This is a genomic window from Polaromonas sp. P1_F2 (assembly GCF_056405735.1).
Genome location: NZ_JBFUBN010000012.1, coordinates 1 through 56,159, shown reverse-complemented (window position 1 = coordinate 56,159; position 56,159 = coordinate 1). Strand labels below are relative to the sequence as shown.

49 protein-coding genes are annotated in these 56,159 nt (G+C 62.7%); 19 read left to right on the top strand and 30 right to left on the bottom strand.

Annotation, left to right across the window (positions count from 1 at the left end; all coding sequences use genetic code 11):
• Positions 1-198: 198 nt before the first annotated feature.
• Positions 199-690: a hypothetical protein gene (locus AC1D0O_RS20525; RefSeq protein ID WP_477655338.1), complete on the bottom strand. Its 492-nt coding sequence runs from the start codon at positions 688-690 to the stop codon at positions 199-201.
• Between AC1D0O_RS20525 and AC1D0O_RS20520 the strand changes: the two genes are divergently transcribed.
• Positions 689-1,216 (top strand): hypothetical protein, encoded by a 528-nt coding sequence (locus AC1D0O_RS20520; RefSeq protein WP_477655337.1) that lies wholly within the window; start codon positions 689-691, stop codon positions 1,214-1,216. The two genes, AC1D0O_RS20525 and AC1D0O_RS20520, sit on opposite strands and share 2 nt — an antisense overlap.
• A gap of 314 nt (positions 1,217-1,530) precedes the next feature.
• Here the strand turns inward: AC1D0O_RS20520 and AC1D0O_RS20515 are convergent, their stop codons facing one another.
• Positions 1,531-1,959, bottom strand: a complete 429-nt coding sequence (locus AC1D0O_RS20515) for a gamma-glutamylcyclotransferase family protein (protein ID WP_477655336.1) — start codon at positions 1,957-1,959, stop codon at positions 1,531-1,533.
• 399 nt (positions 1,960-2,358) lie between these two features.
• On the opposite strand from AC1D0O_RS20515, the gene AC1D0O_RS20510 reads away from it, so the two are divergent.
• Positions 2,359-3,345, top strand: coding sequence for a quinone oxidoreductase family protein (locus AC1D0O_RS20510; protein ID WP_477655335.1), 987 nt, complete (start codon positions 2,359-2,361; stop codon positions 3,343-3,345).
• Here the strand turns inward: AC1D0O_RS20510 and AC1D0O_RS20505 are convergent.
• Positions 3,342-4,247: a helix-turn-helix transcriptional regulator gene (locus tag AC1D0O_RS20505; RefSeq protein WP_477655334.1), complete on the bottom strand. Its 906-nt coding sequence runs from the start codon at positions 4,245-4,247 to the stop codon at positions 3,342-3,344. The two genes, AC1D0O_RS20510 and AC1D0O_RS20505, sit on opposite strands and share 4 nt — an antisense overlap.
• Positions 4,248-4,374: 127 nt before the next feature.
• Here AC1D0O_RS20505 and AC1D0O_RS20500 point away from each other — a divergent pair, with 127 nt between their 5' ends.
• The 3 genes from AC1D0O_RS20500 to AC1D0O_RS20490 all read left to right on the top strand — a co-directional run bounded on the left by AC1D0O_RS20500 (position 4,375) and on the right by AC1D0O_RS20490 (position 7,703).
• A complete protein-coding gene (locus AC1D0O_RS20500; RefSeq protein WP_477655333.1) occupies positions 4,375-4,863 on the top strand; it encodes an ester cyclase in 489 nt (162 codons plus the stop codon).
• A gap of 309 nt (positions 4,864-5,172) precedes the next feature.
• Positions 5,173-6,165 carry an alpha/beta fold hydrolase gene (locus tag AC1D0O_RS20495; protein WP_477655332.1) on the top strand — a complete coding sequence of 331 codons (993 nt, stop codon included), beginning with the start codon at positions 5,173-5,175 and terminating at the stop codon, positions 6,163-6,165.
• A 218-nt stretch (positions 6,166-6,383) separates the two neighbouring features.
• Positions 6,384-7,703, top strand: a complete 1,320-nt coding sequence (locus tag AC1D0O_RS20490) for an MFS transporter (protein ID WP_477655331.1) — start codon at positions 6,384-6,386, stop codon at positions 7,701-7,703.
• Between the two features lie 36 nt (positions 7,704-7,739).
• On the opposite strand, the gene AC1D0O_RS20485 is transcribed toward AC1D0O_RS20490, so the two are convergent.
• The 3 genes from AC1D0O_RS20485 to AC1D0O_RS20475 are packed head-to-tail and all read right to left on the bottom strand — an operon-like array spanning position 7,740 to position 15,641.
• Positions 7,740-10,577 carry an ATP-binding protein gene (locus tag AC1D0O_RS20485; protein WP_477655330.1) on the bottom strand — a complete coding sequence of 946 codons (2,838 nt, stop codon included), beginning with the start codon at positions 10,575-10,577 and terminating at the stop codon, positions 7,740-7,742.
• Positions 10,570-13,419: an ATP-binding protein gene (locus AC1D0O_RS20480; RefSeq protein WP_477655329.1), complete on the bottom strand. Its 2,850-nt coding sequence runs from the start codon at positions 13,417-13,419 to the stop codon at positions 10,570-10,572. Before AC1D0O_RS20480 ends, AC1D0O_RS20485 begins: the two co-directional genes overlap by 8 nt.
• 23 nt (positions 13,420-13,442) lie before the next feature.
• Complete coding sequence (locus tag AC1D0O_RS20475) at positions 13,443-15,641, bottom strand: TonB-dependent receptor (RefSeq protein ID WP_477655328.1); 2,199 nt, start codon at positions 15,639-15,641, stop codon at positions 13,443-13,445.
• Between the two features lie 352 nt (positions 15,642-15,993).
• Between AC1D0O_RS20475 and AC1D0O_RS20470 the strand changes: the two genes are divergently transcribed.
• Together AC1D0O_RS20470 and AC1D0O_RS20465 are read left to right on the top strand one after the other, a co-directional pair.
• A complete protein-coding gene (locus AC1D0O_RS20470; protein WP_477655327.1) occupies positions 15,994-17,226 on the top strand; it encodes a hypothetical protein in 1,233 nt (410 codons plus the stop codon).
• An 18-nt stretch (positions 17,227-17,244) separates the two neighbouring features.
• A complete protein-coding gene (locus AC1D0O_RS20465) occupies positions 17,245-18,042 on the top strand; it encodes a hypothetical protein (protein WP_477655326.1) in 798 nt (265 codons plus the stop codon).
• Positions 18,043-18,175: 133 nt separating this feature from the next.
• On the opposite strand, the gene AC1D0O_RS20460 is transcribed toward AC1D0O_RS20465, so the two are convergent.
• Positions 18,176-18,772, bottom strand: coding sequence for a LuxR C-terminal-related transcriptional regulator (locus AC1D0O_RS20460; protein ID WP_477655325.1), 597 nt, complete (start codon positions 18,770-18,772; stop codon positions 18,176-18,178).
• Positions 18,773-19,115: 343 nt separating this feature from the next.
• Between AC1D0O_RS20460 and AC1D0O_RS20455 the strand changes: the two genes are divergently transcribed.
• The 4 genes from AC1D0O_RS20455 (at position 19,116) to AC1D0O_RS20440 (ending at position 22,810) form a co-directional block, all read left to right on the top strand.
• On the top strand, positions 19,116-19,586 hold the full coding sequence (locus AC1D0O_RS20455; protein WP_477655324.1) for a hypothetical protein: 471 nt from the start codon (positions 19,116-19,118) through the stop codon (positions 19,584-19,586).
• A 230-nt stretch (positions 19,587-19,816) separates the two neighbouring features.
• Positions 19,817-21,085 carry an MFS transporter gene (locus AC1D0O_RS20450; protein ID WP_477655323.1) on the top strand — a complete coding sequence of 423 codons (1,269 nt, stop codon included), beginning with the start codon at positions 19,817-19,819 and terminating at the stop codon, positions 21,083-21,085.
• Between the two features lie 66 nt (positions 21,086-21,151).
• Entirely contained in the window at positions 21,152-21,928 is a 777-nt protein-coding gene (locus AC1D0O_RS20445; protein ID WP_477655322.1) for an alpha/beta fold hydrolase, read from the top strand.
• A gap of 90 nt (positions 21,929-22,018) precedes the next feature.
• Positions 22,019-22,810 (top strand): SDR family NAD(P)-dependent oxidoreductase, encoded by a 792-nt coding sequence (locus AC1D0O_RS20440; protein ID WP_477655321.1) that lies wholly within the window; start codon positions 22,019-22,021, stop codon positions 22,808-22,810.
• 143 nt (positions 22,811-22,953) lie between these two features.
• Here the strand turns inward: AC1D0O_RS20440 and glmS are convergent, their stop codons facing one another.
• Positions 22,954-24,804, bottom strand: a complete 1,851-nt coding sequence (gene glmS / locus AC1D0O_RS20435) for a glutamine--fructose-6-phosphate transaminase (isomerizing) (protein ID WP_477655320.1) — start codon at positions 24,802-24,804, stop codon at positions 22,954-22,956.
• 133 nt (positions 24,805-24,937) lie between these two features.
• On the opposite strand from glmS, the gene AC1D0O_RS20430 reads away from it, so the two are divergent.
• Positions 24,938-25,423 carry an Lrp/AsnC family transcriptional regulator gene (locus tag AC1D0O_RS20430; protein WP_477655319.1) on the top strand — a complete coding sequence of 162 codons (486 nt, stop codon included), beginning with the start codon at positions 24,938-24,940 and terminating at the stop codon, positions 25,421-25,423.
• Here AC1D0O_RS20430 and AC1D0O_RS20425 read toward each other — a convergent pair.
• The 4 genes from AC1D0O_RS20425 to AC1D0O_RS20410 form a co-directional block, all read right to left on the bottom strand.
• Complete coding sequence (locus AC1D0O_RS20425) at positions 25,420-26,070, bottom strand: FABP family protein (protein ID WP_477655318.1); 651 nt, start codon at positions 26,068-26,070, stop codon at positions 25,420-25,422. The genes AC1D0O_RS20430 and AC1D0O_RS20425 overlap by 4 nt on opposite strands.
• Positions 26,071-26,098: 28 nt before the next feature.
• Positions 26,099-27,529 carry a DUF3999 domain-containing protein gene (locus AC1D0O_RS20420; RefSeq protein WP_477655317.1) on the bottom strand — a complete coding sequence of 477 codons (1,431 nt, stop codon included), beginning with the start codon at positions 27,527-27,529 and terminating at the stop codon, positions 26,099-26,101.
• Positions 27,526-30,483 (bottom strand): DUF2339 domain-containing protein, encoded by a 2,958-nt coding sequence (locus AC1D0O_RS20415; RefSeq protein ID WP_477655316.1) that lies wholly within the window; start codon positions 30,481-30,483, stop codon positions 27,526-27,528. Before AC1D0O_RS20415 ends, AC1D0O_RS20420 begins: the two co-directional genes overlap by 4 nt.
• Positions 30,484-30,571: 88 nt before the next feature.
• Positions 30,572-31,498 carry a LysR family transcriptional regulator gene (locus AC1D0O_RS20410; protein WP_477655315.1) on the bottom strand — a complete coding sequence of 309 codons (927 nt, stop codon included), beginning with the start codon at positions 31,496-31,498 and terminating at the stop codon, positions 30,572-30,574.
• A 126-nt stretch (positions 31,499-31,624) separates the two neighbouring features.
• Here AC1D0O_RS20410 and AC1D0O_RS20405 point away from each other — a divergent pair, with 126 nt between their 5' ends.
• Positions 31,625-32,587 carry a DMT family transporter gene (locus AC1D0O_RS20405; protein ID WP_477655314.1) on the top strand — a complete coding sequence of 321 codons (963 nt, stop codon included), beginning with the start codon at positions 31,625-31,627 and terminating at the stop codon, positions 32,585-32,587.
• Between the two features lie 778 nt (positions 32,588-33,365).
• Here the strand turns inward: AC1D0O_RS20405 and AC1D0O_RS20400 are convergent.
• Together AC1D0O_RS20400 and glmU are read right to left on the bottom strand one after the other, a co-directional pair.
• The gene (locus tag AC1D0O_RS20400) at positions 33,366-33,830 is read right to left on the bottom strand and encodes a hypothetical protein (RefSeq protein ID WP_477655313.1); all 465 of its coding nucleotides are present in this window, start codon (positions 33,828-33,830) and stop codon (positions 33,366-33,368) included.
• Positions 33,831-33,882: 52 nt separating this feature from the next.
• A complete protein-coding gene (gene glmU / locus AC1D0O_RS20395) occupies positions 33,883-35,313 on the bottom strand; it encodes a bifunctional UDP-N-acetylglucosamine diphosphorylase/glucosamine-1-phosphate N-acetyltransferase GlmU (RefSeq protein ID WP_477655312.1) in 1,431 nt (476 codons plus the stop codon).
• Between glmU and AC1D0O_RS20390 the strand changes: the two genes are divergently transcribed.
• On the top strand, positions 35,312-36,244 hold the full coding sequence (locus AC1D0O_RS20390) for a DUF6279 family lipoprotein (protein ID WP_477655311.1): 933 nt from the start codon (positions 35,312-35,314) through the stop codon (positions 36,242-36,244). The two genes, glmU and AC1D0O_RS20390, sit on opposite strands and share 2 nt — an antisense overlap.
• A 22-nt stretch (positions 36,245-36,266) precedes the next feature.
• On the opposite strand, the gene AC1D0O_RS20385 is transcribed toward AC1D0O_RS20390, so the two are convergent.
• A complete protein-coding gene (locus AC1D0O_RS20385; RefSeq protein WP_477655310.1) occupies positions 36,267-36,584 on the bottom strand; it encodes a hypothetical protein in 318 nt (105 codons plus the stop codon).
• Between the two features lie 127 nt (positions 36,585-36,711).
• Positions 36,712-37,470, bottom strand: coding sequence for a Crp/Fnr family transcriptional regulator (locus tag AC1D0O_RS20380; RefSeq protein WP_477655309.1), 759 nt, complete (start codon positions 37,468-37,470; stop codon positions 36,712-36,714).
• Between the two features lie 78 nt (positions 37,471-37,548).
• Between AC1D0O_RS20380 and AC1D0O_RS20375 the strand changes: the two genes are divergently transcribed.
• The gene (locus tag AC1D0O_RS20375; RefSeq protein WP_477655308.1) at positions 37,549-37,956 is read left to right on the top strand and encodes a BLUF domain-containing protein; all 408 of its coding nucleotides are present in this window, start codon (positions 37,549-37,551) and stop codon (positions 37,954-37,956) included.
• Between the two features lie 12 nt (positions 37,957-37,968).
• Here AC1D0O_RS20375 and AC1D0O_RS20370 read toward each other — a convergent pair whose 3' ends face one another.
• The 4 genes from AC1D0O_RS20370 to AC1D0O_RS20355 form a co-directional block, all read right to left on the bottom strand.
• Entirely contained in the window at positions 37,969-38,958 is a 990-nt protein-coding gene (locus AC1D0O_RS20370; RefSeq protein ID WP_477655307.1) for an MBL fold metallo-hydrolase, read from the bottom strand.
• 115 nt (positions 38,959-39,073) lie between these two features.
• Positions 39,074-40,072 carry a Bug family tripartite tricarboxylate transporter substrate binding protein gene (locus AC1D0O_RS20365; RefSeq protein WP_477655306.1) on the bottom strand — a complete coding sequence of 333 codons (999 nt, stop codon included), beginning with the start codon at positions 40,070-40,072 and terminating at the stop codon, positions 39,074-39,076.
• Between the two features lie 14 nt (positions 40,073-40,086).
• A complete protein-coding gene (locus AC1D0O_RS20360) occupies positions 40,087-40,476 on the bottom strand; it encodes an AtuA-related protein (protein ID WP_477655305.1) in 390 nt (129 codons plus the stop codon).
• Positions 40,473-41,846 (bottom strand): acyclic terpene utilization AtuA family protein, encoded by a 1,374-nt coding sequence (locus AC1D0O_RS20355; RefSeq protein ID WP_477655304.1) that lies wholly within the window; start codon positions 41,844-41,846, stop codon positions 40,473-40,475. The genes AC1D0O_RS20360 and AC1D0O_RS20355 overlap by 4 nt, the downstream gene beginning before the upstream one ends.
• A gap of 89 nt (positions 41,847-41,935) precedes the next feature.
• On the opposite strand from AC1D0O_RS20355, the gene AC1D0O_RS20350 reads away from it, so the two are divergent.
• Positions 41,936-42,838 carry a LysR family transcriptional regulator gene (locus AC1D0O_RS20350; RefSeq protein ID WP_477655303.1) on the top strand — a complete coding sequence of 301 codons (903 nt, stop codon included), beginning with the start codon at positions 41,936-41,938 and terminating at the stop codon, positions 42,836-42,838.
• A gap of 21 nt (positions 42,839-42,859) precedes the next feature.
• Here the strand turns inward: AC1D0O_RS20350 and AC1D0O_RS20345 are convergent, their stop codons facing one another.
• The gene (locus AC1D0O_RS20345) at positions 42,860-43,423 is read right to left on the bottom strand and encodes a gluconokinase (protein WP_477655302.1); all 564 of its coding nucleotides are present in this window, start codon (positions 43,421-43,423) and stop codon (positions 42,860-42,862) included.
• 102 nt (positions 43,424-43,525) lie between these two features.
• Between AC1D0O_RS20345 and AC1D0O_RS20340 the strand changes: the two genes are divergently transcribed.
• Positions 43,526-44,008 carry a TfoX/Sxy family protein gene (locus AC1D0O_RS20340; protein WP_477655301.1) on the top strand — a complete coding sequence of 161 codons (483 nt, stop codon included), beginning with the start codon at positions 43,526-43,528 and terminating at the stop codon, positions 44,006-44,008.
• Between the two features lie 85 nt (positions 44,009-44,093).
• Here the strand turns inward: AC1D0O_RS20340 and AC1D0O_RS20335 are convergent, their stop codons facing one another.
• Positions 44,094-44,729 carry a DUF2917 domain-containing protein gene (locus tag AC1D0O_RS20335; RefSeq protein WP_477655300.1) on the bottom strand — a complete coding sequence of 212 codons (636 nt, stop codon included), beginning with the start codon at positions 44,727-44,729 and terminating at the stop codon, positions 44,094-44,096.
• Positions 44,730-44,879: 150 nt separating this feature from the next.
• Between AC1D0O_RS20335 and AC1D0O_RS20330 the strand changes: the two genes are divergently transcribed.
• Positions 44,880-45,863 (top strand): LysR substrate-binding domain-containing protein, encoded by a 984-nt coding sequence (locus AC1D0O_RS20330; protein ID WP_436156111.1) that lies wholly within the window; start codon positions 44,880-44,882, stop codon positions 45,861-45,863.
• 120 nt (positions 45,864-45,983) lie between these two features.
• On the opposite strand, the gene AC1D0O_RS20325 is transcribed toward AC1D0O_RS20330, so the two are convergent.
• From AC1D0O_RS20325 to AC1D0O_RS20290, 8 genes are all read right to left on the bottom strand, one after another.
• Positions 45,984-47,456 carry an N-acyl-D-amino-acid deacylase family protein gene (locus AC1D0O_RS20325; protein ID WP_477655299.1) on the bottom strand — a complete coding sequence of 491 codons (1,473 nt, stop codon included), beginning with the start codon at positions 47,454-47,456 and terminating at the stop codon, positions 45,984-45,986.
• The gene (locus AC1D0O_RS20320; protein ID WP_477655298.1) at positions 47,453-48,364 is read right to left on the bottom strand and encodes a MurR/RpiR family transcriptional regulator; all 912 of its coding nucleotides are present in this window, start codon (positions 48,362-48,364) and stop codon (positions 47,453-47,455) included. The genes AC1D0O_RS20325 and AC1D0O_RS20320 overlap by 4 nt, the downstream gene beginning before the upstream one ends.
• A 63-nt stretch (positions 48,365-48,427) precedes the next feature.
• Complete coding sequence (locus AC1D0O_RS20315; RefSeq protein ID WP_477655297.1) at positions 48,428-49,720, bottom strand: alanine racemase; 1,293 nt, start codon at positions 49,718-49,720, stop codon at positions 48,428-48,430.
• Positions 49,721-49,737: 17 nt separating this feature from the next.
• Positions 49,738-50,730, bottom strand: a complete 993-nt coding sequence (locus AC1D0O_RS20310) for an ABC transporter ATP-binding protein (protein WP_477655296.1) — start codon at positions 50,728-50,730, stop codon at positions 49,738-49,740.
• Complete coding sequence (locus AC1D0O_RS20305) at positions 50,727-51,791, bottom strand: ABC transporter ATP-binding protein (protein WP_477655295.1); 1,065 nt, start codon at positions 51,789-51,791, stop codon at positions 50,727-50,729. Before AC1D0O_RS20305 ends, AC1D0O_RS20310 begins: the two co-directional genes overlap by 4 nt.
• A gap of 23 nt (positions 51,792-51,814) precedes the next feature.
• Positions 51,815-52,654: an ABC transporter permease gene (locus AC1D0O_RS20300; protein WP_477655294.1), complete on the bottom strand. Its 840-nt coding sequence runs from the start codon at positions 52,652-52,654 to the stop codon at positions 51,815-51,817.
• A 1-nt stretch (position 52,655) separates the two neighbouring features.
• Positions 52,656-53,597 carry an ABC transporter permease gene (locus AC1D0O_RS20295; protein ID WP_477655293.1) on the bottom strand — a complete coding sequence of 314 codons (942 nt, stop codon included), beginning with the start codon at positions 53,595-53,597 and terminating at the stop codon, positions 52,656-52,658.
• Positions 53,598-53,783: 186 nt separating this feature from the next.
• Positions 53,784-55,340 (bottom strand): ABC transporter substrate-binding protein, encoded by a 1,557-nt coding sequence (locus tag AC1D0O_RS20290; protein ID WP_477655292.1) that lies wholly within the window; start codon positions 55,338-55,340, stop codon positions 53,784-53,786.
• A 147-nt stretch (positions 55,341-55,487) separates the two neighbouring features.
• On the opposite strand from AC1D0O_RS20290, the gene AC1D0O_RS20285 reads away from it, so the two are divergent.
• Complete coding sequence (locus AC1D0O_RS20285; RefSeq protein ID WP_074579553.1) at positions 55,488-55,877, top strand: RidA family protein; 390 nt, start codon at positions 55,488-55,490, stop codon at positions 55,875-55,877.
• Positions 55,878-56,159 lie beyond the last annotated feature (282 nt).

The following is a 56,159-nucleotide window of genomic DNA, read 5'->3' as shown; positions in this document are numbered from 1 at the left end:
CAAATTGCACTCAATGTCTATCATGGGCGACATTACTCCCTCGGAGGTCCCACCGCCAGCCGCTGCGCGAAGTTTGGAGTGGTCTATCGCATGCCGAACAAAATCAGTACTTGCGCATTTATAGAAGACACCTCGAGCAAAAGCGGAAGATACGCGGTTGGGCTCAGGATTTTAGGGAGACTCACACAATCGGGCACCCTAAAACAGGTCACTTTTCAGGAGGTCCTCCGCCGTCACCGACGGACGTTTCCTCTGCTTAGCCTTAGTAGGCCGAGCTACGTGTGCCTTACTAGAATTTCGCGCCTTCTCTACCTTCTTCGCTGCTGACCTTTCGGCAGGCGTCATCGAAGCGTGAAGCATGGCATCGCTATGCCTACGCTGGTGTGCAACTTCAGAAAGCCTCTTCTGAACTGCGACTAATGAGGCCGGCAGGTCGAAAGGGCATACCAAATCTTCGCTCGATGTATCTATCCCCGCCACAATTGACTGGCACTCCTCTACGGTCTTGCGATCATCCTCATAGCTGATAGACCGGTATGCCTCCCGCAGATCGGTCATGTTGACGGACACTTTCACGCCCTGTTTTTTGGCTCGTATGCGGGCGATCCTGTATCCAGTAACGAGAAGCCTTTTTCCTGAACGCTTCAGCCCAAAGGTCAGCGCGTGAATTCGACTTGGAAGCTCGGGCATGGGAATGTCTCTCGACTCAAGGATATACGGTAATAAGGCGTCGCTTGCGTTTCTCTCTGATCCGAAATATTCGCATATATATTCAGCAGATGAATTGGCATTGATAAACAGATATATCCCAACCACCAGGTTGCTTTCCTCTGAAAGCATCAATTTTTCTCAGGAGCAAAAGGATCGGCTCATTGTGAAACCGGTAGATGGTCAAGGTGGCGTGGGACTAATTTTTGGACAAGACTATTTACCCGATGCTTGGACAGAGAAGATGCAGGAAATTGTGGAGTCAAAAGTTCCACACGTTCTTCAGGAGCGCCTTTATCCAGATCCGGTAGACGCGGTCGGTTGGTCTGTCAAAAATGGAATATGTGATGATCGCTTTAACTTGATATTCGGTGTGTTTGCTATTAATTCACGTTATGCTGGAATCGGCGCGCGTGGAGTTTCGGCAGCTCAAAAAATTGTCAAGTACGGAAATGTCGGCTATATGGCGCCAGCGTTTTTGAAGCGTGGCAGGAGCGCGATCGCATAGCGTTGGTTGTAAAAGGGGGAGCGTAATTCAGTCCGGAGCTTCAAAATCAGTGATGGAGATACTTCGGGCGCGCGGCAGCGGTTGTTGCGCCCGGAAGCCGCACCGGAGTCGCTGCGAGTCACGCCGATGAGGACTTGACGACAGCCATGCAGCAATCGTTGAAGGCGGTCACGGTATTTTCGGCAGTCCCTCGGTCCATCGAGACCTGCGCGAAGCTAGCGTGCTATGCGGCAAGAAGCGTGCTGCCCCGCTTATGCAGACGGCCAAGCTGGGCTCGATACGTGGCTACAACAGACCTCGTTATTCGCCGCCGCTCATTCTTTCCTAGACTTGTAAAGCATCGCGTGCTCCAGTGTATAAGCGGGTAACGGCCCAGCCACAGCATTGGAAGCATCGAATTGAGCTATTGGCTTGAGATAGGCAAATACTGGCATTGCTGGTTTGGATGGGGTGTCCACCGAGACCACTTGGATCAGAGCGCGTCTGTATCCATCAGACTCACTAGTTCGTTCTAACCTGTCCATGTGTTCCAGCGCTTGACGGCTTACAGCGAAGACTTGCCCCGTCACCTGGTGTCCTTCGCCTGGTTGATCGACCAGCCAGGGGGAATGACGCTCACCCATAAGATAGAGGGGATATCTGTGTGCAGTGACGAAATCGCCAGCAAGTCGAATTCCATCATTGATATGAAAATTAGGAAAACCTTCTTTCAAGGTACCAAAGACGAAAACTAGGTTTGGCATCGAAATTCAGACATTGACATAGTTAATTTAGTCGATAGCACCTCTGTCAAGCGCATCTCCAGGATCTCATCTTTCAAATTCTCGCCTATTGAACCTATCCCTTGTGATTCTAATTAAAGTTGACCAATTAGAAGGTATGTGGGTAAAAAGTGCAGTATTGCTCAGCTACCCGCCGGGTATCAAAGCTTTGTGTACCCAACGCTGTCTCGCTCCGCGGTTCAACCTCGCGCAATGACAACCAGTCCGGCCATGATGAGACCTCCACCTATAAGCTTGGCCGTCGTTATCGATAGTTAGCGTTATATCGTGTGAAACGGCTTAGCCGCGAAACGCGGACGCTACAGTGCTATTCAACAGTGCAGGTAGCGCACTATCGGCTTAAGTAACAAAATCGACCTTATGAAAAACACTCGCGTCATGCAGATTCTTGCTTACGGCCCACCCAGCGTCCTTGTGCCTGGTGACATAGCCATGCCCGCTCTTGCACCCACTGAAGTGCGGATCCAGACCATCGCGGCCGCCGTCAATCACACAGACTTGAAGATTCGGGCAGGACTCTGGCCGATAAGAAAGGCGCATCCGTTTCCCTATGTTCCCGGCGTTGAGGTTGTCGGCCGGATCAGCGATATCGGATCGTCGGTTTCCAACTGGTCTCCAGGCCAAACCGTCATGACCCTGATGCAGGGCATGGGCGGCGTTAGCGCGAAGCGTCCAGGAGGCTATGCGGATTTTGTGACTGTTGACGCCGACGCGCTCGCACTGGTCCCGGACACGGTTGATCCGTTGGCGATGGCTTCGTTGGGCCTTGGTGCGGTCACCGCATTCGAAGGAATCCGGCGCATGGGGCCAGTGGACGGCCGCCGGGTGCTTGTGACGGGCGCCGCGGGTGGCGTGGGCTCTGCCGCGGTATCCATTGCCAGGGCCCTGGGCGCATCGGTGACGGGCGTTGTTACGCGCCCTGCGCAAGCACAGTATGTACGCGACCTTGGCGCGGATGAGGTGATCGTTCTCGAGCGTGGCAGCCCACCTTCGCTGGCCGCCGCCAGTGTTGACGCTGTGCTGGACACCGTTGGGGGACCGCTGTTCAGCGCGTGTGTCCAGGCACTGCGCGAGCGCGGGACGCTGGTATTGGTTGGCGCAGTCGGTGGTGGTGAGGTCGCGTTTGATGCCTGGCAACTGATCCGGCCAGTGACCTTGACGGGCTATTCCACTGAAACGCTTGAAGGAAAAGATCTTCGATGGGCGATGGCGCGAATTTCAGATTGGCTGCGTACCCAGTCGATCCGCGTTCCTGACTACCAAGTGTTTCCAATGCAGAGTGCCGCAGAAGCTCATCTGCTGCTGGAGCGTGGGGGTATAAGCGGTCGGGTGCTGTTGGTGCCCTAAGTCGCCCGTCCTGCCGCACCCACCTGTCGCCGCCGAAACTCTCCGGGCGTGCATCCCTCAGCACCGCGAAAGAACTTGACGAAGTTGGTTGCCTGGTCGAAGCCAACCCGTTCGCCGATGACGCCGACCGGCAATTCCGTATGCACCAGCAAACGCTTGGCTTCCAATGTGACGCGCACCGCAATGAACGCCTTGGGCCCAATGCCGGTGGCGTCGAGGCACGCTCGTGCAAGCGTCCGTTCGGAGCATGTCATCGTATGCGCATAGCGCGCGACATGGTGCCACTCGTGAAAGTGTGTATCGACCAGCGATCGGAAGGTGCGAAAGCGCTCCGATACGCGCTGCGACCCATCGGCCGATCGCGGCTGACCATGGAGGAAGAGATGCAGACGCGTCACGATCGCAACCAACTGGCTCTGCAGCAGTTGGTGCAACAGTGGACGCGGGGCGTTAAGTCGACAGTCTGCCAGCATGCGCGCCAGTGCGTCGCCCACAAGGCTCCACGTCTGCCCTTGCAGGACCAAGTGCGTCGGCAGGGTCTCGACCAGGTCGGCAACGAAATGGGCTCCACCGGAGCCGGGGTTCAGGAGTTGGGGACGAAAGAGGAGAATCCACCCGTCCCAACTGCTCTCGGCGTCGAAGCGATGTACCTGGGCAGGCCGCACACTCACCACCGAGCCGGTGCGGCATTCGATCTGGCTGAAATCAATCATTGGCCGACAGTGCCCCTGGTTGACGCAAACCAACATGTGGAAGTCGTAACGGTGGTGGCGTTGCAGATGGGCCGCGCTCACCCTCTTCTTCAGGTCCGACATCATGAAGACTTCCAGGTCTATCTCGGGCCGTGCGTTCGGCCGAAACACAACCTGCTCGATCTCCACTGACTTCGTCCGGTTTTGCATGGGACGATTGTCGGATATTTACCATCAATTCGTCGCGTTTGATCACCCGTTGACGATGCATTCGCGGCAAACTTTAGGGCAATGGCTGGATACCCAGCCTGCCATCAGCATCATTGGAGCGAACCCCATGCAAGATCAACGACAAACAGTCCCTTCGGCGGCGGCAGCTGCATCCCCCGTTCTGCCCGTCGGTGCCTCAACGGCCGATACGAATCGGAAGTTCATGAAGCGATTTGTCGACTTCATCAACACGGCTGACCCCAAGCTGTCCACCGAACTGGTCTCGCCCGACGCGGTATTCCATGTGCCTGGACGGCCCGATCCTGTGCACGGCCCTGCGGGTTACATCGAGATCATCGAGATGATGCGTGGCGGTTTCCCGGACATCCAGTGGACGCTCGAGGAAACCGTGGTCGAGGGCGATGTGATCGCGGCCCGCTTCACAATGCGGGGTACTCACCGCGGCCCGTTCTCTGGCGTGCCTCCGACAGGAAAGAAGATCGAGGTGCAGGCCCTGAACATTTACCGCCTTTCGCAAGGCAAGATCGTCTCCGAGGTCGGCCAACCTGACCTCATGGGGTTGATGATGCAAATCGGTGCCATTCCGCATCCTTGACCTGAATTGTTGAATTCCGCTGCAGTCTGACCCGAGGGGGCGCGGACAAACTTGGATTGTTTATGCCGTAAGTCCAAGTTATTGTCAGCCCCCCTAGTCAGACTTCAGCGGAATTCAACAGAGATACCTCATGTCGGGAGTCGTGGGCGAGCCCGCAAACCAATGACTGCGGCGAGGATCCGCTAATAGGCCAAAAGGCAGAGATTTTGCTAGCCCAAGCAGACAGGAAAATCCTTGTTCATCCGAAAGGTGTCCTGCAAGCAGTTGGGTTAAAGAATGGGACTTCTTTAACCAATATCTGGACATGCAATGACTGATCCCACCAACGCCGATCGTTCCTTCCAAATCCCTTTCACTCGCCGCAGCGTGCTCGCCAACGTAGCCGCCTTGAGTGGGACTTCCATCGGCCTGATGGCCACCCCCTCTCCGGCGCGGTCTGCCTCAGTCCTGGTGGCCAATGAAGGCCGAGTGCCCGGCTTTGTGGCACGCAATGCCGACGTAAACGGTACGCAAATTCACTATCGTGTGGGCGGCAGTGGCCCAGCCGTCGTACTTCTGCACGGCTATGCGGAGACCAGTCACATGTGGAACCCGCTGATGCCGCAACTTGCGAAGACCCATACTGTTATCGTCCCCGACCTTCGCGGTGCTGGTGGATCGGCCAAACCACCAGGTGGGTATGACAAGAAGAACATGGCCGTAGATATCCATGAACTCGTGAAATCGTTAGGCATTAACAACGCCGCTATTGTGGGCCATGACATTGGACTCATGGTGGCTTACGCTTATGCCGCACAGTTCCCGAACGAAACCAGCCGCGTGGTGCTGATGGATGCGTTCTTGCCGGGCATCGGCAACTGGACAAATGTCTGGCTTTTGCGTGATTTGTGGCATTTCCATTTCCACGGTACAACGCCGCTGGCTCTCGTTAAAGGACGTGAACGAATCTACTTCGAACACTTCTGGAACGACTTTGCGGCCAACCCCGCGCGCTCGGTGCCCGAGGGCGACCGGCGCCTTTACGCAAGCGCCTATGGGCAAGAAGGAGGCATGCGCGCGGGCTTCGAGTACTTCAAGAATTTCGAAAAAGATGCCGCCGACTTTGCGGCTCTGGGCAGCGCCAAGCTCACCATGCCCATGCTGGTGCTCTCTGGCGAAAAAGCTGGGGGAACTTTTTTGATTGAGCAGGGCCGACTCGTTGCGAACGATGTCAAAGGTGTAGTCGTGAAGGGCTCCGGTCACTGGCTGATGGAAGAAGCGCCTGACCAGGTGATCCCTGAGCTGCTTCAGTTCCTGAATTAGGCACGGATCGTGCATTCGCACCAGCCAGCCGTGGCTCTGCGGTTGTCGGCCGCGTACTAGATGGTGCACTGAACGGCAGCTTCGGCAACCTGCAGCTGCTGGTCAGTCACTACGATGTGCTGCTCATCGCAGGTGCTGCGCAGCTGAAGGTCATGGTCTCAATCAATAGCTACACGTTATCATGCGACTCCGTTGACCGGTATGAACCGAACTCTCCAATGCCATTGACCTCCAACGCAAGCATCGCCTCATCTCCCGAACGCATTTCCCGCCTGCAAGTGGTCGCATTGCTGGTTTGTGTTGTTGCTTTTGCATTTGATCTGTTCGAAATAGCAATGGGCAGTGTTCTGTCCGCCGTTTTTTCAGCGCCACCTCATCAGATACCCGGTTCGCAACTTGCCTGGCTTCTTTCATCTGTGTATATAGGCGCCATCATCGGTGCACCCACCTGTGGTTGGCTGGCTGACGGATATGGTCGACGGCTTGTGCTGGCAGGCAGCCTGGCATGGCTGTCACTGGCGTCGCTCGGTGCCGCATACAGCGCGGGGGCGTTGCCGCTCGGAATTTTCCGCGGTTTGTCCGGAGTCGCGCTCGGAGCGTTCCCGCCATTGATGGTGGCCTACATGGCTGAAATCATGCCGGGTTCGCGGCGGGGCATGCTGTTGTTTATCGTCTCCGCGCTGGCCTTCCTGGGCCCGCCACTGGGCATCTTTTTGATTCGTGAGATGGCGCCACTTCAGCCTCTAGGAATGGAGTCATGGCGCTGGGCTTTTATCGCCGGCTCGTTGGGGGCGGCGATCACTGCCGTATTTTTCCTGTGGCTACCCGAATCGCCCCAATGGCTGCGGGAAGGTACACAAAGACAGACACCGGGCCAGCGTGCGTATGCAAGCCCGTCGCGCTGGGAAAACTCGCGGACCGTTATCAGGCTTCGTTCCCCCGTGAGCGACAGACCATCAATCCACCAGGCCGCAGATTGGCAAACACCTCGCACCCGGCATGGCGTACGTTTGGTTCTGGTGTATTTGCTCAATTTCCTCAGTCCGTGGTTCAGCGTCGGGTTCGGTCTGGTGTCGGGTGCCTTGCTTGTACAAAAAGGCTTCCAGCTCTCCGATACCTTGCTGTACATCGCCGTTTCCACCATGGGCCCGACAATCGGGACATTGATCGCCTCGGCCGTCGTGGATCACGCGCCGCGGCGATTGGTGTTGGCGGTATGCGCTGCAACCATGCTGGTGTCCGGTGCCATATTCTCCGTTAGCCAAACCCTGTTGCCACTGGCCGCTACCAGCCTGCTTTTCAGTATTTGTTTTGCTTTGTACGTTCCGGCCTTGAACTTGTATGTGGCCGATCTGTTTGCCACCCGCATCAGGGCCTGGGCGATCGCCACCGCGTGGACTTTCAACCGTGTAGGTGCCGCGTTGTTGCCATTTGTGCTGCTGCCGGTCCTGAAAAGCGCAGGACCCGTCGCAATGTTTTCAATCATTGCTGTTGCGCTCGTTGCCACCCTCGCTCTGCTGAAGTTTGACCCAGTCTGAGCCATGGCGCGAGGTGTGACCCTCGGCGCTGAGAACTCAGTTGGAAGCCGATCTTTTTTGCGCCAGTTCCGCCAACAGCAGCGCTGAAGATCGCAGGTCGCTGGTGTCCAGTCCTTCCTGGAACTGCGTGTGAATTGCCAAAAGCGCTTCGTGCGCCTCCTCATACATACCGCTTAAGCCCCACATCCGTGCCAAGCTCGTTGTCGCACGCAGCTCCCAAGCCAGTGCACCTTGCTGCCTTGCCAACCCTTTAGCCTCCATTAGTAGCGACCCTGCAGACGGGAAAGTTGCAACATCACCGGATTGCAGCAATTTCTCTGCTTGACTCCTCAGCGCCTCGGGAGCACACCACCCGACCGATCCGGCACGCACGCGCTTGAGCGTGTCCTGCCCCAGCAAGGCAGGGTTGAAAGTGCACAAGTGGTCGCGCATCTTCGCCCTGGACGGATCAGTGGACTCCACCAGACTTTGAAGCTCGGAAGATACCTCGCCGTCAGAATCAATGGCAAGACTGAAGGCCGTTTCCCACTCCTGCCAGAAACCGAAGTTAAAGCTGCGCGTCACTTTTCGCAAGGAAGCTAGTCGTGTGCGGGCTGCCATCATGTCCCCTCGCCAGATCGCGATGGGAATAGCCGCTAGCGCATAGACCTGTGAAAGCTCTGCCGGATTGTCATCGTGAGTCAGAGCCAGGGCCTGTTGAACAAATTCCTCGGCCTGCTCTGGCATCCCCATGATCCATCGCTCCCGGGCCATGACGATACGGATCGAAACACCTATCGCGACATAAGACCCGAAGTACTTAATCGGAATTCCAAGTGCCTGGTTGGCGTACACATACTGGATCGGCTTTGCCGCTTCGGCGTAGCGCCCCTGAAAATGCAGCGACTGCGCCAACATCCTGGAGCCTATCAGCTTGCATACCGGATCCATTGCAACCGCTGCCACACGAAGCATCTCTTGCGACCAATATTCATTCTCGACATATGCGGCCATCTGAAGCGTGGTGCTGAAATGTACGATGATGGGAGCAGCAGCCAGATCGGGCATGTCGGCAGCGTACGCCATGGCGATAGCCCGGTTCAAACGCTCTGCATACACCGGCTCGTTCTGTGGCAGCTTGTGTGGCAGCATCAATGGAATGGACAACAGGCGTATCACCATCTCCGGATCGGCGTCAGGTATTCGAGGGAGAGCTTCCACCGCTTTGTTGACCCACTCGTCATACTCCGGCAGCAGCGTGGTCTGGGTTGCCAGTGCGACTGCCGACAAGGTCAATTCCAGGCTGAGGCGAATGTCACCCCTAGAGGAAAAGGCCCAATTTGACGCGGCCCGCAAGTCGTCGGCATAGGAGCTGTAGGTTCGTCGCCATTCCTGTTTCGGTAAAGTCATCCACGCCTTCTCGGCATCGCGCAGGACATCGCGCACATACAGTGCATGTTGCCGTGCCACCGCGTCGTGTTCGGCAGTCAGCGCTAATTTTTCCCTTGCGTAAACGCGGGTGGTATCCAGCAATCGAAGCACCGCGTGGCCTCGGGCGTCGCTGCTGGCAAGCAGCGACTTGGCCATTAGGCTCAGTATGGTTTCGGTAATTTCGTCGACGTCGTCTTCTTGGAACGAGACCACCCGACTGGCTGCATCCAGATGGAAGCCCCGTGGAAAGATGGCCAGGCGGCGTAACACTGTCTGCTCCAGCCCGGAAAGCAATCCGTAACTCCAGTCCAACATGCGGGCCAAGGTTCGGTGGCGCTCAGGTCCTTGATGGACGGGGTTGGCAAGGGCCAACAAGTGCATTTGCATCTGGCCCACAAGCGCCTCGGTTCCCAGACTGGGCGCGTAAGCCGCGATCAGCTCGATCGCCAGTGGTATGCCATCCAGTTGCCGGCATACGGCCACCGCAGATGCGACGTTGTCGTCCGTTAATTGGTACTCCGGAGCACTTTGACGCGCGGTCTGGGCGAATAGTTGAATGGCCGGGAAGGTCAGCGCCTCGCTCGCCGACAGGTGGTTCTCGATATCGGGCAAACCCATCGAATCCAGACGGTGCAGACGCTCACCGAGGGACTTCAGCGGCTCTCGACTGGTCGCGAGGACATAGACCTGCGGACACGCCGACAAGATTTTCTCGACCAGATTCGCCACGGGTTCCACGATGTGTTCGCAGCTGTCCAGCACCAGCAACAGATGCTTTCCGCGTATCAGATTGATCAGGACCGATACATCCGAAACCATGTCTACTTCCATGGCCGAGGCGATGGCGCTTACCAGCAGCCGCGGTTCCATGATGGGTGCCAAGTCGACGAAACTCACGCCGTCGGTATAGCCCGTGCTCAACACTTGTGCCGTAGCAATGGCCAAGGTCGTTTTTCCCAGACCCCCCGCCCCCAGGACGGTGACCAAGCGGTGCTGAGACAGCTTGGTGGCAACCTGGTGAATGGCCTCTTCGCGCCCAAATACCGGTGCGCGCCTAGCGGGTAGGCGCGGTGACCGGCGTGGAGCGTTTTCAGGTCCGTCGACGGGGTTTATTCCAGCCGAACCGGGCAACACGAGGCTGAATCCTTGTGCGGGGTGGAACGCGATATAGCCCGAAGCCGGAGACAGCGCTTTCAAACGCCTGTTTAGCCCAGCCACCCGGGACCACAACCGGTTGCTGCTCCCCGCGTCCAAGGCGCCTATGTGTTTGGCCAGCGCAGATCGGCCCACCGCTCCACCGACCTGTTCGACCAGGACAGACATGATTGCTAGATCCCCGCCATCCAACGCCAGCAATTTCCCGTCAAAACGGAGCTCGCTCGCCGCAGCAAACCACTGATAGAGTCCGTAGGCGAGACCGCCGACGGCGGCCTTGCGGCTGTCGATATCGCTTTGGTCAGGCATGTTGTGCAGTGCCGTCCGCCAGTTGCGACTCCAGCTCACGCATCAGCATGCGAGCAGCGATATGGTCGGCGGTCTCTGCTCCTTCCGAAAACTGATTCAGGGTCCGCGCCAGAAGCGCTTGACCTTTGTCCAGCTTCCCCTGAACCCTCCACAACCTGGCCAGACTGTGCGCACAACGCAGTTCCCACGACAACGCGCGCTGCTGTTGTGCCAATTGCAAGGCTCGGTTCAGGATGAGCTCGGCCTCATCGATGGCAGAAGACCCTGCTTGCTTGTATAAGCCCTCAGCCTGCGCGCGCAGGACTTCAGGCGCGCACCAACCAGCCATGTCGTTTTCGGCGCGGAGCACGCTATCCGCAGTGACCAGATCAGCACATAGCGTGACTAGCATGTCCACGCTGACTGGGTTGGACGAATCCTTCAACGCCGATAGCACGTCGTTGGCTCCCATGGGACGCCGATGCATAGCCCAGCCCATGTGCAAAACGCGGTGCCACGCTTGCCAATAGCTCTGCGGATGGCGCACGGCATGCTGTCCCAACGAACTCAGTAACAGTTCTGCCCGGGCGTCACCTCGCCAAATAGCAATTGGCACTGCTGCGAAGGTCATGGCATAAGAATAGGCCGACGGGTGTTCACTAACGCTCAGCTTGACGGCATGCTCAGCCACCACAACGGCTTGGTCTACGAGCCCCTGGATCCAGAGGATGCGCGCCAGCATGATGCGCATGGAAACCTGCGGGGAGATTTGATGGTAATACCGGCTGGAGGGGTGGTCGACAGGATCCTCCAGTACACGCTCAATGATCGCTCGAGCTTGCTGGTTCTCACCAAGATAGTGACAATTGAGCACCATGAAGCGGTCCGACAGCAGCTTGGCAGAGGGGTCGTAAGGATGCTCAGCTATCTGACCAATGCGTTCAGCGATTTCCTTGGATTTTTTGTAGTTTCCAGACCCGAACGAGCAGACGCACATGCTGTAGAGCGCCTCCACGGTATATCGAGGCGAGTTGGTCTCCTCAATCAGCGCGTTGATGCAGGAGAAGATTTTGTCCTCCCCTCCTGGATCACTGACCGCCATGCCGTTGGAAAAGCACAAAGAGGCGAGCAATCGCAATTCAAGGACAGGGGGCGGCGCGGCTACCCTTTCCATGACCTCCATGGCTACTTTTACGCGATGAAGGTGAAGATCGTAATTTCCCAGTTCGTAAGTCAGTTCTAGCGCGGCACATGTCAGCATCACGCCAAGAAGATCATCACCCTCGGGGGAGAATGCCCAGTCAAGACCGGCGCGCACGTCATCTTGGCAAGTGCCGTAAATGGCCATCCATTCCGCACGCGGAATTTCGGTTTTCTGCATGCGGGAGCGGTCGAGGAATGCTTGAAAGTGTTGCGCATGACGGCGTGCAAGTTGCCGAGCTTCACCGCTACCATCAAGCTTTTCCTTTGCATAAATGCGAGTGGTTGACAACAAGCGATACTGGATGACGTTTCCGCTGGTATCCGTGACCACAAGCGACTTTGCTGCCAAGCTGGCAAGACTATCAATGACGTCTGAGGGTCCGACGTGATCGAACGAAACAACGCTGATTGCTGATTCCAGAGCGAACGATGCGCTGAACACAGACAGGCGCCGCAGCACGATACGCTCGAACTCATTGAGCAGGTCGTGACTCCAATCCAGCAGCGCCTGCAGCGTCTGATGACGGGGCAACGCGGTGCGGCGCCCCCGGCGCAGCAGCCTGAACATGTCATCAAGTCTATTGACAAGGCCTCGCAGGCCAAGGCTGTCGATGCGACCGGCTGCAAGCTCAATAGCCAAGGGCATGCCGTCCAATTGCTGGCACAGATGCGCCACCAGCGGATAGTTATCGGGCAACACTGCAAAGCGATCATTGTCAGCGGCGGCACGCTCGATAAAGAGCTGCAGCGCAGGGTACTTGATGGCCTGCTCAAGATTGTCGGAGACTGACGCGTCCGGCAGGCCAAGCGCGGCCAGCCGGTATACCCATTCACCCTCGGATTTAAGCGGCTCTCTGCTTGTCGTGAGCAAATGGATGCCTGGCGCACTTCTGGCGATATGCTCGGCCAGCACCGCTGCACCGTCGATCACATGTTCGCAATTGTCCAGGACGATCAGCATCCGGCGTTCAGCCAGGTAGGTCCGCAATGCGAGCAACGGGTCGCTGGCTGGAAGCGAGACCCCCAAGACGGTCGCCAAGGCGCTCGAAGCCAAGGCGGCGTCGGTGAGAGGCGCGAGATCCACGAACCACACACCGTCGACATAGTTGGCCAGTCGCTCTTCCGCAACCGCAAGCGCCACGGTGGTCTTGCCCATACCCCCGGCCCCTACGATGGAGACGAATCGCTTGGCCTCCAGATGTTTGTGCAGTTCGGATACCGCGTCGGACCTCCCTATGACCTTGGATAGTCGCACCGGTAGGTTATGCGCGACCGCAGGAGCAGCCTTGGGCACAGCTGCTGCTGAGAGCGAAGGCTCGACGGCATGCTTGATGGCCATGACAAAGCTGTATCCACGGCCGGGTACGTTCAAAATGTAGCGTTCACTGACACCGCCATCGCCGAGCGCTTTTCGCAGCGCGGAAATATGCACGCGCAGACTGGTGGCCTCCACCACCGTGCGGGGCCAGACGTAAGACTCCAGTTCCTCTCGACTGACGACATCGCCCGCCCGGTCAACAAGGACGATCAGCAAATCCATGGCTCGGCTTCCCAACCGAACCGGCTTGCCGGCTTCGATCAGCAGCTTACGATGCGGATAAAGCAGGAACGGGCCGAACGACAGTGCTGTATCCGGAGAAGTATCGCGCGCGTCTATCATCGGAATTCCTGAGGCGATAAGGCCTAGAAACTGTACCTTGCGGTTAGCAAGGCGGTCCGTGGAGCGTTATAGAACACCGAATCGACCCCTACCGGAGCAATACGAGTGCGTACGAGAGCATAAGTCTTGTTCAGCAGGTTCTTAATCCTGAGCGACACGCTCCATCGCCCGTTTGGCTCGGTGTAGGTGGCATCCAAATTGACATAGGTCTGCTCCGGCGTCTTCAGGTCGGGCGTGTTGGCCACGTCGGTGAATTGGGGGGCAGTGTATTGCACGCTGCCCGTCAGCGCCAAGGCCCCACCGCCTGATATGGGCTCCACGTGACGCAGGCTGGCACTCAATGACACATGAGCCGCATATGGCAGGTCGTTACCGGTGAAGTTACTTGTAGCGGCCCCGGTGGGGTTTGCAAACTGATCAAATCGCGCCTGCAGAAATTCTGCCGCCAGTGTCCATTGAGTTTGGCGCGCCAGCTGACCAGCCAGTTCCAGATCCAAGCCATAAGTCTTGGCCCTGCCCGCGTTGACCAGCACGGCATCCGTTACCAATACCCCATTGACAGTGCTGTTGGACAGCGATGCCAGGTAGTCCCGGTACTGGTTGTAGAACAACGCGGCGCTGGCTGTGAGCTTGCCGTCAAAAAATCGCCCCTTGCCCCCCAACTCATAGGTGGTGACACGCTCAGGATTGGCAGCTACCTGCGCGGACAGCAATGACTCGGCGGCGCGATTGAAGCCGGCAAATTTTGCGCCTTTGGTGTAGCTGCCGTAGAGGAAGACGTCGGGTGTCCACTGATGCTCAAGACTAATACGAGGCAGCAGGCCGCTTGTCGAGGTAGACAGGTTATTGGCGTCGTACACCTGCGTCGTTCGCACCTGTTGAGCCTGCGTCAGCCAGAACCGATTGAACCCGGTTTCCCGGGTGTGATATGCGCGCAAGCCCATTGTGAGTGCGGTTTGGGCTGAAAGCGCATGCCGGAGCTGGCCATAAAGGCCGACATCGCGTGTCTGCTGATAGGTCTGTGCCTCGGTGTATCTCGAAGCTGGTGCACCGGGTGGTGTCACCGCAAGAAAACGATCGAATGCGAAGTTGTCCGCGATAAACATCAGCCCCACCGTCCACTGGTTTGCGCCGGCGTCGCGCTGCAACTGCAATTCTTGAGACAGCGTGCGCTGTTCCACGGTCTGGGACAATGTGTACCGCTGCACAGCGAGTCCGCCGAAGTCGGCCACCGTCGGGTCATCGCGGTAGCCGCGCAATGCCGTGATGGACTTGAACACGGTGTCCGGGTTAACTTGGCTTGTTATCTTCAGTGACGTACCCCCTGCAATACGTCGGAAGGCGCCAGCGTCCACCGCCGTAAAAGTGACGCGTGGGGCCGCTCTTGGATCATTCAGAGGAAAGTTCGATGTGTTGGTGTCCGATGTGTCTTTCAAGCCGTCAATGGACCACACCACGCTGTTTCCGCTGGATGTTTGCCATCGGAATTTCGCGCGAAATTGCGTGGCGTCGAGCTTGTTAACGTCTTTATTCAAGGTGGCGTTGTAGCCAAATCCATCGTTGCTGCGGCGGGAGAATGCGATGCTGGCGGTTGTAGGCGCGTCGGCCGTTCCGCCTATGGCGCCGGTTGCAAAACCATGAACCTCTCTCGCCCCCTGGCTGCCAAAGCCCGCGGATAACCAAGCCGAGCGTTCAGCGGTAGGATCGGCAGAGATGAGCTTCACCGCGCCGGCCGTTAGATTCTGACCATAAAGAGTTCCTTGAGGCCCGCGTAGCACTTCAATGCGCTCCATGTCGGGCAGGTCCCACAAGGCGTTGGCATAGCCGCGCACAAGCGGCACATCGTCGACGTAGATACCCACAGCCTGGCTCATGGCCGGCAATGAAACGCCGACCCCACGGATGCCTACGGCCTGCGGCTGATTGCTAAAGCCGTTCGGCACTGCTACACCAGGTACCAAAGCCACCAAGTCACTAAGCTGGGCTACGCCCTTGGCCTCGATCTCGGCCTCGCCCACCACGCCCACAGACATCGGCGTTTTGCGCAACACCGTTTCGCGGCGCTCAACGGTCACCACCACTTCCTTGAGAGATGAAGTCGCCCCTGAATCTTCGACCGGCAGGCCTTGCGCACTGACTTCTGTCAACCCTGAGACCATCAGTAACGGCGTAAGCAGTCCCGCTGCCACACCTTTGCACGCCCAATATGTTTTATTTTGCATTCTTGAATTGCCGCCAAGCTAGTCCATTTTCAGCACTCACCCAGAATGATGCAGCGCTGCATTACGTGCGGTGTTAATCGTTGTGAATTTGATTTGGAAACAGCCTAAACGGGGGACGTTTCCGGCGATTTCGAAGCCGTTTTGGTGCGAAAAGGTTGTTAAACAGCAACACCGCTCGCAGCGGCGATGTGCCCGGTACCGCCGAGACCGCTCCATCCAAAAGAGGTAGCCAAAAGGGGTCTCCTGGCCGATAGACCTAGCCGGGCCGCGCGCGAGATAGTTGCCTGGCGCGGATTGCCGAACGCCGCGCAGTTCTCAACGCATTTCATCCACCAATTGTAAAAAGGCCGATATGACACTCAAGCCTCTACTAGTACTGGCGGCTATAGCGCTGCTATCTCAGACAAACGGGACGCTCGCTGGTGAGCGCATCGCTTCTGCCACCAAATTGACTTTTGGCGATGCGAGCACCCTGTTTATTGCGGATTGGAAAAATGCGCGCATCCATGCCGTAACCGTCCCGATCTCTACTGCAAAGGCTGATGGCCCCGCGCCGTTCAATCTGAGCGACATCCAAGGGCCAATCGCCGGTGCGCTGCGCGTGAGGCGAAATTCGCTTCGGTTTGAGGACATGGTGGTACAGCCGGGCACCGGCCTTGCGTACGTTGCAGTGACCATTCAACAGGACAACGCGACAACCAAGCCTGCAGTGGTGACGATTAACTCAGCGGGCAAGGTTCAAAAGATTAATCTGGCGAATGTCGTCCAAAAGTCCACTCCGATTACAGACCTTCCAGACGGAGATGCCACCTTCTGGCGGAGCTTGCCATATCGAAGCCTGACGGTTACCGACATGAAGTTTTATGAGAACAAACTGTATGTCGCGGGGCTGTCTAACCAGGAGTTCGCATCCACTTTGCGTGTTTACGACTACCCATTCACTGGCAAGCCTTCAGCTACGACCATTGAGATTTACCACCCTGTGCATGATCAGATCGAAACGCGGGCGCCTATTCGTGCAATGACCATCATTTCACTGTCGGGCATTCCCACCTTGGTCGCCGCTTATACCTGCACGCCGCTCGTCACAATTCCATTGGCCGATCTGAAGGCCGGTACGCACATTACCGGAAAAACCGTAGGTGAACTTGGTTGGGGCAACGCGCCGACCGGGCTTGTCACGTTCAGCGCTGGGGAGGAAAACTATGCCCTGATCACCAACACCAGCCGCGCTGCAGATCTACTTTCGTTTTCGGCAATTTCGGAAGTCGCTGCCAAGCCAGGCTTGAACACACCCATCAATTGGCCCACGGAACCCTATCGCGGGGTCAAGGCAATCATGGCGCCGATGGCCGCTGTGATGCGGCTGGATAACCTTAACAAGGAGCTTTTTCTGGCGCTCCGGCGCGACGATCCATCGGGGCGGATGCAGCTGGTGTCCATACCCAAAGGGGCCTACTTGCGTGTGAGCGATTTCGTCAACGAATACGATTTCAAAGACTACAAATACCCGCCTAACGACAAGTGGAGCGGCTACCACAAGTATTTTCGCACCATTGAAGGATTTCCTGAGCTGGCTCAGTGAGAAAGAAGCGGGCAGCTTATGAGAGTGGTGTTGACATCGGCACTGGCTATCGTCACCGCAATGGCGGCGGGGGCTGCGAGCAGCGCCCCGAAGATACTGCCTTCGGGCGAAAGCGTGCCCGAAAATCTCCTGCGGATCGAACTCGTGTTGGACAGGCCCCTTAAAGCGGTGTTGGACATTTCCCGCGTTTCGCTGGCGGATGATAGGGGAAATCCAATAGCCGGCGCTTTTTACGACGTCCCGCTGGTCAGCCCAGACGGGAAGCGAATTGCCATACTGATGCATCCCGGCCGCGTTAAAACAGGCGTCGGCCCGAATAGGCAAGCAGGCTTGGCGCTTCGGGACGGTCAACGTGTCACCATGACCATTGCCGATCCTCAGCTTCCTCACCCAATAAAAAAATCGTGGGACGTAGCACCTGCTATTCATGCCCGGATCGATACCCAGGCGTGGCGGCTGCTGCTACCCAAGCCTGGCGGTCGCGAGCCACTACAAATCCAGTTTCCTGCCGCGCTGAATGCGAACGCCAAGGACCTGATTGCGGTGTCAACCTCGGACGGACGGCGCGTGGAAGGGCGCGCGATCTTGTCGCAGGGGGAACGGCATTGGAAATTTCGACCCAAAACGGCTTGGACGTCCGGACACTTCCATATACGAGTGCATGCAAGTCTCGAGGACCCTCAGGGCAATCGCATGTGCGCGGCCTTCGAACAGGCGAGGCAAAGCGCGATCGACTGCGATGAACATGCCCGGATTCCTTTCGAGGTCATCGATGAGACGGCGCGACGGGCACTCCGCAAATTGCGGGAGCTATAAATCTAGACGCCTGCCGGGTCGCTACCGACGCCTCCACTGGCAGAAACTGGCGCGCTCGGCGGCGTGCGACTACCGAACGTTTGCCTGAACATCTAACACGGCATGCGAAACACGGGTGCTTCCATGTCGCCGGCTAGGATGACAGCAAGCCCCGGCGTTCAGCCAACTTTGCGACCTCTGTTCGGCTCCGGGCTCCGAGTTTCTCAAAAATCGTCTTGAGGTGCGACTTGACGGTGCCGATTGCGATGTCGAGCTCACGGGCGATCACCTTGTTGCCACAACCTTCAACAACAAGGCGCAAAACCTCGACTTCCCGATTGGTCAAGGTCGCATGTGCCATGCTGTCAGCCAGACGCCGTGCCGCGGGCGCGCATAGGTGGCGCATCCCGCGGTGCACGGTCCGAACTGCAACCATCAGTTCTGGCAGGTCGCATCCGTGAACTAGGTAGCCTCGCGCGCCTCGCTCCAGGGCTGTCCTGATCTCCCACTCGCTTTCGCGCGCGGTGAGTATCAGTACTTTTTGGCGACAGGGGGAGGCGCTGCCCTCCGCCTTGGCCTCAGCAATAAGCTGCAGGCCCCGCTCGTAATCTGCGACGACGACATCAGCATGGTCTTCGTCCTGCGGCACCCAGGCTAGATCGGGCTCCTCGCCAAATGCCGCCTTAAGCCCGGTGCGCACCAACGGGTCGCTGCAAAGCACCTGCACGCCGATCCTGAGGGAATTAAGCATGGTCTGACTCCACGGTTCCTATCGACGGGCGAAATGCACGCCGGTGGTGTAACCGATGATCATTCCTCTCCGTGTTGATGGGAAGTGAATTGCCGTGAATTCCAGTTAACACCCCATGCGGAAGACCACACTGTGTGAATTTGTGTGAATACAACCCACTGATCGCGCGATTTCCTTGCATCACGTCGGCAGCGCATGCTCACAGTTGTCGAGCACCAGCAGCATCTAGCGATCCTCCACAAAAAGTCGGCCAATGGTGCAATCGAAGTCCGAGAGCCAGGGCGAGATTTTCATACCTCCTTGAGGTGAGGTGCGGCAGCTGAAAGCGTCACAGACTTCGGTGATGGAAATCATGAAAGCTCCTTTGCAGTCCGTCGCCGCAGGCCTGGTCGTGCCGAGGCTCCCGAATACCAAGTGCGGCGACGCTGACACATTGGCTTTCGCCTCGTTATGCGCGGCCTATGGTGCAGAGGGCGGACTCGCCCCGGCAGACAGGCTCGTGTTTGACGGCGGCGGCCGTCTGGCCATCGGCACGGTTGCCCGCTGGATCGTGGAGCGGCAGTTGATAGTGGTTCACTGGAACGGCGATTACTGGCTGCCGCGCTTCCAGTTCGCCCCGACACTGGTACCTCATACGGAAATCGCAGCTCCACTCGCGGAACTTCGTGCCGTGCTTGACGACTGGGACATTGCGGGATGGTTTTCCGAGAGAAACTGTTGGCTGGGCGGTCAAAGGCCGTGTGCGGTGATCCTCCAGGCGCCACGCGAGGTGCATGACGCCGCTCGAGCGCTGCGCTTCCTTATCCGCGCCTAGGTAGTCCGCTCCACCTGCCAGATCCCCGGCAGCTCATCCGGCTTGGCTTCGAAACACATAGTTCCCGCCAGCGAAGAAGGCCCCGGTAATCCTCCAAAAGGAGGAGGTGCGAATCTCCCATTGCGCCGCCTTCGAGGCCTTATTTCCGGGAGATGCGAAGACAAGAACCCGTCCGTAACCTTCACTCAAACCACCAACAATTCCGAAACCGCCGTGACGGGCGACATCTCATGAATAAGCCAAGCACATTAACCTCAAGCTCGCCGATTCAGGTCGGCAAGCGGTCTTCCATGGCCATCTACGCACTGACGATAGGCGCCTTCGGGATTGGCACGACAGAGTTCGTCATCATGGGTTTGCTACTTCAGCTGGCGGCGGACATGCATGTCAGCGTACCTACGGCGGGGTTGCTGATCTCGGGCTATGCATTGGGCGTTTTCGTGGGTGCTCCGGTACTGACGGCGTTGATGAGCCGTGTGCCGCGCAAGAAGGCGCTCCTGATTTTGATGGGGATCTTCACACTCGGGAACGTGGCCTGCGCGCTGGCACCCAACTATGCGGTGCTCATGGTCGCTCGCGTCATCACCTCACTTGCACATGGAACATTTTTTGGCATTGGCGCTGTCGTGGCCACGAGTGTGGTGTCGGCAGACCGTAGGGCGGCGGCGCTGTCAACAATGTTCACTGGACTCACGGTGGCGACCCTCCTGGGTGTGCCGGCTGGCTCGTGGTTCGGGTTGCATTTTGGATGGCGTTCCACGTTTTGGGCAGTATCCGTCATCGGCCTTGTAGCGATAGCCGTCCTCGCCATCTTTGTGTCGGCGAAAGAGGCGGGTTGCGGTAGTCGCGTGTCGCTACGTGAGGAATTCACAGTCCTGGGACGAGCTCATGTGTTGTTGGGACTGGGGGCGACCGTCTTCGGCTTCGCGGGCGTGTTTGCCGTCTTCACGTATGTTCAGCCCTTGCTAACGCAGGTCACCGGGTTCGCTGAGTCTCAGGTTTCCGTGATTTTGCTCATGTTCGGCGTGGGCATGGTTTTTGGGAACGTCATTGGTGGTCGCTTGACAGACCGCGCACCGGTGAGAATGCTGCTTGGATCGCTCGCGGGATTGGCCGTCATCCTCGTGTTGATGGGATTCGCCATGGAAAACCGTGTAACGGCGGTCCTTTTTGTGGGACTGCTTGGTACGGGTGCGTTCTCTACAGTGGCGCCGCTGCAGCTGCGAGTGTTGAACAAGGCGCAGGGTGCCGGGCAAAGCATGGCTTCCAGCCTCAACATCGCCGCGTTCAACCTCGGAAACGCCCTGGGGGCATGGCTAGGTGGTGTGGTCATCACTCAAGGAATCGATCTGGCGCACCTTCCATGGGTGGCCGCAATACTGACGCTGTCCGGCTTGGCCTTGGCCGTCTGCAGTGTTCTAAAGGAGCGGACTTTGGACCTCAAAGGATTGCCTTCGGGTGTAGCAGCCGGATACGCCGTTAAGCGCCGCCGCGCCTAGATCGAACGGCGTCGACATTTTCATCAACCGCGCTGACGAGTCGGCGCATTTTCCAAAGGAGATTCCATGTTCAAATTAATCCAGAGCACTCTTGCAGTCGGCATATTGACCCTCTCGGCCGTGAGCGCAGGGGCTGCCAGCCCCAAGCCGACGATCGTTCTTGTCCATGGCGCTTTTGCCGGCTCGTCCAGTTGGAATGGAGTCGTGGCAGAGTTAACCAGGCAGGGCTACCCCGTCGTTGCGGCAGCCAACCCCTTGCGCGGCGTGGCAAGCGATGGTGCGTACGTGGCGTCGCTGGTGAAGTCAATCGCAGGCCCAGTTGTGCTCGTGGGGCACTCGTACGGCGGCTCGGTCATCTCGGCAGCGGCCACTGGTCTCGACAAAGTCAAAGCACTGGTGTTCGTCGCAGCCTTCGCGCCTGCACAGGGTGAGAGTGCGCTGGCCTTGACCGGAAAATTCCCGGGTTCGACGCTGCCGCCAACCCTGGCTGCACCCGTGCCACTGCCCGACGGCGGTGAAGACCTTTATGTCCAGCAGGACAAGTTCCCGCAGCAGTTCGCAGCGGACGTTCCCCTTCCGGAGGCCAAGGCCATGGCAGCCACGCAGAGGCCGGTCAAGGCCGCGGCCCTGCAAGAAGCGTCCCCTGAGCCGGCGTGGAAGTCAATCCCCAGCTGGGCCATTTACGGTACAGGTGACCTCAATATTCCACCAGAGGCAATGGGCTTTATGGCTGACCGTGCCAAGGCCAAGAAGACCGTGGTGGTCAAAGGCGGATCCCATGCGCTGATGGTTTCGCGTCCAGCTGAGGTGGCTGCACTCATCCAGGAAGCTGCGGGCAACTGACCCGTTTTCAGATCGAATCGGTCGGACGCCAATGCCCAATTCGCCAGACGGATTGGGTATATTTTCGTTTCATTCATATAGGAAATCGACATGGATTTGCAACTCAATGGCAAGTTAGCTCTCATTAGTGGCAGCACGGCCGGCATTGGATACGCAATCGCTCGTACCCTGGCACAGGAGGGCGCTACCGTTATCGTCAACGGTCGGACGCAAGCGGCCGTCGATGAGGCGGCAGACCGCATTCGCTCGGAGACGGGTAGCACGGTGCACGGATATGCCGGAGACCTCAGCAGCCCCGAGGCTGCGAATGAGGTAGTGCGACGTTATTCGGGTATCAGCATCCTCGTCAACAATCTGGGCATCTTCGAGGCGAAACCTTTCGAAGATATTCCCGACGAAGATTGGCAAAAATTCTTTGACGTTAATGTCCTGAGCGGCGTTCGTCTTTCGCGCCTGGTGCTGCCAGGGATGAAAAACGCGAACTGGGGGCGAATCATATTCATCTCCAGCGAGAGCGCCGTACAGATTCCCACGGAGATGATCCACTACGGCATGTCAAAGACTGCACAGCTCGCCGTTTCGCGCGGGCTCGCGGAGTCGGTCGCCGGCACAGGCATCACGGTTAACAGCGTATTGCCTGGCCCGACCAGATCACGTGGGGTTGGTGACTTCGTCGAGGGAATGGCGAAATCGAGCAATAAAAGCGCCGAGCAGGTCGAGGCAGAATTTTTCGAAGAAGTACGCCCAACCTCGCTGATCAAGCGTTTCGGGACTCCGCAGGAGGTGGCTTCGCTTGTAGCCTATGTGGCGAGCCCGCTCGCCTCGGCGACCACTGGCGCGGCGTTGCGCGTGGACGGCGGCGTCGTCAAGAGCGCCTTCTGAGGGGTGTGTGCGACGGGTGAGGCTCATGTTTACGACTTCAGCCTTGCCTGTTGTGAATTTTTAACGCCGCAAACCCGCATGGATTCTAGGCCTATGTTTACGACTTTAATTGCCCAGAATAACTTCGTGCCGTCCCAAATCCGTCACTCTACGGTGACGGACTTGGCCAGGTTTCTCGGTTTGTCCACATCCGTCCCGCGCGCCACAGCCGTGTGATACGCCAGCAGCTGCAGAGGCACCACGTGCAGCAGCGGGCTCAGTGCGCCGTAGTGTTCGGGCATGCGGATCACGTGTAGGCCTTCGCTGCTTTCGATGTGGCTGTCGGCGTCTGCCAGCACATAGAGGACGCCGCCGCGGGCGCGGACTTCCTGCATGTTGCTTTTGAGTTTTTCAAGCAGCGCGTCGTTGGGCGCGACGGTGACGACGGGCATCTCGCTGGTGACCAGGGCCAGGGGGCCGTGTTTGAGTTCACCGGCGGGGTAGGCCTCGGCGTGGATGTAGCTGATTTCCTTGAGCTTGAGCGCGCCTTCCAGCGCGATGGGGTAATGCAGGCCGCGGCCGAGGAAGAGCGCGTTTTCCATCTTGGCGAAGTCTTCGGCCCAGCTGATGACTTGGGGCTCGAGCGCCAGCACGGCCTGCAGGGCGGCGGGCAGGTGGCGCATGGCTTTGAGGTGGCCGGCTTCTTCTTCCTCCGTGAGCTTGCCTTTGCTTTGGGCCAGGGCCAGCGTCAGCAAAAACAGGCCGGCAAGCTGGGTGGTGAAGGCCTTGGTGGAGGCGACACCGATCTCGACGCCGGCGCGCGTGATGTAGGCGAGCTTGCATTCGCGCACCATGGCCGAGGTGGAGACGTTGCAGATGGTGAGGGTCTGCGTCATGCCCAGGCTTTGCGCGTGGCGCAGCGCGGCCAGGGTGTCGGCGGTTTCGCCGCTCTGGGTGATGGTGACGACCAGTGTTTTAGGGTTGGGCACGGAGCTGCGGTAGCGGTACTCGCTGGCGACCTCGACCTGCGTGGGGATGCCGGCAATCGCTTCAAGCCAGTACTTGGCGGCGCAACCGCTGTAGTAGCTGGTGCCGCAGGCCAGGATGAGGACGGAATCGATTTCTTTGAAGACGCGGAAGGCCTGGTCGCCGAACAGCTCTGGGACTATGCCCTCGACGCCTTCTAGCGTGTCGGCGATGGCGCGCGGCTGCTCAAAAATTTCTTTCTGCATGTAGTGGCGGTAGGGGCCGAGTTCGGCGGCGCCGCTGTGGGCCTGTACGGTCTTGACCTCGCGCTGGGCGGGCTTGCCGTCCTTGCCGGCGATCCAGTACTTGCCGAGCTGGATGTCGACCATGTCGCCTTCTTCAAGGTAGACGATCTGGTCGGTCACGCCGGCCAGGGCCATGGCGTCGCTGGCCAGGAAGTTCTCGGTCTTGTCCTTGCCGACGCCCAGGATGAGCGGCGAGCCGGCGCGCGCGCCGACGACGCGGTGCGGTTCGTCCTTGCAGAAGGCGGCGATGGCATACGCGCCGTGCAGCTGCGCGACGGTGGCCTTGAGGGCTTCGAACAGGTCGCCGTCATACAGGCTGTCCATCAGGTGCACGATGACTTCGGTGTCGGTCTGGCTCTCGAAGACGTAGCCTTTGGCCTTCAGGCCGGCGCGCAGCTCTTCGTAGTTCTCGATGATGCCGTTGTGCACCAGTGCCATCTTGCCGGGCTTGGCTTGCGATGTGGTGCCGCTGCCGTGGCTGAAGTGGGGATGGGCGTTGTGCACGACGGGTGCGCCGTGGGTGGCCCAGCGTGTGTGGGCGATGCCGGTGGCGCCTTCGAGCTTGTCGTGGGCGACCTGTTCCTGCAGTTCGGCCACGCGCGAGGTGCTGCGCGCGCGCTTGAGGCCGCCGTTGTACACGGCGACGCCGCAGGAGTCATACCCGCGGTATTCGAGGCGCTGCAAACCCTGCACCAGGATGGGAACGATATTTCGGGTCGAAACGGAAGCAACGATGCCGCACATGGAGGTCTCCTGAAAAACAATGAGTGGATGCTACGTGCTTGTTATTTTGTTATGTGATTGATTTTTCTTGATTTATGGAATTTAATTTCACTATTCTTTAATGATTGAATTTAATTTCATTTAAAGTAGATTTATGGAACAAATATCCCTTGATGAGATCGACCTCAAGCTGCTCGACAGCCTGCAGACCGATGCTTCACTGAGCAACCAGGCACTGGCAGAACACGTCCATATCTCACCGCCGACCTGTTTGCGCCGCGTCAAACGCCTGCGCGATGCGGGGCTGGTGGAACGCGACGTGGCGCTGCTCAATGTCGACAAGCTGGCCGCCATCACGGGCCATGGGCTGACAGCGCTGGTCGAGATCACGCTCGAGCGGCAAGGCGCTGAACAGCAGGAAGCGTTTGAGGTCCGGGTGATCACGGACGAAGCGGTGCAGCAGTGCTACCGCGTGTCGCCGGGGCCGGACTTCATGCTGGTGGTGCACATGGCCGACATGCCGCGCTACCTCGCGCTGGCGCAGCGGCTGTTTACCAGCGATGCCAATGTGCGCAACGTGAAGGCTTTCTTCAGCACGCGGCGCGCGAAGTTTGAGCCTCGGGTGTTGCTGGGCTCTTAAGCGCCCTGCTGCACTGACAACGCCTTGGGGTTCAGCGCGGGCTCGCCGACCTTGATCAGCGTGTTGCGGTCGGTGTGGTCGAAGGGCTGGTCGCGGCCTTCTATCTGCAGCACGGTGGTCTGGAAATAGGACCAGCTGCCGTCGGTATTGAGCGTGACCGCTATGCGCCAGGACAGCGTCGTGAAAGCATGTTCGATAAACGGGTTGGACACGATGCCATTGGTCAGGCTGCCGCGCTCAGAAACCAGCTCGAACTGCGTCGCATCGGCGGCGACCTTGCCACTGGCCATGGCAACCTGGCCGCGCGGGATCGCGAGCGTGTGATAGATGGTGCTGGTGGCCGGCTCCCACAGCCAGTAGCCGACCTGGTCATGGTAGGTCTTGGTGAAGCCGGGCTTGTGGATGAAGGTGTGGTACCGCAAACCGTACAGCGCCTGCGGGCCGTTGGTCTGCGCGTCTATGGGATGCAGCTCGTAACGCTCGATATAAGCCTGAGTCTTGGTGCCGGTGAGCACGGGTTTGACGTCGGCGCCGCGCGCGCCTTCCCAGATGCCGGCCATGGCGCGCAAAGGGCCCAGGTTGGCGAGCGTGTCGGGGTCGACCTCGGGCTCGGTATAGATGTCTTTGGGGAAGGCGTCGGTGCTCATGATGTCATTCCAGCCAATCGAAGGTGAATCAGTCCGCTTTTTTGGTTTGTTTAAGCAGGCCCCATGCCATGCCGGCCAGCGCCAGAACGCCCAACAGCAGGATGCCCCACAACACCAGGCTGCGCGTGGGCAGGCCGTCGCCCTGCGGCGAGCCGGCCACCAGCGGGCCGGCCAGGCCGCCGCCGGTGACGTCGGCTTTGGCCACATCGGCCTGCGCGAGAGGCAGCGCGTTTTCCTGTGAAGCCTGGTAGTTTGGGATCAGGCTGGCCATGGGCAAAAAGGCAGCGGCGGCGCTCGCCTGGCCGGCCGCCAGCGTGAACGGGCCCTGTCCGCTGGCCAGGAACACGAGTTGCGCGGGCTCGAACTGCAGCGCGATCTCGGGCGCAGCGGCAAAGCCCGGTGTCTTGGCGTCGGCTTCTATCTTCACTTCGCGCACCGAAGCGCCCTGCAAGTCGACCGGGCCGCTGGCCTGCTCCTTGCCGGCCGCGCCCAGGCGGTAGACCACCGAGCTGGCCAACAAGGCCCAGGGTTGCTCGCGATGGTTGCGGCCCAGCACGCGGATAGGCACAAGCACGTTGCTGCCTTGCGGCGTGATCTTGAGCGCGGCCACCGGCGTGGCAAACGGCAAGGCAAAACTCAGCTCGTGCGCGCTGGTGAGTGCGGGCGTCGCCATCGCCGCACTGACGCGCTGGCGCACGGCCGTGCTTTGCGAGGTGAGCAGCGTCGCGCCGCGCACGGTGACGGCGGCAGCACCCCAGCTGATGCGCAGGTAATGGTCCTTGAGGTCGGCCATGGACAGGTCAAGCCGCGTGTCGCCCAGGCTGGCCGCCGAGGCCGAAGAGTCCGCGCGGTAGAGCACGGTATCGGCCAGCGGGCGCCAGTTCTTGAGGTCCTTGCTGGCCTGCACGTTGAAGGTGACGGGCTGGCCGACCGGCAGGTCGGCGTCCAGCGTCATACTGGCCACGGGCTCCTTGAGCTTGCGCGCATCGAGCAGCGCGCCCAGCACTTTTTGCGGCGCTGCAGCCGAAGCGGTGGTGCCGCCCGTGTTGAGCTGCACCACACGTTTGCCCTGGCGCTCTTCGATGCGCAGCGACAGGCCCTCGAGCCCCGCCGCCGCGGCGCCCTCCGCGCCCAGGATGGGATAGGCGGGCAGCTTGACGCTGCGCTCCTGCGTGGAGGTCGGCGTGGGAACGCTGGCCAGCGCCATGGGCACGGGCTGGCCGGCGGCGTTAAAAATTCGCAGGTCGGCATAGGCCGGGCTTTGCAGCCGCACCAGCGCCTCGGCCGGCAGCAGCAGGCGCTGCAGCGGCGCGTCGGGCGCGGGCGTGACGGGAACGCGCACGGCATAGGACTTGGCATTGGCCGCGTCCCGCGCATCGGCGGCCAGCAGCGGCAGCGGGGCGGCCAGGCCGGCCGACAGCGCGAGGGTCAGGAACCGGGCGTACTCGAACTTCTTCATGGCAGGGCCTCTTCTTTCAGGTCAGGGGCATTGGGGGCCGCGGCAGTCTGCGCCTTGGGCGGCAGCGGCGCGAAATAGCCGACCACCAGCATCAGCACGCCGACCACGATGAAGGCAATGATGCGTTCGGCGCCACCGGCGTTCGACAGGTCGATGAGCAGCAGCTTGACGACGACCAGGCCCAGCAGGCCCGCGCCCACCAGCCACAGCGGCCGCTGCGCGCGTCGGTGCGCCAGCACCATGAGGCTCAGCGCCAGCAGCGTCCACAAGATCGCGTAGCCGGTCTGCACCACAAAGCTGGCGAACAGCGCCTCGGCATCCCAGCGCACACCGAAGAAATGGTGGGCGATGCGCAGCCAGACGGTGTTGACCGCGATGAACACCAGCAGGGCCAGCGCCACCAGCGCATTGCGGCCGGTGGCCCAGGCCGAGCCGGCAGGCGCCGGTACGGCCGTCACCAGCACACGGCGCCAGAACACCAGCCCACCCAGCGCGAGCGCCAGGGTCAGGTCGGTCGGGTTGAGCAGCGGGATGTAAGGCAGGGGCGCGGTGTGGCCCGAGGAATGGATGGCAGCGGCCAGCGTTCCCCAGAAGACCAGCACCGCCAGCGGCAGGGCCGCCAGCCAGTAGTAGGCCTGCGCATGCGGGTTCAGCGGCCAGGCGAAGGCCTGGCGCTGCGCCTGCCGGTTCGCCTTGCCGGCCCAGGTGGCCAGCAGCATGAGCACGCCAATGGCACTGACCAGCAACACCACGCCGGCCCAGGAGGTGCGCCAGAGCTCGGCCTTGCCAATGCCGGACCACAGGCAGTCGGCCAGCAGCACCGTGACCAGCCAGGCGCCGGCCGCATGCAGGAAGCCGAAGGGGGATACGCGGCCCGCACCGCCCGCCACGACCGGCGCCTGGGCCAGGCGGTCTGTCTGCCGCAGCATCCAGTAGTGCAGCACCAACACCACTGGCCACACGGCCCAGGCCGGTGTGGCCAGCACGCGGTAGCCTTCGCCGGTCTGCGCGAGGTAGCCCAGCGCCAGCACGGCGACGCTGATGCGCGCGGGCCAGGTCGCGACCGGCCACTGCTTCTTCAGGCCCAGCAGCATGGACAGGGCCATGCTGGCGACGACGGCCAGCATCATGAGGAGGCCGGTGGTGCGATCGCTGAAGACATGCCGGGGCATGGCATCGGCTTCCAGCGCCGGCACGCGGCGCGCGATTTCGAGCAGCCAACCCAGGCACCAGAAGGAAAAGCCGTAGAGGTACACGGGAACGGAAAGCCAGGACTCCACGCCCGCATAGGCCTTGGCCCACGAAGACTCGCTGTGCGGCAGGGGCCGGCGCAGCCACCAGGCCAGTTGCAGCGCGGGCAAGGCGATCAGCATCGCGCCTATGAAGGCCGGGTTGCCGAAAGGAATGGCATACACGTGGCTGCCCAGGCCGCCGGTGGCGTTGTCCAGCCCGCCCAGGAAAGCCATGGCCGCGACACCCTGCAGCAGCAGACCGAAGGCGCGCGGCATCCAGCGCGCCTGGCGCATGCCGACCCAGAAAGCGCCCGCGCCTTCGAGCGCCCAGACCGCCGAAGTCCATTGCGCATCGAGCGCCAGCGGCACGGCCAGCGTGGCAAAACCTACACCCACGGCCATAAAGCATTCAATCAGCAGGCGGTAGCTGGCCAGCGCGCGCCGCGCCAGCAGCATGGCCGTGAACAGGTAGAGCGCGGCAAAGCCCAGCGCCGAGAAAGCCGCGCCCAGTTCCATGCCGCGCACCAGCCCGGCCTGCAAGCCGAAGCCCGCGAGCGGCGTGCCGAAGACCAGCATGGTGTCGACCGCATTGCCCAGCCGGGTTGGCGTGTTGCGCGCATACAGGATGGCGGTGAACAGGTAGATCAATACGAAGCCGACGAGGAAAGGCTGGGCGCTCACGTAGTTCTCGGGTACGTACTTGAGAATGCCCCAGGCCGTGGCCACACCGAAGGTGGCGATGAACCCGACCACATTGAGGATGCGGCAGGAACGCTTGTACGCGATGAACAGAATCGCCAGGTTGAGCAGCGTGTAGTAGCTGAAGAGGCCCACGTGGCTGCCCTGCCCTGTCGACAGCAGCAACGGCACCGCAAAGCCGCCGGCGAAGGCCGCCACCGCCAGCGCGCGCGAATTCTGCAGCAGCGCCAGCGCGCAGCTCAGGCCGCAGACGATGATCATCAGCGCGAAGGCCGGCAGCGGATCCAGCAGGCCGTAAAGGCGGAAGGCCGCGAACACCGTGAGGTACATCACCGCGACGCCGGCGCCCTGCAGCGCGAGCGCGAAACCGGGCTTGTCGTTTCGCTTGCGAAAGCCCACGGCCAGCAGCGCGATGGCCGCCGCGCCTATGGCCGCGAGCCGGAACTCGACCGGGAACAGGCCGGCCGACGCGGCATAACGCGCCAGGAAAGACAGGCCGATGAACAGGATGACCAGGCCCACGCGTACGATGGTGTTGCCGCCCAGGAACCAGTTTTTGGCGGCGAGCAGGGCCAATTCCACCGGGTTGGGTTCGGCCGGTTTGTAGGCGGGCCTGGCGGTGGTGGCGGGCCTGGCGGGCGTAGCGGCAACTGCGGCAGGCTGCGCGCGCGGCAGGCCGTTGGGGGCCAGGTCAGGCACTTGCATCGGTGCCGGTGCCGCTTCGTTGTCGGCGGCGCTGGCCGGTGCTGAGGCAACGGGCAGCGGGCTGGTGTTTTCGAAATCCCTGGGTGCGGCGGCGTTTGGCGCACTTGCAGCGACAGGCGCGACCGTCGCCTGGCGAGCGGCGGGCGTCACCGGTTGCGGCGCTTTTTTCCGCATGGCCTCCACTTCGGCCCGCACCGCCCAGCGCAGTGACAGGCCGGCGAAGAGGCCGAGGAAGCCTCCCACAAAAGGACCGGCGTCGCCATGGCCCGGCCACAACCATCCCAGAACGATGCCCCACACAATGCTCCAGACGATCATGGCTTCAGCCCCCCTCTTTTATGAATGGGCTGATAGTACTTGATGGGGTTGGCGACGACGTCCGAGGGAAGAAGGCGGTATGCGCGTGTCAGGCGACGACAGGCACGGCGCGCGGCCTGGCCGGGACCTTGCCGGCCGCCGCGGTTTTTGACCTGCCCTGTTCCCGCGCGGTTTCCCAGAAGGCCCGCGCCAGCGGCGAAAGTTTGGCCACGTCCAGGCAGGCCAGGCCGACGGTGCGCGGCTGCGCGGGCAGCAGCGGCCGGTAGACCACGCCCTCGGGCGCATCGGGCAACGCCAGCCGCGCGGCGACGGAGACCGCCAGGCCACGCTGCACGAACTGCAGGATGGAGATGATTTGCGTGAAGTGGTAGAGCACCTTGGGCCGCGTGATGTTTTTCTGCAGGATGGGCACGATGACCGGGCCGCAGCCGGCCTCGGTCAGCACGAAGTCCAGGCCGCTGAGCGCGCTGATGGGCACGGCGGCGTGCGCGGCCAGCGCATGGCCGGCCGGCAGGATGGCGACGAACTCGTCCTGCACCAGCGGCAGCACTTCAAAGCGCTCGTCGGGCACCACGACGAAACCGAGCTCCACGCGTTTTTGCAGCAGCCAGTCGTCGACGACCTCGTCGCTTTCCTCCTCGATGCGCACCTGCGCGCCGGGATGGCCTTGCTTGAAGGCGGCCAGCAGGGGCGGCAGCAGGTTGACGGTGGAGGTAGGGCCGAAGGAGCCTATGCGCAGCGTGCCGGTCTTCAGTTCCCGGGCGTCGCCGAGTTCCTGCGCCATGGTGGCGGCCAGCGCCGTCATTTCGCGGGCGCGCAGCAGCAGGCGCTCGCCGGCGTCGGTCATGGAAACGCCCGAGGCATCGCGCAGGGCGAGCTTGACGCCGAACTCGGTTTCCAGCGCGCGCAGCGCATGGCTGACGGCCGACTGGGTGGTGCCCAGGCGCATAGCCGCGCGCGAAAAGCTGCGGCATTCGTCCAGGGTGATCAGCACTTCGAGTTGGGCCAGGGTCATGGTGCGTCAATCCTTTTACAGATATTCATGTCATGAGTAAACACTCATTTGATAGTGAGTAATTTAACAACTAATCTCATACACCAATCTACCTTATTTACGGTTTTCTCCCAAAACCCTGCCCCCATGACGACTGCGACCCCATCCGCCTCCGCCGCCCTGGCTTCCGCCGCGCCCCTTTCGCACACACCCAACCCCTCAAGCGGCAAGCTCTGGGGCCTTTACCTGCGCCTGACCTGCGTGCCGGTGCTATGGGGCGGCACCTTCATCGCGGGGCGTGTGATCTCGGCCCATCTGCCGCCGGCCACGGCCGGTTTTATCCGTTTTGTGTTCGCCACGCTGGCGCTGCTGGCGGCCCTGCACTTCACCGAAGGCCTGCGCGCCATCACGCGCATCACGCGGCGCCAGTTGCTGGGCACCATGGCGCTGGGCGCGACCGGCATCTTTGCCTACAACCTGCTGTTCTTCACCGCGCTGTCGGTGCTGCCGGCGGGCCGCACCTCGCTGATCATCGCGCTCAACCCGGTGGTCACGCTGCTGATCGCCGCCGCGCTGCTGGGCGACCGGCTGTCGGCCACACGCTGGCTGGGCGTGGCGCTGGCCCTGCTGGGCGTGTGGGTAGTGGTGACGCGTGGCGACCTCTCGCAGATCATGCAGTCGCTGAGCAAGGGCGAACTCGCGATGTTCGGCGCGGTCTGCGCCTGGGCTGTCTACACGCTGGTGGGCCGCAAGCTGCTGCAAGGCCTGTCGCCGGTGCTGGCCACGCTGTGGGCCGCGATCTGGGGCACGTTGTTTTTAGGTCTGCTGGCGCTGCGCGACATCCCCCACGTGAATGCCGCGTCGTTCACGCCCGAGGTCTGGGCCGGCCTGGTGTTCCTGGGCGTGCTTGGCACCGCCGTGGCCTTTGTCTGGTACTACGAAGGCCTGCGGCAGCTGGGCGCTGCGCGGACCGTGGTGTTCAACAATCTGGTGCCGGTGTTTGGGGTGCTGTTGGGGTGGTTGATTCTGGGTGAGCCTTTGAGCGTCAGCCTCCTGGCCGGCGGGGGGTTGGCGATATTTGGGGTGTTTTTGGTGAATCGCGTTAAATAGGTTTTTTCTTTGTTCCGACGGTGCGCTCTTCTCTTAGTCCTGCTGGCCGGGGGTAGCCCGGCGGCTACTCACTTTTAGCGAAACCCGCAAAGCGGGTTTTCTTTTGTTCGCCAAAAGGCGCGCTACGCGCGCGGGGTTTGCTCACTTCGCGAAGCGAAGTTACGCAAACACCAAAAGTAAGCAAAAGAAAAGGCGACCCTGGTTGCTGCGTCCCTCCGCTTCGCTACGGGCAACCTGCGGTGCTCGGTTCAGGCGGGGTCTCGCTAAACTCGCCTTCGGCTCAAACAACGCGATCCCTGATCCGCCTGAACCTGCGCTCCTCGGCGCATCCACAAGGGGTGGAGAAGGGATGCCAAATCCAAATACCGAATACAGAAGAAACAAGGACTCGCCGTGGCGAGTCCTTGTTTGTCTTGGTTTGTTCTTTGGTATTTGTCTTCTGTCCCCGATCCCGCTCCCGATTGCCCCGTCCTGGCTGGGCCGAGGAGCGCAGGCGTAGGCGGATCAGGGATCGCGCTTGTCTGAGCGAAGCGAGTTTGCGCGAGACCCCGCCGTAGTCGAGCACCGCAGGTTGCCCGTAGCGAAGCGTAGGGACCCAGACTGCGGGTCGCCTTTCTTTTGGGTACTTTTCTTTGGCGAAGCAAAGAAAAGTGCCTCGCCCGCCGGGGCGAGTCCCGGCCAGCAGAACTCAGAAGAAACACCTTGCCGCCGGGCTACCCCCGGCCAGAAACCCTCAGCAGAGGGCCGGCGCACAAGCCAGGGCAACCTCGCGCCAGCTCTACTTAGCGTAAGTCACAGTCTTTTTGCCGAATCCCGCCAAAATTTCAGCGTTGGGACACACGGCTTCTTCGAGCATGAAGGTGTTACCGGCCATATAGCTGATCGGCAACAACGCCTTCGCAAAGTTTCCCGGATTTGGGAATACGCGCAAGCACTTGGTCTCGGCCTGAACAACCGTTGCCTTGAACACAAAGGGTTGGTCAGCCTGCGTCGATCGGACGAAGAATTCATGCGAATCTGGCGTGATCTGCAGCACCGCATAGCTCTTGGTGCCCAGCGCCACCCAGTCTTGCTGGCCCGATCCGAAGACGGCGTCAACGCCACCGGAGTTGAATGCCGACTCGCGGTAGACCAGGAGGGTGGACTGGTTGGTTTCCTGAGGCCTGGACATGGGGACAAGTTTTGCAGGCGCGCACCCGCTCAAGACCAGGATCACTCCCACCGCTGCGCAAATTTTTCTCATGTTTTTCCAGTGTTGTTGTTTCGAAATAGGGCTGACTCCTGAGCCAGCTGGCTCAGGATATCGTCTTCTTGGCCGGGCGCTTCCAGTTCGGCAGGCTGACCTGCTTGCCGCGCGCCACGCTGAGCGCCTCGGGCGGCGTGCTCTTGGTGATGGTGGAGCCGCCGCCCACCGTGCCGCCCGCGCCTATGGTGACGGGCGCGACCAGCACGCAGTTGCTGCCGATGTGCACGTCGGCCTCGATCACCGTGCGGTGCTTGTTGGCGCCGTCGTAATTGGCGGTGATGCTGCCGGCGCCGTAGTTGACGCGCTCACCCACGGTGGCGTCGCCCAGGTAGGCCAGGTGGTTGGCCTTGGCGCCCTTGGCCAGGGTGGAGTTCTTGACCTCGACGAAATTGCCGATGTGCACCTCGGCGCCCAGCTGCGCGCCGGGGCGCAGGCGCGCGAAGGGGCCGATCAGTGCGCCCTCGCCCACTTTCACGCCGAGTTTTTCGCCGTCGATGTGGGTGAAGGGGTGGATGACGGCGCCGGCGGCGATGCTGCAGTTGGCGATGACGCAGTTCGCGCCTATGCGCACGCCCTCGCCCAGGGTGACCGCGCCTTCAAAGACGCAGTTCACGTCGATCTCGACGTCCTGGCCGCAGACTAGCGTGCCGCGCACGTCCAGGCGCGCCGGGTCGGCCAGGCGCACGCCCTGCTCCATCAGTGCGACGGCCAGGCGGCTTTGGTGGACGCGCTCGAGCTCGGCCAGTTGCACCGGGCTGTTGACACCGGCCACCTGGGCGGCGTCGGTGATCTGGTGGGCCACCACGGCCACGCCGTCGGCCACGGCGAACTTCACGATGTCGGTCAGGTAGTACTCACCCTGGGCGTTCTTGTTGTCGAGCCGGGCCAGCCAGGCGCGCAGGAGGCGCGTGGGCACGGCCATGATGCCGCTGTAGATTTCGCGGATCTCGCGCTGGGCGGCGCTGGCGTCCTTGTGCTCGACGATGGCGCGCACCTGCGATGACACTTCGGCACCGGCACGCACGATGCGGCCGTAGCCCGTGGGGTCGGCCATGCTGAGCGTGAGCAGCGCCAGGCGCTGGCCGTCGCACTGGTCAATCAGTGCCTGCAAGGTGGCGGCCTGGGTCAGCGGCACGTCGCCCGAGAGCACCAGCGTGACGCCGTCGTCGGCCAGCAGAGGCAGGGCCTGCTGCACCGCGTGGCCGGTGCCGAGCTGCGGCTCCTGGCGCGCGAAGCGCAGCGCCACCGGGGTTGCTGTAGCGCCCGCGGCCTCGGTAAAACGCTTGCAGGCGGCCTCGACTTCCGCCGCGCCATGGCCGGTAATGACCACTGCCTGGCGCGCCGACACCGAGGCGGCGCATTCGATGACATGCGCCAGCAAAGCTTTCCCGCCCAATCGGTGTAACACTTTAGGCAAACTGCTTTTCATCCGCGTGCCTTTGCCCGCGGCCATGATGACGACATCGATTGGGGTTGCCATGAAATTTCCTCTGGATCTTGGGGTGATGACGCGTTCCCGGGCCGCCGGGGCGGGCACGGGACGCTGCACACGGATTATCGGCGGGCTGGCCGTCCTGCTGCTGGCCGGGCTGCTGCAAAGCTGCAGCCTCATGAAACTCGCCTACAACCAGGCGCCCGAACTGGCCTACTGGCAGCTGGACCGGCACTTCGACTTCACCGACGCGCAAAGTCTGCAGGTCAAGGCCGACCTCGACAAACTGCAGGCCTGGCACCGCCAGACGCAGCTGCCCGGCTACATCGAGGCGCTGCAAAAGCTGCAGCATCAAATGCCTTCGGACACGGACGCCGCGGCGGCCTGCGCGATCTACACCGACGTGCGTGGCAAACTCGTGGCGCTGGCGCGGCAGGCGGAGCCGCCCATGGCGACCCTGGTCGGTTCGCTGCAGGCCGGCCAGCTCAAAACCCTGGAACGCCGCTTCGCCAAAGGCAATGACGAGTACCGCGAGGACTTCCTCGAAGCCTCGCCCAAGGCCCAGCGCGACAAGCGCTACAAGGAGGCGGTCAAGCGCGCCGAAATGCTCTACGGCCGGCTTGAGAAAAAGCAGCTGGCCGTGATTGAGCGGCGCATCGACAGCTCGCATTTCGACGCGCCGCGCAGTTACGCGGAAAAAATCCGGCGCCAGCAGGACGCCCTGCATACGCTGCGCCCGCTGGTGGCAGGCCAGGGCACACCCGAGAAAACCCAGGCCGCGATGCGCGGGCTGTTTGAGCGCACACTCACCTCACCCGATGCGGCTTACCGCGACTACATGGAGAAGCTGACGCAGGACGCTTGCGCCACGCTGGCGGAACTGCACAACAGCACGACGCCGGCGCAGCGCCACAAGGCGGTGGAGACCCTGCACCGCTACGAGCAGGATTTCAGGATTTTGAACGCGCAGAAATCCTGAGGATCACCCGCAAAAAGCCGAGCTATTGGCCTGGCGACTTGGAGTGCGAACGCCCTTCCTCTTCTGCCTTTTTCAGCTCTTCCGCCTGCTGTGGCGATTCGGGCCTGGCGGCCTCGGCGTCGGACTTGACGTCGGCATCCTTCAGGTAGGACTTGATCTTCTCCTGGTATTTTCGCGTGCCTTCGTAGCTGCCCTCGCCCATCTGGCCGGACGGGCCGTCGCCAGGCTGCGATTGGCGCGGCTGGAACTCGCGCGAGCCGCTGCTTTGCTGTTGCTGCTGGTTGGAGAAGCGGGGCGGCTGCTGCTGCAGCCGTGCGCCGGGGGCTTGTGCGTGGTCCATGAGCGTCTCCTGGGTGGTGTCTGGTCTCGCCACATCACGGGCAAGAGAGCTACCTTAGAACCGGGAACGGGGGGCGCGTGTCATCCACCAAGGGGGCTTGCTGTCGGCGCCCGCCTACAGGGCTGAATCAGAGTAACGGAACCTGCGGAGGGGGCGTGTCGTAATAGTCCGCAATGCGCTCCAGCGCCCGGGTGTTGAGCAGGCGCAACTTGCCGTCGAGGATCTCGTGCAGGCCCAGCTGGCGCAGGCGCCTCAAGGTCTTGTTGGTGTGCACCAGCGACAGCCCCAGCGCGTCGGCGATGTGCTGCTGGTTGATCGGAAATTCGATCATGCCGCCGGCGGCCATGCCCACGCGCTCGAGCCGGCGGAATAAATGCATCAGCAGCATGGCCACGCGTTCGGTGGCATTGCGCCGCCCAGCCGTCAGCAAGTGGTCGTCGACCATGCCCTCTTCTCGCGCCGCCAGCCAGGTGATGTCATAGCCCAGGTTGGGGAAATTGCGGAACAGCTCCCACAGACCCTCACGCGGGAACACGCAGAGGCTGGCATCGGTCACGGCCTCGATGCCGTGCATGGCGCCGTCGGCGAATTTCTGCTGCAGGCCGATGAAGTCGCCCGGCAGCAAAAAGTTGAGGATTTGCCGGCGGCCGTCGCTCAAAGTCTTGTAACGAAAGGCCCAGCCCGAGTACAGCGTGAAGAGTTTGCCGTTGGGTTGCTGCTCGGGAAGTATGGTGGCGCCGGCCTTCACCATCGCGGTGCCGGTGCGGAAGGCTTCGAGGAACTTCAATTCTTCGGCATTGACGGGCATGAAAGCCCGGGTCTCACGCAAGCCGCAGGCATTGCAATCTGGCGGGCAGATCGCTGAAGTTGGCGTGGGAATATTCATAAAAGAATCATCTTAGGCGCATTTACCTGTGTCTTTTGACATTGTGCGCCTACGTGTGGGCCGCTACATTGGGCCGCAATGACAAAAACAAGCACCACTCTGTATGAAATCCTTTACGTCAGCACGCTGGCCCCCGAAGCGCCGCTGAGCGTCGTCGCAGACATCGCCGCCAAGGCCCGCCGGGCCAATGCGGAGCGCGACATCACGGGGCTGCTGATTTTTGACGGCATGCGCTTTTGCCAGCAGTTTGAAGGCGGGCAAAAGCAGGTGCTGGCGCTGCAGGAGCGCATACGCCAGGACAGCCGCCATATCAATATGCAGGTCGTGCACCACGGCGAACTGGCCGCCCGCCGGTTCCGGCGCTTCAGCCTGGGCTATTGCCTGGTCGAGGATGAGGACGTGCTGGAACGCATGGAGCGCCTGGACGGCCAGGCCGCGCTCGATGTTTTTGTCGGGCTGCTGTCCAGCCTGGACCTGGATTCCTGACCGCGCCGGGCTTCAGCCCTGCAAAGCCTTCCACATCTCCTGATCGCGTTCCGCAGTCCAGATACGCGGGTTCTTGATGCCGCTGGCTTCGTCAAAGGCACGGCTCACGTCGAACGGCAGGCAGTGCTCATAGATGAACACATGGCCGAAAACCGGGTCCATGCTTTTGCGTGTGTGGTCCATGGCGGCCTTGAGGTCCATGCCGGCTGCTGCCGCTTCCTTGCCGGCTTTGTACAGCGTCTCTACCCAGCGCTTGGTGTAATCCAGTGCCTTGTTGACATTGGCCGCGCCCTTCATGGCCTCGCCGCGGCCCGGCACGATGGCCTCGGCCTTCAGCGCGCGCAAGGCTTCGAGCGTCGCGGGCCATTCCTCGAGCTGGGCGTCGCCGGTGTAGACGCCCGCCTCGTATTCGACCAGGTCGCCCGAGAACAGCACTTTTTCTTCTTCGATCCAGGCAATCGTGTCGCCGCGTGTATGGCCGGGGCCGGGATGCCAGACCTGCACCTTCACTCCGCCCAGGTCCAGCACCAGCTTGCCGGGCTTTTCGCCTTTGACGGGATTGCCGCCGTCTATCACCAGCGTCGGCCAGGTCAGGCCGGGCACGCTTTCGGCATTGCGGAACAGCCGCGGGAAGCGCTCCATCTCGCTTTGCATGTCCTGCGCGCCGCGCTCGACGATGAGCTCATAAGTGCCCTGGCTGGCGATGATCTCGGTCGCGCCCTCGGCCGCGTAGGCGCTGGCGCCCAGCACGCGCACCGCGTGGTAGTGCGTGAGCAGCACGTACTTGATGGGCTTGTCGCTGATGCTGCGTATGCGCGCGATCAGGTCCTGCGCCATCGCCGGGGTGGCCGTGGCGTCGCTGACCATGATGAACTTGTCGCCGATGATGACGCCGGAATTGGGGTCGCCCTCGGCGGTATAGGCCCAGCAGTGCGCGCTGAGCTGCTCGAAGGTGATGGTCTTGTCGGTCAGGTCGGACTGGGAGGCGAAGGCTTTGGACATGGGGTTTCCTGGTGGGGGCGCGGCGGGACAAGGCCGCCGGCTTTGCCGGAATTTTACTTAAACGTAATGCGTTACGAATAGTTGAATCGCAAACCCCAGTCCTCCGCCGCAACGCTCACTCGGGTTCTATACCCGCCGCCTTGATGATTTTTCCCCATTTGAGGGTCTCGTCCGCCTGGAACTTGCGCAGCTCTTCGGGACTGCTGGTGAAGATCTCGATGCCGCTGGACTGGTAAAAGGGCGCGGCCGAGGAACTGCGCGCGGCGCGCGCGAGCATGTCGGCGAGTTTGGCCACCACATCGGCGGGTGTGCCGGCCGGCGCGTAGGCGGCAAACCAGTAGGTCATCTCATAGCCCTTGACGCCGGCTTCGGCGATGGTGGGCACATCCGGCGCCAGCGGCGAGCGCTGCCGCGTGGACACACCCAGCGCCTTGAGCTTGCCGGCCTTGACCTGCGGCAGGCCGGTGGCCATGTCGGTGATCATCATGTCGATCTGGCCGCCGAGCAGGTCGGTCACGGCCGGCGGGTTGCTCTTGTAGGGAATGTTCAGGATGTAGGTGCCCGTCATCTGCTTGAACTGCTCCCCCGCGACACGGCTGGAGGAGCTGCCGCTACCGAAGGACAGCTTGCCCGGCTTGGATTTAGCCAGCTTGATGAAATCGGCGACGCTGTTCACCGGCAGCGCCGGGTTGACGACCATGATCTGGCCGCCGCGCCCCAGGGCGGTGAGCGGCGCGAAGTCCTTGACCGGGTCATAGGGCAGCTTCTTGAACAGGTGCTCGTTGGCCGATTGCGTGGTGTTAGTGGTGATGAAGACGGTATAGCCGTCGGGTTTGGCTTTCGCCGCCGCCTGGGCGCCGATAAAACTGTTGGCGCCGGGCCGGTTGTCGACCAGCACGCTGGCCTTGCTGTCGTTGGTCACGGCCTGGCCCAGGGCGCGCGCCAGCTGGTCGGTGGCGCTGCCGGCGGCAAAGGGCACGATGAAGGTGATGGGCTTGTCGGGAAAGCCCTGGGCCGGCGACAGCCCGGGCGCCAGCGCGCAGAGCGCGGCGGCGGCGGCGAGCATCAGGGGGCGGATGCGCGGGTTTGTGAAGTTCGATAGTGAGGGGGCCATGTTTGTCTCCTTTTTTAATTGAAAAACCAGTCGGTATGCGTCAGTGCCGGGCCCGCGAGCAAGGGAGCCAGGCCGGCGGGAATCTCTATCGGCAAGTCCAGCAGCCAGAAGGACAGGGCCTTGCCGTGGGTGTCGAGGTTCAGCGCATCGTTGACGCCGCCGTCGAGCACTTCGTCGAGCACAAAATTCAGCGCCGCCAGCCCCGGCAGTTCAAAACGCTGCACGCGCGCTGGCCGTCTATGGGCAAAGCGCTGCGCCACCACGGCCTCGGTCAGCTGCGCCAGCAGCACGGGGTAGAGGTCGGGATGCCAGGCGATCACGCTGATGTTGGAGCGGTTGCCTTTGTCGCCGGTGCGGCCGTGGGCGGTGCGGTACAGCGGAACCGTGATGCGGGCTTCGTTCATGCGGCCTCCTGAGGGGCGTCCAGCATGGCGAAGCGCAAAGGCACGGCGTCGCGCGGCACCAGGCAGGACAAGGTATTGAGCCGCGGTGTCAGCGAGGTTCGCACACCGCCGCCGCCGGCCGGGCCGCAGCAATACAGCGCCGTGACTTCGCGCGGCAGGCGCTCGGCCTGGGCGCGGTCGGCGTGGGTGGCGGCGACACGCAGGCGTACGTCTCGCGCATCACCTGCGGGAAGCTCTTCCCGCAAGCGGCCCGCATCGTCACCCATGATGCTGAGCGCGCCTATGAGGTCCACACGCAGCGCCAGGTCCGGCAGGCGCCGGCGCAGCACCTCCGCGGCCAGGCGCGCACGCGCCTCGGCGCGGGGCCCGGCATAAGAGATTTCACCTTCGGCCAGCCAGCCGCCTTCATGGCAGACATTGACCTTGAGGCTGGCCGGCCGCGCATGGCCGCGCACGCCGGTCAGGGCCACACGGTCGGGCCCGATGAGGCTGACTTGCGCGGCGCTGATGTCGGCCACCACGTCGGGTGTCAGGTAGGCGGCCGGGTCGTGGACCTCGTACAGCAGTTGTTCCTTGACGCCGGCCAGGCTGACCACGCCGCCCGTGCCCGCCGCCTTGCCGATGACGCAGTGGCCCTCGCTGTCGATTTCGGCGATGGGGTAGCCCACGTTGTGGAGCTCCGGCACGTCCTTGTAGCCCGGGTCGGCGAAATAGCCGCCGCAGACCTGGGCGCCGCACTCCAGCAGGTGGCCCGCCATGGTCGCGCGCGCCAGCCGGTCCCAGTCGTCGGCGCGCCAGCCGAAATGCGACATCGCCGGCCCAACGGTCAGCGAAGGATCGGCGACGCGCCCGGCCACCACGATCTGCGCGCCGGCGTCCAGCGCGGCGGCGATGGCTTCAGCACCTATATAGGCGTTGGCGCTCACTTTGCGGATGCCGTCCATCGCGGCGCCCAGCTCGGCGCGCAGCAGCGGCTCGTGCTGCGCACCCGAGAGGTCGTCGCCCGCCACCACGGCAATGCGCGGCGCCGGCAGGCCCATGCCGGCGGCCATAGCCTGGATGTGGCGGGCGGCTGCCAGCGGGTTGGCGGCGCCGAAGTTGCTCACGATGCGGATGTTGTGCGCCAGGCAGCGCGCCAGCACCGGCCGCAGCATGTCGTCCAGCAGCGGCTCGAAGCCGGCATCCGGGTCGGCCCGGCGCCGCAATTGCGCCAGCGCCAGCGTGCGTTCGGCCAGGGTTTCAAAAATCAGGAAGGCCGGCCCGCCGCGCGCGACCAGGGTGTCGACCACCGGCCCGGCGGCGTCCACGCGGTCGCCGGAAAAACCGGCGGCGCAGCCGATCAAAAGAGGAGCGGGGGAGGATGGAGTCATGAACGGGCGGTGAGGAGCCCTGAATTTAGGCCCTGGGCATTTATTTGTAAAATCGAAACTTCTTATCCATTGATCTGTATTACAAATAAATGACCCAACCCAACCTTTCCCTGCGGCAGTTGCGCGCCTTCCTGGCCCTGGCTGACCAGCGCAGTTTCACGCAGGCCGCGGCCACCTGCCACCTGTCACAGCCGGCCTTCAGCGCGCTGATCCGCACGCTGGAGGGCGAACTCAACACGCGCCTGTTCGACCGCGACACACGCAGCGTGGAATTGACGGCAGAAGGCCGGCTCTTCGCGGATTCGGCGCGCCGCCTGGTCGGCGATTTCGGCGCGGCCCTCAGCGACCTGAACGACCATGTCGAGCGCCGCAAGGGCCGCGTGCACATCGCCGCCCTGCCCTCGCTGGCGGCCGGCTGGCTGCCCGCGGTGTTCGCCGAATTCAGGAAGGCCCGGCCCGGCATAGAGCTCAACCTCAGCGACCTGCTGTCGGACGCCTGTGTCGACCTGGTGCGCAGCGGCCGCGCCGATTTCGCGCTGGCCTCCACCGGCGTGAGCCACGCGGGCCTGAGCACGCGGCTGGTCTGCACCGACCGCTTTTACCTGGTGTGCCGCAAGGACCACCCGCTGGCGGCCGAGGCCTCGCCCACACTCAAGAAGCTGGCACCCTACCCTTTTATCCACATGTCGCGCAACAGCAGCGTGCGGCAGGCGCTGGAGGCGGCGCTGCACCCGCAGCAGGCCAATACCGTGCTCGAAGTCGACCAGTTGGCCACCGCCGCGGGCATGGTCGAGGCCGGGCTGGGCATCAGCGTGGTGCCCGCGCTGACGCTGTTCCACTTTGAGCGCAAGGCCCTGGTGACGCGGCCGCTGGCTGCGAGCGGCCTGACGCGCAAGATTTACCTGGTGCGGCGGCAGGAGGGCAGCCTGTCGGCGGCCGCGCAGGCCCTGCACGACCTGGTGATGGACACCATGAAGGCCCGCACGCCCTGAGCCAAGGGACGGGCCGGCGGCTCAGCCCGGGCGGCGCGCGCCGGCCAGCCAGTCGACCGCGCTTTGCGCCAGCGATTCCAGCGGCGCATCGCCGGCCAGGGTCAGCACGCCGGGCTCGGCCGAGGGATCCTGCAAGGCCTCGAACTGGCTGGCGACCAGGCTGGGCGGGTAGAAATGGTCGGCCCGCTGGCCCACGCGGCGCAGCGACTCGGCCGGGCTGATGGCCAGGTGCACAAAACGCAGGCCGGTAGCGGCGCCGCGCAGGATGTCCCGGTAGCCAGCCTTGAGGGCCGAACAGGTCAGCACCACACCCTCGGGGTGGCGCGCCAGTTCGGCGCCCAGTTGCCGCAGCCAGCCCTCGCGGTCTTCATCGGCAAGGGCAATTCCCTGCTGCATCTTGCGGATGTTGCCGGGCGGGTGGAAGTCGTCGCCCTCGACCAGCGGCAAGCCCAGCTGCCCGGCCACCAGGTGCCCGACCGCCGATTTGCCGCAACCGGCCACCCCCATCACCACCACGCGCACGGGCGGCGCGCCGGGAAGCGTGCCGGAGGCGGGAAGGGAGCGGATCAGGGATACGGCGGTCATGCGCAAATTATCGCGGCGCACGGCCGCTTGGCGCGCCCATGCGTGACAGCGGACGCAAAAGTGCGCTTGATAGGACCGCCCGCGCTTTGTTATCGTCGCGGCATGGCCACACCCAAAAATGATTTTGCAAACTACTGCTGCGAGCTTTTGTCGGGCGTGGGGCCCTGCGTCGCCAAACGCATGTTCGGCGGCTTCGGCATCAGCACCGGCGGCCTGACCTTCGCGCTGGTGGCCGACCTGGGCGGCGGCGAGATCCTGTGGCTTAAAGCCGATGACAGCACGCGCGGCCTGTTCGAGGCCCAGGGCTGCGGGCGCTTCACTTACGACATGACCCGCAATGGCGTGCGCTCCGCGCACAGCCTCGGCTACTACAGCGCGCCCGAAGAGGCCATGGAGTCGGAAGCCTTGATGCGGCCCTGGGCGCGGCTGGCGCTGGAATGCGCACTCAGGGCGCGCGCGGCCAAACCGGCCAAAAAACCGAAACCGAAACCGAAACCGAAAACAAAAGCTCCCGCCAAGGCCAAAATAAAAACAGCAACGAAAACGAAACCCAAGGCGGCACCGGCCAAAAAAAGCCGCGCATAAAAAAACCCGCAGCCTTGCGGCCGCGGGTTCAAAGCTCCCTTGCGGAAGGAGCCACTGACTAGAACGGTATCAATATCAATCGGAACTAGACGAGGTTGGACATGGCCAGCACGTTGTAGTTGTGCGGGTGCCGGCGCTGGTCGTCCTTGTAGGCGTCAAAGTCGTGGCCGGCCGCCATGGGGCGGGCGCGGGCGGTGAGAAAAACCATGGCCAAAGGGGTCAGCAGGGCTTCGACCGCCGCCGCCGCACCCAGCACCAGGCCGCGGGCCAGGCGCCCCAGGGCGCCGGTGGCCAGGCCGAAGGCGGCGCGCAGGTCGCTCAGCGGCTGCAGCACGCCAACGCGCCAGCCGGCCGGCTCGGCAGCGGGCTGCCTGACGGCGGCGCACGCAACGACGGGCTCCCAGCTGAAATAAGCCGATGCGCCGTGGCCCGAACTAAAGGACTCCATCACCAGCGACTCACCGGCCTTGAGCGTCAGGCTCTCGCCCCGGCTCAGGAAATGGTCGCCGGCGCGCACCTGGGCGTCCTGGCTGGCGGAATCGAAGGTGGCCCAGACCCGGCCATGCGCAATTCGCAACACACCGGCCTGGGCGGCGTGCAAGGTCAGGGCCCGTCCCGCACCCAGCTTCCAGAAGCCCGCCAACCCGTCAACCTGGCCGGTGGTGGCATCGGTAGCCTGTTGCAAAAAGCGGTCGCCTGCGTGAGAAGCTGAGTGTTCCATGGTGTTCTCCAAAAAAGGCACAAAGTGAGTGATGAGGGTTGAATCATCTCGCGGCGGACTTGCGCGGTCCAATGAAATCGCGGTAAGCTATTCATTCCATAATCGCATCAATCAATCAGGCTCAAATTGCCCTGATTACCTGGAACTGTCATGCTGCATTCACAAACACACCTGCGTTCCCGGCCGATTTCCGCCGGCCAGCTGCGGGCCTTCGAGGCGGTGGCCCGCCACCTCAATTTCCGCGCCGCCTCGGAAGAGCTGGCCCTCACCCAGTCGGCCGTGAGCCGGCAGATCCAGGGGCTGGAGGAGGACGTGGGCGTCAGCCTCTTCCACCGCCACACCCGGGCCGTGGAGCTGACCACCGCCGGCGGCATCCTGCTGCGGGCCGTCACGCCCTCGCTGGAGCGCATCGACAACGCGGTGCGGCAGATACGCCAGACAGCTGGGCGCAAGAGCGTGTCGCTGACCACCTTCGCCTCCTTCGCCTCGATGTGGCTGATCCCGCGGCTCGAGGGATTCCAGCGCGACAACCCCGACATCGACATCCGGATTGATGCGTCGGACGTCGCGGTGGACCTGGACATTTCGGACCTGGACCTGGCCCTGCGCTACGCCCCGGCCAGCCACATGCCGCCGAACGCGATACGGCTTTTCGGCGAGCAGATCACGCCCGTCATCAGCCCCTGGCTGCTCAAAAGCGGGCCGCGCCTGAAGAAACCCGACGACCTGGCGCAGTTCACCCTGATCGAGGCGGGCGACGCCCATCAGACCCACCTCGAATGGCTGACCTGGCGGCGCTGGCTGGACGAGCATGCCAGCCCCAAGCTGGAGGCCAAGCGCTGGCTGTACTTCAATTACGCCTACCAGATGGTGCAGGCGACGCTGACGGGCCAGGGCGTGGTGCTGGCACGGCTGCCGCTGATCGCCGAGAGCCTGGCCTCGGGCGACCTGGTCGAGCCCCTGCCGCAGACGCGCATGGAGTCGCCCATGAGCTACTGGCTGATCGTCGGCCCGCGCAACGTGGCCAGGCCCGAGGTGGTGGCTTTTTGCGACTGGCTCAAAACCCAGGCCGCGCTGACGCGCGAGGCGATCGGGGATGTGCCCGATCCAGACACGGTGGATAGTCTTGATTAGCCTCCACGGTCGCTCACTTCGTGTAGCTTCCTGCCCCCCGAGGGGGCCGCTGCGCCTGCGGCCCGGCAAAGCCGGTTCCGCGGCCCCTGCTGGGTTGGGAGCCCCTCTGCAGGTTTGGGCTTAGGCAGCGCCGCGCTTCAACAGCCGCCCTGCCCTCGCCTGCACCTTGGCGTCCGCGGCGTCGACATCACCGGCCACATAGGCCAGCTCGCCGTTCACAAACACTTTCTCGATCCCTTCGGATACCGCGATCGGCTCCTGGTAGGTCGCCACGTCGCGCACGCGGGCCGGGTCCAGCACCACGACGTCGGCGTGCCAGCCGGGCTGCAGCTGGCCGCGATGGTGCAGGCGGAAGTTGCGCGCCGACAGGCCGGTCATCTTGTGGATCGCGGTTTCGAGTGAAAAGAGGTTTTGCTCGCGCCAGTAGCGCGCCAGCACGCGCGGAAAAGCGCCCCAGAGGCGCGGGTGCGGATGCCGGTCGTGCGGCAAGCCGTCGGAGCCGATCATGGTCCGGGGATGCGCGATGACGCGCTTGACGTCGTCCTCGTGCATCTGGAAATAACAGGCGCCGCCCGGCTGCAGGCGGCGGCAGGCGGCCTTCTGGTCAACGCCCCACTCCTCGGCAATCGAGGCCAGCGTACGGCCCATCATTTCGGGGTGGGGAGTAGACCAGCTCAAGAGGACGTCGATCACGCCGTCCACCAGGTCTTCCCGCAGCACGGTCGAGCCGGCCACATAGGGATAGACGTCCATCGCGATGTCCTGGCGCTGCGCCAGGCTGTCGATCAGCGGCAGCGTCTCGCGCGTGCGGCCCCAGTTGGCCGGGCCGGCGCATTTGTGGTGCGAAATCACCAGCGGCACGCCGGCCTCGAAGGCGCAATCGCCGGCCTCGTGCATGGCCTCCAGGATGTCGGCCATCTCCGAGCGCATATGGGTGGCATAGATGCCGCCGTAGCGGGCCACCACCCGCGCCAGCGCGGTCACTTCGGCCGCCGGCGCCGGCATGGCTTCGGCATAGAACAGGCCCGAGGACAGGCCGATCGCGCCCTGGGCCATGCACGCCTCCAGCAGAGCGCACATGGCGGCGACTTCATCGGCGCTGGCCGGCCGGCTGAGATCACCGACGCAGGCATAACGCAGCGTGGTGTGGCCGATCAGCGGCGCCACGTTGACGGCCGGCTGCGCCTCGGCCACCGCCTGCGCATACGCATCCACCGAAGGGTACTTGAACGAATTGCCCAGCAGGGTAAGGGCGCCCTGGGGCTGGTCGACGACGAAGGGCGCGACCGACAGGCCGCAGTTGCCGGTCACCACCGTGGTGATGCCCTGCGACAGCTTGGGGAACATCCCGGGTGCATTCAGCACGATGGCGTCATCGTGCGTGTGCACGTCGATGAAACCGGGCGTGATGGCCAGGCCGGTGCAGTCGTGCACCTGGACGTCGGCGAGGGCCAGGCCGTCCGGCAGGCGGTGGCGAAGGCCCGGGCCGATGGCCGCAATGCGGTCGTCCACCAGCAGCAGGTCGCCGATTTGGGCAGGCGCGCCGGTGCCGTTCACCAGCAGGCCGTTTTCCAGAAGGGTGGCGCGGGTCATCGCGTTTTTCCGATCACTGGCTTGGCGCTTTCGTCCCAGTCCAGCCGGGGATGGTGGTGCATGTCCACACCGCGCGTCTCCAGCGTACGCTGGATGTTCGCCAGCCGGTCCACCGCCTTGTCGCCCAGCCGCTGCGCCACGAGCACGGTGAGGATTTCGATCACCGTCAGGTGCGCCAGGTAGGCCTCCGGGCCCACCGGCATCACCGGGTCGGGCGCGACCTCCACACCCAGCACGATGTCGGCCAGCGCCGCCAGCTGGGAGCCGGGCTGCGTCAGCGCGATGATGGTGGCGCCCTGCGAGCGCGCCACGTCCACCGCCTCCAGCAAGGAGGGCATGCCGCCGACGTGGGTGACGGCGATCACCACGCCGCGCGGGCCTATGGTGGCGGCTGAGATCAGTTGCAGGTGCGGGTCCAGGTAGCTGCTGGCGGACAGGCCCATGCGGAACAAGCGCGCCTGCAAGTCCGAGGCCATGAAGTTGGAGGTAACGCCAACGCCGTAGCAGTCCACCCGGCTGCCGCCAACGATGGCGTCGGCCGCCGCCTGTGTGGCTTCCACACTGAGCTGGGCCTGAACGCTGTTGATCACGATGGCGGCGCCGCGCGTCACCTTCGTGATTATCTGGCGGGTGTCGTCGTCGATGCGCACGCGCCGGTTCAGCGGCGAGCCTCCCACGGCCATTTCCTGCGCCAGCGCGAGCTTGAACTCGCGCAGGCCCGGGTAGCCCAGGTCGCGGCAGGTGCGCATGATGGTGGGCACCGAGCTGCCCGCGCGCTGCGCGAGCCGCTCAAAACTTTCATCCAGCACGCGCTGGGGGTCCTGCAGGATCAACTCCAGCACGCTGCGCCTGGACGTGGGGGCGCTGGCGATGTTGTCGGCGATTTTGGCAAGAACTTGTGAGGTCATGAGGACTTTGGTTGCGGCGCGCGCAATGGTGCGCGGCCCATTACAACAAGGAGGTCGAACAGATTAGAAACAGGTGACGAGTGCATCGCACACCGTGTAATTCTCATCGACAACCGGCATCCAGCGCCATTTGTCGAAGGTCGTGCAGGGATGGGAGATGCCCAGCGCCACCAGGTCGCCGACCTTGAGCGCAGCCAGTTCGGGGCCGCTGCCGCGCAGGTAGGCGTGCTGGTCGTTGAGGGCGGTGACCTTCCAGTCCGCGGGGGCGGCCACGGGCGCGGCGCCGGGCGCGCCGACCGAGGACAGCGGTATCGGCATCTCCAGGTCGTAGGACAGGTCGCGCCGTCCCACGGCCAGGATGGCCAGGCCGGGCTCGGGGCAGGACTGCACCGTGGCCCAGACTTCAATCGCCGGCTTCAGGCCGTCCTTGTCATGCAGCCGCGCATTGACCGAACCGACCAGGCGCTTGTAGTTGCCATGGTCGTGCGTGATGTAGCAGCCCGAACGCAGCAGGCCGCGCACCGGGCGCGAGAGCTTGGGCGTGAGCCAGCCGCTGACCAGGTCGAAGATGGCCGAGCCGCCGGCCGTCATCAGGATTTCGTCGCTGTCGAACAGGCCTTGCTGGTCGCAGGCCAGGGCGATGTCGCAGGTGCGCCGCATCAGCGCATCGGCATAGGCCTTGTCCGCCGCCGAATCGCCGGTGGCGCCCTGCCCTTCGTAGGTTTCGATGCCCACCAGGCGGCAGGCCAGGCTGGTGCGGATGGCGGCGGCCAGGGCCATGGCATCGGCCTCGTTGCGCACGCCGGTGCGCGCGCCCATGACGCCGACTTCCAGCAGCACCTCGAAGGGTGCATCCATCGCGGCGGTATTGGCGCGCGCCCAAGCTTCGATCAGCGCCAGCTGAGCGAGGGAATCCACCAGGAAGACGATGCGCAGGCCGGGGTATTCGCGCAGCATGCCCTGGATGCCGGCCAGGTCGATGGCGTTCACGACCTGGTTGGCGATGATCAGGCGCGTGGCGCCCGCGGTGATGCCCGCGCGCATCTGCGCGACGGTGGCGAAGGTCAGGCCCCAGGCGCCTTCGTCGAGCTGGCGCTTCAGCAGTTGCGGCGACATGGTGGTCTTGCCGTGCGGCGCCATGTCCACGCCCTGGCCTTTGGCAAAACGCTGCATCCAGCCCAGGTTGTGTTTCATGGCCGACTGCTTGACGACGGCCAGCGGCAGCGGCAGGTCGCCCTTGAGCACGTTCCAGCCCTGTTTGCCCATGTCGGAGCGGCGCACCGGCCCGCTGTTGTGGGGGAAGCCCTTGAAGGAGCGGTCGAGTTGCGGGTCGAGGAGGTCTTGCAATGTGCTCATGGAATTTTTCTGGAAGGTCAGGCGGCGGCCAACGCGGGCGCCCCGGCCACGGAGTTTGCCAGGTCGTCGCGTATGCAGGCCTTGAAGCGGCCGTTGCCCATGTCACGCAGCTCGGGGCGGGTGGTGGCGCAAGCCTCAATCGCATGCGGGCAACGCGTGCGGAACACACAGCCCGAGGGCGGGTTGACCGGGCTGGGGATGTCGCCCTTGAGCGCGATGCGTTCGCTTTTGTGCTCGGGGTCGGGCTTGGGCGAGGCGGCCAGCAGGGCCTGGGTATAGGGATGCAGCGGGCGTTCGAACAGCTGGGCCGTGGGCGCGACTTCCATCACGCGGCCCAGGTAAAGCACCACCACGCGGTCGCACAGGTACTCGACCACGTCGAGGTCGTGCGAGATGAACAGCATGGTCAGCGACAGCCGGTCGCGCAGGTCGCACAGCAGGTTGACCACCTGCGCCTGGATGGACACGTCGAGCGCCGACAGCGGCTCGTCGGCCACGATGAACTCAGGCTCGACCGCCAGGGCACGCGCCACGCCTATGCGCTGGCGCTGGCCGCCGGAGAACTCATGCGGGTAGCGGCTGGCATGCTCGGCGCGCAGGCCGACCAGCTCGAGCAGCTCGGCAATGCGTTTGGCCTGTGCTTCTTTACCCTTGGCCAGCCCGTGCACCTGCAAAGCCTCGCCCAGGATGTCTTTCACCCGCATCTTGGGGTTCAGGCTTGCGTACGGGTCCTGGAAAATCATCTGCAGCTTGCTGCGCAGTGCGCGCATGCGGCCGCCGGAGGCCTTGCCCAGGTCTTCGCCGCGGTACAGCACCTGGCCAGAAGTCGCCTCGATCAGGCGCAGCAGCGTACGGCCAATCGTGCTTTTGCCCGAGCCGGATTCGCCGACCAGGCCCAGCGTTTCGCCGGGCTGGATACTGAAGGACACGTCGTCGACCGCGCGCACCGGCTTGGCGGCCGCACCGAAATAACGCTGCAGGTTTTTCACCTCAATCAAAGGGGCGCTCATGCGGCCTCCACCGTGGCTGTGGCTGTTTCTTCCACGCGTATGCAGCGTGCGCTGCGGTTTGGGCCTGCGGCAAGCAGCGCGGGCATGGCGTCGCGGCAGGCCGGGATCGCCAGGTCGCAGCGCGGCTCAAAAGCGCAGCCCGGCGGCGGCGCCAGCGGGCTGGAAACCTGGCCGCGAATCGCGTAAAGGCGGCGCTTGGCGCCGGTCTGGCCAGTGGCGAGTTCGCGCTTGCGCTGTTGCGCGGGCAGGCAGGCCAGCAGGCCTTGTGTGTAAGGGTGGCGCGGCTGCGCAAACAGTTCGCGCACCGGTGCGGCTTCCACAATACGGCCGGCGTACATCACGGCCACGTCGTCGGCATGATGCGCCACCACGCCGAGGTTGTGGGTGATGAAGAGGATGCTCATGCCGGTCTCGGCCTGCAGCCGGCGCATGAGCTCCAGTATCTGCGCCTGTATGGTCACGTCGAGCGCGGTGGTGGGCTCGTCGGCGATCAGCAGCGTCGGGTTGCAGGCCATGGCCAACGCGATCATCACGCGCTGGCGCATGCCGCCCGAAAGCTGGTGCGGGTATTCATGCAGGCGCTGGGCGGCGGCCGGGATCTCGACCAGCTCCAGCATACGCAGCGCGTGTGCCAGTGCGGCCTTGCCGTCCAGGCCCATGTGCAGGCGCACCGATTCGGCGATCTGCTCGCCCACGGTGAAGACCGGGTTCAGGCTGGTCATGGGTTCCTGGAAAATCATCGCGATCTCATTGCCGCGTATGCGCCGCATGTCGGCTTCGGGCAAGGACAGCAAATCCAGCGCCTGGCCGGCGCGGTTGGTGAATATCGCTTCGCCGCTGACCTGGGTGGAGGCGGTGCGCGACAGCAGGCGCATCAGCGTGAGGCTGGTCACCGACTTGCCGGAGCCGGACTCGCCGACCAGCGCGGTGGTCTTGCCGGGGCGTATGCTGAAGCTCACGTCGGCGACCGAGCGGATCAGGCCTTCATCGGTGTCGAAGAAGGTGCTCAGGTGGCGCACATCAAGGCGCGTGCCGGTTGGAAGGGGGGTGGGGGAATTCATGGGGTCGGTTTTGATCGACGGGTTCACATCGATTTCCTCAGGCGCGGATCCAGCAGGTCGCGAATGCCATCGCCCAGCAATTGCAGCGAGAGCGCCGTCAGGATGATGGCCAGCCCGGGGAACAGCACGATCCACAGCGCCTGGTGGGCGTACTGCTGGCTACCGGCCACCATGGTGCCCCAGGTCGGGATTTCGGGTGGAACGCCCACGCCCAGGAAGGACAGCGCGGCCTCGGCCAGGATGGCGTAGGCAAAGATGAAGGAGGCCTGCACCAGGATGGGCGACATCAGGTTGGGCAGGATGTGGCGCAGCAGGATGCGCACGGTGGAGACACCGACGGCGCGCGCGGCCTCCACGAACAGCAGCTCGCGCACCACCAGGGTGGAGGCGCGCACCACGCGGGCCACGCGCGGCGTGTAGACCAGCACCAGGGCCAGCACCACATTCAGCATCGAGGGCCCAAGGATGCCGACCAGCGCGATCGCCAGCAGGATGTCGGGAAAGGACATCATGGCGTCAACCACGCGCATCACCGGCGCGTCGAGCCTGCGAAAGAACCCCGCGACCAGGCCGAACAGCGTGCCGGTCACGACCGAGCCCAGCGCGGTCAGCAATGCGATGGTCAGCGAGTAGCGGCCGCCAAAGGCGATACGGGCAAAGAGGTCGCGCCCCAGTTCGTCGGTGCCGAACAAATGGGAGGGCGAAGGCTGGGACAGCCGCTGGCTCACGGCGGTTTCATTTGGGTCCAGGCCGCTCAGGGGGCCGGCGAAGAGCGACACCAGGACAACCAGCGTCAGAATAATGGCCGCGGCCAGCACGATGCGGCGGCGGAACAGCTTGCGGAGAATCAGCGGCATCTGCATGTCAGTATTTCACCCGTGGGTCGACCACGGTGTAGAGCAGGTCAATGGCGAAGTTGATGACGACATAGATTGCGGCGACCACCAGCAGCGCCCCCTGGATCACCGGGTAGTCGCGCCGTATCACCGCGCTCACCACCAGGTTGCCCACGCCCGGCAAGCCGAACACGGTCTCGGTCACCACCGCGCCGCCTATCATCAGCGCCACCGTCAAGCCGAGGACGGTGACGATGGGCACCAGCGCGTTGCGCAGCGCATGCTTGAGCACCACCACGTTTTCAGACAAGCCTTTGGCCCGCGCGGTGCGCACGTAGTCCTCGCCCAGCACGTCCAGCATGGAGGCGCGCGTGAAACGGATGATGAGCGCGGAGTTCAGCACGCCCAGCACCGCAGCGGGCAGCACCAGGCAGTGGATGCGGGCGGCCAGCGAAGCGCCCGGCTCGCCATAGCCCGATACCGGGAACCAGCCCAGCGAGACCGCGAAGATCTGCATCAGCACCAGGCCGAACCAGAAGCTGGGTATGCTGGCGCCCAGCATGGCAAAGCCGGTAAAGGCCTGGTCGATGGCCTTGCCACGAAATACCGCAGAGACGATGCCGCAGGGCACGCCGATCAGCGCGGCGATCGCGATCGCCATCAGCGAAAGCAAAGCGGTGGGCTCGGCCCGCTCCCAGAGCGCCTGGGTCACGGGGCGCTGCAAAAAGATTGACTCACCCAGGTTGCCGTGGGCCAGTTCGCGGATCCACAGCGCGAACTGCACCGGCAAGGGTTTGTCCAGCCCGTAAACCTTCTGCACCCGGGCGATGTCCTCGGCCGTGGCCTGGTCGCCCAGCAGCACCGCGATCGGGTCGCCCGGGGCGGCGCGCGTGAGGATGAACACCAGCACCGCCACGATGGCCATGACCACCAGCATGCCACCCAGCCGGGACAATAGATACCGTGTCATGACTCTGCTCTATCCATAAAGGGTGAAATCTCTTGATCCATTCGAAACCACTACACCCGGCCAAAACCGAAGCGAACCAAACCAGTCAAGCCACGGAACCGGCTTTGCCGGGCTGCAGGCGGGCGGACCCTATATGTGAGGAAAGGGGCAGCGCGCCGCAGGCTCGCAGTGGGGGAGCGTGGGGACTCAACTCTTCAGGCTGGTGTTCCAGAAGAACGGATAGGTGTAAGGCGTATAGCCCTGCAGCGCCGGTGCGCGCGCCGACAGGCTGGCAAATTTTCCGACCTGGATGTAGGGCACTTCGTCGTAGACCACTTGCTGTACCTTGCCCCACAGCGCACCGCGCTTGGCCGGGTTGGGTTCCTGGTTCAGCGCGGTCAGCGCCTCCAGCTTGGCCGGCGAACTCCACCAGCCCGGCGCGCCGTCGCCCAGCTGCGGCGGCGAGAGCATGGGCTCGGGGAACAGGCCGGAGTGGGTGATGTAGATGTCCCACAGCTTGGGGTCGGCGCGGCGTTGCAGCAGCGTCGCCCATTCCACCACGTTCAGCTCCGCCTTGAAGCCGGCACGCTTGAGCTGCTCGGCCATGATGAGCGCCATGTTGTAGTGAAAGTCGTACTGGCGGCTGGTCAGGATGCGCACCGGCTCGCCCTTGTAACCGGCCTGTTCAGCCTGGCTCTTGGCCTTCTTCGCATCGCGCTCGTTGTAAGCGGCGGTGCCGGCGGTCGAATAGAAAGGCGTGCCCTTGGGGAAATGGTTGCCCTCGGCGATGAAGAAGCGCGTGTCGCCAAAACCCGCCGCCAGCATCTCGCCTTCACCCAACGCGGTCTGCAACGCCTTGCGCACCGGCTGGTGCGCAAGCGAGCCTTCCTTGGTGTTGAACACCAGGTAGGGAAAACCGAAGGAAGGCGTCATGATGGGCACCACCTTGCCGCCGGCTTTTTCCAGCCGCGGCAGGGCCTCGATCGGCAGCAGGTCGGCGTAGTGAAACTGGCCGGCCAGCGCGCCTTCCACCCGCGTGTTGGCATTGGGAACCGGCACAAAGCGCAGCTCTTCCACGACGGCTACCCGCTTGCCGCCGTAGCCGCTGGCAGCTTCCTTGCGCGCAACGTAGCCGTCAAAACGGGTGAGCAGCACGTACTGGTCGGGCTTGCGCTCCTTGAACTTGTAGGGCCCGGTGCCCACGTACTCGCGCAGCGGCTGGGCCAGCGATTCCTTGGCCATGATGGCCGCCATGCCGGAGGCCATGGCCAGCTGCGAGAGCAGCGGCGCGTAGGCGTTCTTCAGCGTGATGTCCACCGTGAGCGGTCCCTTGGCCGTCAGGTCGGCCACTTGCACGGCCACCGACTTGCCGCGCGGCGAGACTTCCATCCAGCGCTTGAGGCTGGCCACCACGTCGTCGGCGTTGAGCTCGCGGCCGCTGTGCAGCATGACGCCTTTTCGCAGCGCGATGGTGTAGAGCTTGCCGTCGGCGGAGATTTTGGGCATGGCCTCGGCCAGCATCGGCACCAGCGCCGCCTTGGCGTCGAAGGTGAACAGCGGCTCGTAAACGTGCTGCATGATGATGCAGACCAGGTCGGCCGGTGTGGACTGGATGTCCAGCGTCGGCGGCTCGGCCACCATGGCCAGGTTCAGGGCCGACTTGCTGCCCTGCGCGGCGGCCGGGCCGAATCCGGCGCCGGCCGCGCCCAGGGCCAGCAGGGAAGACAAGGCGGTGCGGCGGTGCATGCGAATTCCACGGGTCATAAAAAACTCCTGATTGAAGTTAAATTTCACAAACGAAGATTAATTGGTCTATAAATGGTATTTTTCAGGATAAACCCGAATAAAGGGGGAATTTCTGAAAATATTTTTCAATATTACTGTCAATCGAGACTTTGAAAGGAGTTTGTTATGCCTCTGGAGTATTTAGGAAATCCCCCGCTGGCCTCCGACCACCAGCCCCGCCCGTTTTCACCCGCGGTGCGCGCCGGTGACTTCGTTTATGTCTCAGGCCAGGTGCCGGGCGATGAAAAAGGCGAAATCGTGCAGGGCGGCATCGAGGTGCAGACCCGCCAGGTCATGAAAAACATCCAGGCCGCGCTGGCCCTGGCCGGCTGCACGCTGGACGACGTCTGCAAGACGACGGTGTGGCTGCAGGACGCGCGCGACTTCGGCAGCTTCAACCGCGTCTATATGAGCTACTTCACGGGCGGCAAACCGGCCCGCTCCACGACCGAGGCGCGCCTGATGGTGGATGCGCGGGTGGAGATTGATGTGGTGGCTTACAAGCCCAAGGGTTAGGCCTAGTTCTTGGTTCTTGGCTTGTTCCGGCGATGTGCTCTTTGCTGAGGGCGGTTGGCCGGGGGTTGCCCGGCGGCAAGTAACTTTCTTTTGCTTCGCCAAAAGAAAGTCACCAAAGAAAAGGCGACCCGCAGTCTGGGTCCCTACGCTGCGCTTCGGGCAACCTGCGGTGCTCGAGCCAAGCGGGGTCCGGCTAAACTCGCCTTCGGCTCAGACAACGCCGGCCCTGATCCGCTTGTCTCTGCGCTCCTCGGCCCAGCCAGGACGGGGCAGTCCGAAGAC

Coding starts and splice junctions, on each gene's coding strand:
- AC1D0O_RS20520 (WP_477655337.1), top strand. CDS start 689: ATGGGAATGTCTCTCGACTCAAGGATATACGGTAATAAGGCGTCGCTT.
- AC1D0O_RS20525 (WP_477655338.1), bottom strand. CDS start 690: ATGCCCGAGCTTCCAAGTCGAATTCACGCGCTGACCTTTGGGCTGAAG.
- AC1D0O_RS20515 (WP_477655336.1), bottom strand. CDS start 1,959: ATGCCAAACCTAGTTTTCGTCTTTGGTACCTTGAAAGAAGGTTTTCCT.
- AC1D0O_RS20510 (WP_477655335.1), top strand. CDS start 2,359: ATGAAAAACACTCGCGTCATGCAGATTCTTGCTTACGGCCCACCCAGC.
- AC1D0O_RS20505 (WP_477655334.1), bottom strand. CDS start 4,247: ATGCAAAACCGGACGAAGTCAGTGGAGATCGAGCAGGTTGTGTTTCGG.
- AC1D0O_RS20500 (WP_477655333.1), top strand. CDS start 4,375: ATGCAAGATCAACGACAAACAGTCCCTTCGGCGGCGGCAGCTGCATCC.
- AC1D0O_RS20495 (WP_477655332.1), top strand. CDS start 5,173: ATGACTGATCCCACCAACGCCGATCGTTCCTTCCAAATCCCTTTCACT.
- AC1D0O_RS20490 (WP_477655331.1), top strand. CDS start 6,384: ATGCCATTGACCTCCAACGCAAGCATCGCCTCATCTCCCGAACGCATT.
- AC1D0O_RS20485 (WP_477655330.1), bottom strand. CDS start 10,577: ATGCCTGACCAAAGCGATATCGACAGCCGCAAGGCCGCCGTCGGCGGT.
- AC1D0O_RS20480 (WP_477655329.1), bottom strand. CDS start 13,419: ATGATAGACGCGCGCGATACTTCTCCGGATACAGCACTGTCGTTCGGC.
- AC1D0O_RS20475 (WP_477655328.1), bottom strand. CDS start 15,641: ATGCAAAATAAAACATATTGGGCGTGCAAAGGTGTGGCAGCGGGACTG.
- AC1D0O_RS20470 (WP_477655327.1), top strand. CDS start 15,994: ATGACACTCAAGCCTCTACTAGTACTGGCGGCTATAGCGCTGCTATCT.
- AC1D0O_RS20465 (WP_477655326.1), top strand. CDS start 17,245: ATGAGAGTGGTGTTGACATCGGCACTGGCTATCGTCACCGCAATGGCG.
- AC1D0O_RS20460 (WP_477655325.1), bottom strand. CDS start 18,772: ATGCTTAATTCCCTCAGGATCGGCGTGCAGGTGCTTTGCAGCGACCCG.
- AC1D0O_RS20455 (WP_477655324.1), top strand. CDS start 19,116: ATGGAAATCATGAAAGCTCCTTTGCAGTCCGTCGCCGCAGGCCTGGTC.
- AC1D0O_RS20450 (WP_477655323.1), top strand. CDS start 19,817: ATGAATAAGCCAAGCACATTAACCTCAAGCTCGCCGATTCAGGTCGGC.
- AC1D0O_RS20445 (WP_477655322.1), top strand. CDS start 21,152: ATGTTCAAATTAATCCAGAGCACTCTTGCAGTCGGCATATTGACCCTC.
- AC1D0O_RS20440 (WP_477655321.1), top strand. CDS start 22,019: ATGGATTTGCAACTCAATGGCAAGTTAGCTCTCATTAGTGGCAGCACG.
- glmS (WP_477655320.1), bottom strand. CDS start 24,804: ATGTGCGGCATCGTTGCTTCCGTTTCGACCCGAAATATCGTTCCCATC.
- AC1D0O_RS20430 (WP_477655319.1), top strand. CDS start 24,938: ATGGAACAAATATCCCTTGATGAGATCGACCTCAAGCTGCTCGACAGC.
- AC1D0O_RS20425 (WP_477655318.1), bottom strand. CDS start 26,070: ATGAGCACCGACGCCTTCCCCAAAGACATCTATACCGAGCCCGAGGTC.
- AC1D0O_RS20420 (WP_477655317.1), bottom strand. CDS start 27,529: ATGAAGAAGTTCGAGTACGCCCGGTTCCTGACCCTCGCGCTGTCGGCC.
- AC1D0O_RS20415 (WP_477655316.1), bottom strand. CDS start 30,483: ATGATCGTCTGGAGCATTGTGTGGGGCATCGTTCTGGGATGGTTGTGG.
- AC1D0O_RS20410 (WP_477655315.1), bottom strand. CDS start 31,498: ATGACCCTGGCCCAACTCGAAGTGCTGATCACCCTGGACGAATGCCGC.
- AC1D0O_RS20405 (WP_477655314.1), top strand. CDS start 31,625: ATGACGACTGCGACCCCATCCGCCTCCGCCGCCCTGGCTTCCGCCGCG.
- AC1D0O_RS20400 (WP_477655313.1), bottom strand. CDS start 33,830: ATGAGAAAAATTTGCGCAGCGGTGGGAGTGATCCTGGTCTTGAGCGGG.
- AC1D0O_RS20390 (WP_477655311.1), top strand. CDS start 35,312: ATGAAATTTCCTCTGGATCTTGGGGTGATGACGCGTTCCCGGGCCGCC.
- glmU (WP_477655312.1), bottom strand. CDS start 35,313: ATGGCAACCCCAATCGATGTCGTCATCATGGCCGCGGGCAAAGGCACG.
- AC1D0O_RS20385 (WP_477655310.1), bottom strand. CDS start 36,584: ATGGACCACGCACAAGCCCCCGGCGCACGGCTGCAGCAGCAGCCGCCC.
- AC1D0O_RS20380 (WP_477655309.1), bottom strand. CDS start 37,470: ATGAATATTCCCACGCCAACTTCAGCGATCTGCCCGCCAGATTGCAAT.
- AC1D0O_RS20375 (WP_477655308.1), top strand. CDS start 37,549: ATGACAAAAACAAGCACCACTCTGTATGAAATCCTTTACGTCAGCACG.
- AC1D0O_RS20370 (WP_477655307.1), bottom strand. CDS start 38,958: ATGTCCAAAGCCTTCGCCTCCCAGTCCGACCTGACCGACAAGACCATC.
- AC1D0O_RS20365 (WP_477655306.1), bottom strand. CDS start 40,072: ATGGCCCCCTCACTATCGAACTTCACAAACCCGCGCATCCGCCCCCTG.
- AC1D0O_RS20360 (WP_477655305.1), bottom strand. CDS start 40,476: ATGAACGAAGCCCGCATCACGGTTCCGCTGTACCGCACCGCCCACGGC.
- AC1D0O_RS20355 (WP_477655304.1), bottom strand. CDS start 41,846: ATGACTCCATCCTCCCCCGCTCCTCTTTTGATCGGCTGCGCCGCCGGT.
- AC1D0O_RS20350 (WP_477655303.1), top strand. CDS start 41,936: ATGACCCAACCCAACCTTTCCCTGCGGCAGTTGCGCGCCTTCCTGGCC.
- AC1D0O_RS20345 (WP_477655302.1), bottom strand. CDS start 43,423: ATGACCGCCGTATCCCTGATCCGCTCCCTTCCCGCCTCCGGCACGCTT.
- AC1D0O_RS20340 (WP_477655301.1), top strand. CDS start 43,526: ATGGCCACACCCAAAAATGATTTTGCAAACTACTGCTGCGAGCTTTTG.
- AC1D0O_RS20335 (WP_477655300.1), bottom strand. CDS start 44,729: ATGGAACACTCAGCTTCTCACGCAGGCGACCGCTTTTTGCAACAGGCT.
- AC1D0O_RS20330 (WP_436156111.1), top strand. CDS start 44,880: ATGCTGCATTCACAAACACACCTGCGTTCCCGGCCGATTTCCGCCGGC.
- AC1D0O_RS20325 (WP_477655299.1), bottom strand. CDS start 47,456: ATGACCCGCGCCACCCTTCTGGAAAACGGCCTGCTGGTGAACGGCACC.
- AC1D0O_RS20320 (WP_477655298.1), bottom strand. CDS start 48,364: ATGACCTCACAAGTTCTTGCCAAAATCGCCGACAACATCGCCAGCGCC.
- AC1D0O_RS20315 (WP_477655297.1), bottom strand. CDS start 49,720: ATGAGCACATTGCAAGACCTCCTCGACCCGCAACTCGACCGCTCCTTC.
- AC1D0O_RS20310 (WP_477655296.1), bottom strand. CDS start 50,730: ATGAGCGCCCCTTTGATTGAGGTGAAAAACCTGCAGCGTTATTTCGGT.
- AC1D0O_RS20305 (WP_477655295.1), bottom strand. CDS start 51,791: ATGAATTCCCCCACCCCCCTTCCAACCGGCACGCGCCTTGATGTGCGC.
- AC1D0O_RS20300 (WP_477655294.1), bottom strand. CDS start 52,654: ATGCAGATGCCGCTGATTCTCCGCAAGCTGTTCCGCCGCCGCATCGTG.
- AC1D0O_RS20295 (WP_477655293.1), bottom strand. CDS start 53,597: ATGACACGGTATCTATTGTCCCGGCTGGGTGGCATGCTGGTGGTCATG.
- AC1D0O_RS20290 (WP_477655292.1), bottom strand. CDS start 55,340: ATGACCCGTGGAATTCGCATGCACCGCCGCACCGCCTTGTCTTCCCTG.
- AC1D0O_RS20285 (WP_074579553.1), top strand. CDS start 55,488: ATGCCTCTGGAGTATTTAGGAAATCCCCCGCTGGCCTCCGACCACCAG.